General features: G+C 63.8%; 51 protein-coding genes (1 of these 51 running past the window's edge). 26 read left to right on the top strand and 25 right to left on the bottom strand.

All coding sequences use genetic code 11. The annotated features are described in order from the left end of the window. Positions 1 to 36 precede the first annotated feature (36 nt). A complete protein-coding gene (locus tag ABDW49_RS07960; protein ID WP_343611007.1) occupies positions 37 to 2235 on the top strand; it encodes a TonB-dependent siderophore receptor in 2199 nt (732 codons plus the stop codon). A 10-nt stretch (positions 2236 to 2245) separates the two neighbouring features. Continuing rightward, a complete protein-coding gene (locus tag ABDW49_RS07955; RefSeq protein ID WP_343611006.1) occupies positions 2246 to 2926 on the top strand; it encodes a Fe2+-dependent dioxygenase in 681 nt (226 codons plus the stop codon). A gap of 388 nt (positions 2927 to 3314) precedes the next feature. Here ABDW49_RS07955 and ABDW49_RS07950 read toward each other — a convergent pair whose 3' ends face one another. Genes ABDW49_RS07950 through ABDW49_RS07940 form a run of 3 tightly spaced genes read right to left on the bottom strand, consistent with a single transcriptional unit; the run spans position 3315 to position 6400 of the window. Continuing rightward, the gene (locus ABDW49_RS07950) at positions 3315 to 4295 is read right to left on the bottom strand and encodes a threonine/serine dehydratase (RefSeq protein WP_343611005.1); all 981 of its coding nucleotides are present in this window, start codon (positions 4293 to 4295) and stop codon (positions 3315 to 3317) included. A 19-nt stretch (positions 4296 to 4314) separates the two neighbouring features. Continuing rightward, on the bottom strand, positions 4315 to 5235 hold the full coding sequence (locus ABDW49_RS07945) for an ornithine cyclodeaminase family protein (RefSeq protein WP_343611004.1): 921 nt from the start codon (positions 5233 to 5235) through the stop codon (positions 4315 to 4317). Between the two features lie 13 nt (positions 5236 to 5248). Continuing rightward, positions 5249 to 6400: a DSD1 family PLP-dependent enzyme gene (locus tag ABDW49_RS07940; RefSeq protein WP_343611003.1), complete on the bottom strand. Its 1152-nt coding sequence runs from the start codon at positions 6398 to 6400 to the stop codon at positions 5249 to 5251. 79 nt (positions 6401 to 6479) lie between these two features. Here ABDW49_RS07940 and ABDW49_RS07935 point away from each other — a divergent pair, with 79 nt between their 5' ends. Further along, entirely contained in the window at positions 6480 to 7220 is a 741-nt protein-coding gene (locus ABDW49_RS07935) for a UTRA domain-containing protein (RefSeq protein ID WP_343611002.1), read from the top strand. Positions 7221 to 7320: 100 nt separating this feature from the next. Here ABDW49_RS07935 and ABDW49_RS07930 read toward each other — a convergent pair whose 3' ends face one another. The 3 genes from ABDW49_RS07930 to ABDW49_RS07920 form a co-directional block, all read right to left on the bottom strand. Further along, the gene (locus ABDW49_RS07930) at positions 7321 to 8856 is read right to left on the bottom strand and encodes a glycosyltransferase family 39 protein (RefSeq protein WP_343611001.1); all 1536 of its coding nucleotides are present in this window, start codon (positions 8854 to 8856) and stop codon (positions 7321 to 7323) included. A 277-nt stretch (positions 8857 to 9133) separates the two neighbouring features. After that, positions 9134 to 10339 (bottom strand): GGDEF domain-containing protein, encoded by a 1206-nt coding sequence (locus ABDW49_RS07925; protein WP_343611000.1) that lies wholly within the window; start codon positions 10337 to 10339, stop codon positions 9134 to 9136. A 206-nt stretch (positions 10340 to 10545) separates the two neighbouring features. Next, a complete protein-coding gene (locus ABDW49_RS07920; protein ID WP_343610999.1) occupies positions 10546 to 11445 on the bottom strand; it encodes a LysR family transcriptional regulator in 900 nt (299 codons plus the stop codon). Positions 11446 to 11545: 100 nt separating this feature from the next. On the opposite strand from ABDW49_RS07920, the gene ABDW49_RS07915 reads away from it, so the two are divergent. Then, positions 11546 to 12319 (top strand): SDR family oxidoreductase, encoded by a 774-nt coding sequence (locus ABDW49_RS07915; RefSeq protein ID WP_343610998.1) that lies wholly within the window; start codon positions 11546 to 11548, stop codon positions 12317 to 12319. 200 nt (positions 12320 to 12519) lie between these two features. Then, positions 12520 to 14034: a diguanylate cyclase gene (locus ABDW49_RS07910; RefSeq protein ID WP_343610995.1), complete on the top strand. Its 1515-nt coding sequence runs from the start codon at positions 12520 to 12522 to the stop codon at positions 14032 to 14034. Positions 14035 to 14321: 287 nt separating this feature from the next. Here ABDW49_RS07910 and ABDW49_RS07905 read toward each other — a convergent pair whose 3' ends face one another. Further along, positions 14322 to 15275, bottom strand: a complete 954-nt coding sequence (locus ABDW49_RS07905; RefSeq protein WP_343610994.1) for a DMT family transporter — start codon at positions 15273 to 15275, stop codon at positions 14322 to 14324. Positions 15276 to 15483: 208 nt separating this feature from the next. Here ABDW49_RS07905 and ABDW49_RS07900 point away from each other — a divergent pair, with 208 nt between their 5' ends. From ABDW49_RS07900 to ABDW49_RS07865, 8 genes are all read left to right on the top strand, one after another. Continuing rightward, positions 15484 to 16191 (top strand): GntR family transcriptional regulator, encoded by a 708-nt coding sequence (locus ABDW49_RS07900; protein ID WP_343610992.1) that lies wholly within the window; start codon positions 15484 to 15486, stop codon positions 16189 to 16191. Positions 16192 to 16303: 112 nt separating this feature from the next. Continuing rightward, the gene (locus ABDW49_RS07895; RefSeq protein WP_003101373.1) at positions 16304 to 17623 is read left to right on the top strand and encodes an FAD-binding oxidoreductase; all 1320 of its coding nucleotides are present in this window, start codon (positions 16304 to 16306) and stop codon (positions 17621 to 17623) included. A gap of 135 nt (positions 17624 to 17758) precedes the next feature. Then, a complete protein-coding gene (locus ABDW49_RS07890) occupies positions 17759 to 19087 on the top strand; it encodes an MFS transporter (protein ID WP_003101374.1) in 1329 nt (442 codons plus the stop codon). A 64-nt stretch (positions 19088 to 19151) separates the two neighbouring features. Then, positions 19152 to 20063 (top strand): dihydrodipicolinate synthase family protein, encoded by a 912-nt coding sequence (locus ABDW49_RS07885; protein ID WP_003121888.1) that lies wholly within the window; start codon positions 19152 to 19154, stop codon positions 20061 to 20063. Further along, positions 20056 to 21549 carry an aldehyde dehydrogenase gene (locus ABDW49_RS07880; protein ID WP_343610989.1) on the top strand — a complete coding sequence of 498 codons (1494 nt, stop codon included), beginning with the start codon at positions 20056 to 20058 and terminating at the stop codon, positions 21547 to 21549. The genes ABDW49_RS07885 and ABDW49_RS07880 overlap by 8 nt, the downstream gene beginning before the upstream one ends. A gap of 154 nt (positions 21550 to 21703) precedes the next feature. Next, positions 21704 to 23056, top strand: a complete 1353-nt coding sequence (locus ABDW49_RS07875; RefSeq protein ID WP_343610988.1) for a hypothetical protein — start codon at positions 21704 to 21706, stop codon at positions 23054 to 23056. A gap of 30 nt (positions 23057 to 23086) precedes the next feature. Then, a complete protein-coding gene (locus ABDW49_RS07870; protein ID WP_343610987.1) occupies positions 23087 to 23572 on the top strand; it encodes a prolyl-tRNA synthetase associated domain-containing protein in 486 nt (161 codons plus the stop codon). A gap of 40 nt (positions 23573 to 23612) precedes the next feature. After that, entirely contained in the window at positions 23613 to 24950 is a 1338-nt protein-coding gene (locus ABDW49_RS07865; RefSeq protein WP_343610986.1) for an MFS transporter, read from the top strand. A 799-nt stretch (positions 24951 to 25749) separates the two neighbouring features. Here the strand turns inward: ABDW49_RS07865 and ABDW49_RS07860 are convergent. After that, a complete protein-coding gene (locus ABDW49_RS07860) occupies positions 25750 to 26292 on the bottom strand; it encodes an aspartyl protease family protein (RefSeq protein WP_343610984.1) in 543 nt (180 codons plus the stop codon). A 353-nt stretch (positions 26293 to 26645) separates the two neighbouring features. Between ABDW49_RS07860 and ABDW49_RS07855 the strand changes: the two genes are divergently transcribed. The 3 genes from ABDW49_RS07855 (at position 26646) to ABDW49_RS07845 (ending at position 29916) form a co-directional block, all read left to right on the top strand. Then, entirely contained in the window at positions 26646 to 27110 is a 465-nt protein-coding gene (locus ABDW49_RS07855) for a DUF1348 family protein (protein WP_343614205.1), read from the top strand. After that, positions 27107 to 27694, top strand: coding sequence for a TetR/AcrR family transcriptional regulator (locus ABDW49_RS07850; RefSeq protein WP_343610982.1), 588 nt, complete (start codon positions 27107 to 27109; stop codon positions 27692 to 27694). Before ABDW49_RS07855 ends, ABDW49_RS07850 begins: the two co-directional genes overlap by 4 nt. A gap of 134 nt (positions 27695 to 27828) precedes the next feature. Continuing rightward, complete coding sequence (locus ABDW49_RS07845) at positions 27829 to 29916, top strand: TonB-dependent siderophore receptor (protein WP_343610980.1); 2088 nt, start codon at positions 27829 to 27831, stop codon at positions 29914 to 29916. On the opposite strand, the gene ABDW49_RS07840 is transcribed toward ABDW49_RS07845, so the two are convergent. Further along, a complete protein-coding gene (locus ABDW49_RS07840; protein WP_343610978.1) occupies positions 29917 to 30363 on the bottom strand; it encodes a DoxX family protein in 447 nt (148 codons plus the stop codon). Between the two features lie 62 nt (positions 30364 to 30425). Then, on the bottom strand, positions 30426 to 30698 hold the full coding sequence (locus ABDW49_RS07835; protein WP_343610977.1) for a DUF2282 domain-containing protein: 273 nt from the start codon (positions 30696 to 30698) through the stop codon (positions 30426 to 30428). 26 nt (positions 30699 to 30724) lie between these two features. Between ABDW49_RS07835 and ABDW49_RS07830 the strand changes: the two genes are divergently transcribed. The 7 genes from ABDW49_RS07830 to ABDW49_RS07800 all read left to right on the top strand — a co-directional run bounded on the left by ABDW49_RS07830 (position 30725) and on the right by ABDW49_RS07800 (position 34605). After that, positions 30725 to 30874, top strand: a complete 150-nt coding sequence (locus ABDW49_RS07830; protein ID WP_343610975.1) for a hypothetical protein — start codon at positions 30725 to 30727, stop codon at positions 30872 to 30874. Positions 30875 to 30914: 40 nt separating this feature from the next. Next, positions 30915 to 31454: a sigma-70 family RNA polymerase sigma factor gene (locus ABDW49_RS07825; protein ID WP_343610973.1), complete on the top strand. Its 540-nt coding sequence runs from the start codon at positions 30915 to 30917 to the stop codon at positions 31452 to 31454. 11 nt (positions 31455 to 31465) lie between these two features. Beyond that, positions 31466 to 32107 (top strand): DUF1109 domain-containing protein, encoded by a 642-nt coding sequence (locus ABDW49_RS07820; protein ID WP_343614203.1) that lies wholly within the window; start codon positions 31466 to 31468, stop codon positions 32105 to 32107. A 74-nt stretch (positions 32108 to 32181) separates the two neighbouring features. Next, positions 32182 to 32448, top strand: coding sequence for a hypothetical protein (locus ABDW49_RS07815; protein ID WP_343610971.1), 267 nt, complete (start codon positions 32182 to 32184; stop codon positions 32446 to 32448). 48 nt (positions 32449 to 32496) lie between these two features. Further along, positions 32497 to 33333, top strand: coding sequence for a DUF692 domain-containing protein (locus ABDW49_RS07810; RefSeq protein ID WP_343610969.1), 837 nt, complete (start codon positions 32497 to 32499; stop codon positions 33331 to 33333). Continuing rightward, on the top strand, positions 33330 to 34082 hold the full coding sequence (locus ABDW49_RS07805) for a DNA-binding domain-containing protein (RefSeq protein ID WP_343610967.1): 753 nt from the start codon (positions 33330 to 33332) through the stop codon (positions 34080 to 34082). The genes ABDW49_RS07810 and ABDW49_RS07805 overlap by 4 nt, the downstream gene beginning before the upstream one ends. A gap of 49 nt (positions 34083 to 34131) precedes the next feature. Further along, complete coding sequence (locus ABDW49_RS07800; protein ID WP_343610965.1) at positions 34132 to 34605, top strand: DoxX family protein; 474 nt, start codon at positions 34132 to 34134, stop codon at positions 34603 to 34605. Here ABDW49_RS07800 and ABDW49_RS07795 read toward each other — a convergent pair. The 3 genes from ABDW49_RS07795 to ABDW49_RS07785 form a co-directional block, all read right to left on the bottom strand. Then, positions 34602 to 35813, bottom strand: coding sequence for a DUF1501 domain-containing protein (locus tag ABDW49_RS07795; protein WP_343610963.1), 1212 nt, complete (start codon positions 35811 to 35813; stop codon positions 34602 to 34604). The genes ABDW49_RS07800 and ABDW49_RS07795 overlap by 4 nt on opposite strands. An 11-nt stretch (positions 35814 to 35824) precedes the next feature. Next, on the bottom strand, positions 35825 to 37339 hold the full coding sequence (locus ABDW49_RS07790; protein WP_343610961.1) for a DUF1800 domain-containing protein: 1515 nt from the start codon (positions 37337 to 37339) through the stop codon (positions 35825 to 35827). A gap of 152 nt (positions 37340 to 37491) precedes the next feature. Next, positions 37492 to 38682, bottom strand: coding sequence for an MFS transporter (locus ABDW49_RS07785; RefSeq protein ID WP_343610960.1), 1191 nt, complete (start codon positions 38680 to 38682; stop codon positions 37492 to 37494). A 178-nt stretch (positions 38683 to 38860) separates the two neighbouring features. Here ABDW49_RS07785 and ABDW49_RS07780 point away from each other — a divergent pair, with 178 nt between their 5' ends. Then, positions 38861 to 39880: an adenosine deaminase gene (locus ABDW49_RS07780; RefSeq protein ID WP_343610958.1), complete on the top strand. Its 1020-nt coding sequence runs from the start codon at positions 38861 to 38863 to the stop codon at positions 39878 to 39880. Positions 39881 to 40137: 257 nt separating this feature from the next. On the opposite strand, the gene ABDW49_RS07775 is transcribed toward ABDW49_RS07780, so the two are convergent. Then, a complete protein-coding gene (locus tag ABDW49_RS07775) occupies positions 40138 to 41712 on the bottom strand; it encodes a sulfotransferase (RefSeq protein WP_343610956.1) in 1575 nt (524 codons plus the stop codon). Between the two features lie 136 nt (positions 41713 to 41848). On the opposite strand from ABDW49_RS07775, the gene ABDW49_RS07770 reads away from it, so the two are divergent. Continuing rightward, positions 41849 to 44263: a TonB-dependent receptor gene (locus ABDW49_RS07770; protein ID WP_343610954.1), complete on the top strand. Its 2415-nt coding sequence runs from the start codon at positions 41849 to 41851 to the stop codon at positions 44261 to 44263. 55 nt (positions 44264 to 44318) lie between these two features. On the opposite strand, the gene ABDW49_RS07765 is transcribed toward ABDW49_RS07770, so the two are convergent. From ABDW49_RS07765 to ABDW49_RS07745, 5 genes are all read right to left on the bottom strand, one after another. Then, positions 44319 to 44885 carry a YceI family protein gene (locus ABDW49_RS07765; protein WP_343610952.1) on the bottom strand — a complete coding sequence of 189 codons (567 nt, stop codon included), beginning with the start codon at positions 44883 to 44885 and terminating at the stop codon, positions 44319 to 44321. 25 nt (positions 44886 to 44910) lie between these two features. After that, complete coding sequence (locus tag ABDW49_RS07760; RefSeq protein WP_343610951.1) at positions 44911 to 45471, bottom strand: cytochrome b; 561 nt, start codon at positions 45469 to 45471, stop codon at positions 44911 to 44913. A 218-nt stretch (positions 45472 to 45689) separates the two neighbouring features. Further along, a complete protein-coding gene (locus ABDW49_RS07755) occupies positions 45690 to 46229 on the bottom strand; it encodes a hypothetical protein (RefSeq protein ID WP_343610949.1) in 540 nt (179 codons plus the stop codon). Positions 46230 to 46488: 259 nt separating this feature from the next. After that, positions 46489 to 47313, bottom strand: coding sequence for an FCD domain-containing protein (locus ABDW49_RS07750; RefSeq protein ID WP_343610947.1), 825 nt, complete (start codon positions 47311 to 47313; stop codon positions 46489 to 46491). 120 nt (positions 47314 to 47433) lie between these two features. Further along, on the bottom strand, positions 47434 to 48717 hold the full coding sequence (locus tag ABDW49_RS07745) for a cystathionine gamma-synthase family protein (RefSeq protein ID WP_343610946.1): 1284 nt from the start codon (positions 48715 to 48717) through the stop codon (positions 47434 to 47436). Positions 48718 to 48846: 129 nt separating this feature from the next. Here ABDW49_RS07745 and ABDW49_RS07740 point away from each other — a divergent pair, with 129 nt between their 5' ends. Continuing rightward, a complete protein-coding gene (locus tag ABDW49_RS07740) occupies positions 48847 to 49293 on the top strand; it encodes an Lrp/AsnC family transcriptional regulator (protein ID WP_343610945.1) in 447 nt (148 codons plus the stop codon). A gap of 225 nt (positions 49294 to 49518) precedes the next feature. Here ABDW49_RS07740 and ABDW49_RS07735 read toward each other — a convergent pair whose 3' ends face one another. From ABDW49_RS07735 to ABDW49_RS07710, 6 genes are all read right to left on the bottom strand, one after another. Further along, positions 49519 to 50079, bottom strand: a complete 561-nt coding sequence (locus tag ABDW49_RS07735) for a hypothetical protein (RefSeq protein ID WP_343610943.1) — start codon at positions 50077 to 50079, stop codon at positions 49519 to 49521. A gap of 187 nt (positions 50080 to 50266) precedes the next feature. Next, positions 50267 to 53443, bottom strand: coding sequence for a PAS domain S-box protein (locus ABDW49_RS07730; protein ID WP_343610941.1), 3177 nt, complete (start codon positions 53441 to 53443; stop codon positions 50267 to 50269). Between the two features lie 141 nt (positions 53444 to 53584). Then, positions 53585 to 54340, bottom strand: a complete 756-nt coding sequence (locus ABDW49_RS07725; protein WP_343610939.1) for a hypothetical protein — start codon at positions 54338 to 54340, stop codon at positions 53585 to 53587. A gap of 2 nt (positions 54341 to 54342) precedes the next feature. Next, positions 54343 to 54828: a glycine zipper 2TM domain-containing protein gene (locus tag ABDW49_RS07720; protein ID WP_343610937.1), complete on the bottom strand. Its 486-nt coding sequence runs from the start codon at positions 54826 to 54828 to the stop codon at positions 54343 to 54345. A 224-nt stretch (positions 54829 to 55052) separates the two neighbouring features. Beyond that, positions 55053 to 55349: a hypothetical protein gene (locus ABDW49_RS07715; protein ID WP_343610936.1), complete on the bottom strand. Its 297-nt coding sequence runs from the start codon at positions 55347 to 55349 to the stop codon at positions 55053 to 55055. Next, a protein-coding gene (locus tag ABDW49_RS07710) for an RHS repeat-associated core domain-containing protein (RefSeq protein ID WP_343610933.1) crosses the window boundary here: on the bottom strand, positions 55346 to 56780 show its final stretch. 2111 nt of this gene lie beyond the right edge of the window; 1435 of the gene's 3546 nt are visible here — the last part of the coding sequence; its start codon lies off the right edge, out of view; the stop codon is at positions 55346 to 55348. The genes ABDW49_RS07715 and ABDW49_RS07710 overlap by 4 nt, the downstream gene beginning before the upstream one ends.

The raw sequence follows: 56780 nt of genomic DNA, 5'->3' as shown, positions 1-56780 counted from the left end.
AGCAAAAACAAGAACGACACATGAGGAATTCATTGCATGAGCGCCGCATTCTCCCCCCGCTCCACGCCCTTGCCCTTTGTTGCCGGTTCGATTGCCGCCGCGCTCTTCGCCTGCGAAGCAATGCCCGCTCTGGCACAGGATGCGCCAGCCGATACCCCCGACCGGATCCTCGTCAAGGGACAGCCCACAACCGGCTACAAGGTGGATGAGCCCGCGCTGGCCAAGCTGACCCAACCGGTGATCGACACCCCGCAGATGATCGCCATCACCGGACGGCAAGAGATCGAGGATCGCGCCGCCACCAGCCTGTCCGATGTGTTCCGCAATTCATCGGGCATCGCCATGGGAGCAGGCGAATCGAGCTGGCAGGGCACCAACCTGACGCTGCGCGGCTTCAATGCCCGCAACGACATGTATCTGGACGGCATGCGCGATTTCGGCAGCTACACCCGTGATCCCTTCGACCTGGAGGAGGTCGAGGTGTTGCAGGGCCCTTCCTCCATCCTGTTCGGGCGCGGATCGACCGGTGGCGTGGTCAATCAGGTCAGCAAGGCGCCGACGCTGAAGGGCTTCCTCAAGGCCGAGGGCACGGGCGGCACCGACAGCATGCTGCGCGGCACCGTCGATCTCGACGCGCCGGTCAAGGCACTGGGCGAAGGCACGGCCTTTCGCCTGAATGTGATGGGCCATTCACAGGAGGTAACGGGTCGGGATCAGGTGCAGTACCGCCGCTTCGGCGTGGCGCCCAGCATCGCTTTCGGGCTTGGCACCGCCAACCGCCTGACACTCAGCTATCTGCATCAAAGCGAGGATGACGTCCCCGATTACGGCCTGCCCTATCTGCTGGGCAGTCCGGCCCCGGTGGCGCGCAGCAATTACTATGGCTTTGGCAGCGATTTCCTGAAGACATGGGCCGATGTGCTAACCGCCAAATACGAACATGACTTTTCCGCCAATGTCACCCTGCGTGATCAGATCCGCTACGCCTCCTATGAACGCAGGTGGCGCGATACCGAGCCCCAGACGATCACCACCGGCGTGACCGCGGCGACGCCTCTCGCCAACATCCAGGTCACGCGCGCCTTGCAGGGCGGCCACAGCCGGGAAACCATGCTGCAGAACCAGATGGACCTGCTGGCCCGTTTCAAAACCGGCGGCATCGAGCACAATCTGGCGGCAGGCTGGGAAATCGGGCCGGAAAGCTCCAAGCCGACCTATGACAATGGGATCAACATGCCCGCCGCCTCGCTGCTCTCGCCCAATGAGAGCCAGGCCTTCACCGGCACCGAATTCCCGCGCGTTTCGGTATCGACCACAGCCTTCACCCTGGGCGCCTATCTGATCGACACCATCAAGCTGGGCAGCCACTGGCAGGTGTCGGGCGGGGTGCGCTGGGATCGCTTCGATTCCCATTACGTGGCGCAATATTACTCGAACGTGGCCGCCACGCTGGGCCAGCCCACCACCAGCCAGAATGTGCATGAGGTGGACAGCAAGCCAAGCTGGCGCGGCAGCCTCGTCTACAAGCCGGTGCCCAATGGCACGGTCTATTTCGACTATTCGACCTCGTTCAACCCCTCGGCCGAGGCGCTTTCACAGATCACGGCGGTGCGTTCGCTCAACACCGGCAACATCGGCCTGAAGCCGGAGGAAAACGAGACCTTCGAACTGGGCACGAAATGGAACCTGCTGGCCAATGCCCTGCAGCTCCAGACGGCGGTCTTTCGCGAGGACAAGACCAATGCCCGCGTTCCTGATCCCACCAATGCGGCGGCCAACATTCTGGCGGGGGATCAGCGCGTCGATGGCGGCGAGATCGAGATTGCCGGCAACATCACCAAAGCATGGCAGTTCAACGCCAGCTACACCCATCTGATCGGCAAGACGGTCCGCTCGGTGACGGGCGGCCCGGCAGTGGGATCGCCGCTGTTCAACGTGCCGCGTGACAGTCTGGCGTTATGGAGCAGCTATCAGTTGACCCATCGCCTGCAGATCGGCGGGGGCATGAACTATCAGTCGCGACGCTTTGCCTCACCGACCACCACGCCATGGACCAGCATTCCGGGCTACACCACCTTCGATGCCATGGCCAAATATCAGTTGAGCGATCACATCCGTTTCCAGGTCAATGTGAAGAACCTGACCGACAAATATTACTACGACCAGTTGCACGGCTTCCACGTCATCCCCGGCGAAGGACGCACGGCTCTGTTCACGCTGGCCTTCACCGGGTAGGACGACGCCCATGCCGCTGCTCATCCCCGATGTCCTGACCGTCCAAGAGGTCGCGCAAGCACGCGTGGCGCTTGCCGGGGCGGCGTGGGTGGATGGGCGCGGCACCGCCGGGCACCTGTCGATGGGGGTGAAGCACAACACCCAGCTCCATTGGCAGGATCCGGTGGCGGTGGAGCTGGGCGCAGTGATCACGGCCAGGCTGGAGCGTCATCCGATGTTCCTGTCCGCCGCCCTGCCCCATGCCATCCTGCCGCCCTTGTTCAACCGCTACACCGGTGGAGGCCATTACGGCCCGCATATCGATGGCGCGATCCGGCAAATCGATGGCACTAGGCGCCATATCCGCACCGACCTGTCACTGACCCTCGCGCTCAGCGATCCACAGGATTATGACGGCGGCGAACTGGTGATCGCGGACCATCTGGGCGAGCGGACGATCAAACTGCCCGCCGGTCATGCCGTTCTCTATCCGGCCAGCAGCATCCATCACGTCACGCCGGTGACGCGCGGGGAACGTTTGGCCGCCTTCACCTGGGTGCAGAGCATGGTGCGCGGGCAAGAGGAGCGTGACCAGCTCTTCGATCTGGACCTTGCCATTCAGCAATTGCCTGACGGGCCCGGCCTTCAGGCGAGCCGGCTGCGTTTCACCAATCTTTATCACAATTTGCTGCGCCGCTGGGCCGAACTTTAGGGTGAGTGCCGCTGACAATCCAGCCATTGAAGGCCTCAGGCCAGCCTGCCCTAGGTTGCCCTCCATTTATGGGAAGCGGCAGCCGTTTGAGGACTCCAAGAGCTCGATCTGCAAAAAGCCGCCTGACCAGATCCGATAACATTGCCGTCATTGAATTTCTGATTACCCCTGACCTCTCTGCAAACGCAATGAGGCATCCATGGATGCCCATCTCGGACAACGCGTGGCTGAGTTGACCCGCCGTTTCAACAGCGTCCCGGCATGAAGTTATGACCGCCGGACCGGCACCTCTATTGGGCGCCGGTCAGGCCCCAGGATCAGCCACATCACGCTGCCTTGAAAGCCGACACTGCTTCACATGGCCAAAGGCGATCAGGCCGTATGTCAATTACCCCGCAATGATGCTGGCAAAGAGATCGGGGTCAACATTCGCCCCCGAGACAACGACCACCGTGGCCCCGTCTCCCCGAGGCGCCAATCCTGCCAATGCCGCAGCCAGAGCCGCCGCGCCGCCGGGTTCGACCACCAGCTTCATCGACTGGAACGCAAAGCGCATGGCCGCACGAACCTGATCGTCACTGACCACAAGACCTCCCGACAAAAGCGCCTTGTTGATCGGAAAGGTCAAAGATCCGGGACTGGGGGCCAGCAGAGCGTCGCAGATGGAATGGGCGCCGGGCAGCACTGCCTCCCTGCGCCCGCTCGCCAGAGAGCGGGCAGTATCGTCAAAAGCTTCGGGCTCGACGCTATAGATGTCGATGTGAGGGGCGGTGTCCTTGATCGCCGTAGCGATCCCGCCGACCAACCCGCCGCCGCCGCAACATGCCAGAACCCGCCCGATGGTGGCACCGATCTCGCTTGCCTGTTCCAGGATTTCCAGTCCGATCGTGCCCTGTCCGGCGATGACGAAGGGGTCATCGAAAGAGGGCACCAGAACCGCGCCGCGTTCATCCGCCAATGCTGTCGCGATCTCCTCACGCGATTGCGTATGGCGATCGTAGGTGATGATCTGCGCCCCCAAGGCCCGCGTGTTGGCGAGTTTGACCGCCGGGGCATCGGCGGGCATCACGATCGTCGCCTGAATGCCCAGCAGGCGCGCCGCTGCCGCCACGCCCTGCGCGTGATTGCCGGAAGACCAGGCAACCACCCCGGCTGCCCGCTCTTGGGACGAAAGGCGCGACAGCCGGTTGTAAGCCCCTCGAAATTTGAACGCCCCGGTGTGCTGAGCGCCCTCGAACTTCACCAGCACGCGATGCCCCACCCTCTCGCTGAGCGGCATGAATTCCAGCAGCGGTGTGCGAACGGCAACTCCGCGAATCTGCGCGGCGGCATCGCGGACGTCGGCTGCGGTAATGGCGAGATCGGTCATAGTCTGATGTCCTGTGCAATCATGCTTCGAATGCGGCGATCAAATGCCGCGCAATGTATAGGTCCTGCAGGGCGATGCCCGAGCTGTCGAAGACGGTGATCTGATCTTCATGCGTCCGCCCAGCCTTCTGGCCGGAGAGCACCTCGCCAAGGGCGGTGATGCGGGCCTTGGCGCCGGCAGCATGCTGGAACTCACCCAATCTCACCGCCTGCGCGGGCAGATCGCAAAACAGGGATGCGCGCTCGAACAAGGCAGGCGGCAATTCCTGCTTGCCCACCGCATCCGACCCCATGCTGGCGACATGTGTGCCGGGGCGCACCCAATCGGCTTCGAACAAGGGTGCACGCGACGGCGTGGCGGTCACGATGATATCGGCCTGCGCGCAAGCCTCCCGCGCCCCGGCGACCTCTGCGGTCAGGCCGTGCGTCCGCAGCTTGACCGCGAAGGCCTCGGCCTTGACCGTATCGCGCGCCACCACAAGAACCCGCCGGATGGGGCGGACACGGGCCACAGCCAGGCATTCATACAAAGCCTGATGCCCCGCCCCGAACACCGTCAGCGTGCTGGCATCGGCCCGCGCCAGAGCATCGGCCGCCACGGCATCGGCGGCGGCGGTACGATAGGCATTGACCTGCCCTGCCTCGATCACCCAGGCGATCCGCCCCACCGTCTGGTCGAACAGCATAATCGTGGAATTGTGGCGTGGCAGGCCAGCCTGGCTGTTGCCCGGCCAGTAGGAGCCGACCTTCAGCCCAGCCACATCCGCCGTGGCGCCGGACTTGATCGAAAAGCGGTTCTGCGGATCCGATCCATGCGCTGCCACGGCGGGGAAGACCGTGGCTTCTTGGGTTACTGCGGCGATCAGGGCCTCCCGCGCGGCCAGAAAAGCCAGATCATGGCTGATCAATGCGGCGGATTGCTCTTCGGATATGAACTTCATGGGCTGTGCCTCCCTACCAACCGCGAAATCGCGGCCATACGGCCAGCGGGCCACCGTCAGCGGGCAGAACGGTGTAAGCGTCGAACTGTGCCCCCGTCGCGCAGGCATGGTTGGGCAGGATGCGCAGCACGGTCCCGACCGGCAGATCGGGCAGAGGTTCCACGCTGCCTGGGCGCAAGGCAATGATGCCATGCTCCTGATTGGCCGCTTCAACGATCAGATTGTCATAGGGGCGGCCATCGGCATCGCAGACAACGCCATAGCCCTGATCGACCGCCTGCCCCTGCGTGCCCCGATCGCGCGACAGCGCCATCCATCCCGCATCGCACAGCACCCAGCCCTTGTCAGCCTGATGCCCGATCACCGTCGTCAACACCGAAAGCGCAAGATCATCGAGGGTGCAGACGCCGATCCCCGCCATCACCAAATCGAAGAAGGTGAAAACACCGGCGCGCACTTCAGTCACGCCATCGAGGTTGCGGGCGAAATGGGCCGTGGGTGTCGATCCGACGCTGATCACCGGGCACGGCAAACCCGCTGCGCGCAGATGCTGCGCCGCTGTCACCACCGCAAGCCGCTCCTGCTCGGCAAAGGCTTCCAATTCGGCGATGCTACGCGCGCTGTAGCTTTCACCCGCATGAGTCATCACGCCGCGCAGACTGGCGCCGCCCTCTTCAAGAATACGACCGATCGTCGCGAGTTGCTCATCGTCCGGTTTCAGGCCCGAGCGGTGGCCATCGCAGTCGATCTCAAGCAGGACGGGGATCGCGGCGGCCCCCGACGCTGCGGCCACCGCCTGGGCCTGTTCGACCGAATCCAGAATAATCGCCAGATCGCAGCCGCGCGCCCTGAGCGCCTGCACCCGCTCAAGCCGATGCGGCGCGATGCCCACGGCATAGAGAATATCGGTCACGCCGGTCTCGAACAGCGCCTCGGCTTCCCGCAGCGTCGACACGGTGGCCGGGCCATGGCCGTCGGTCAGCAACTGCCGGGCGACATCGATCGACTTGGCGGTCTTGATATGCGGCCGCAGCACCACGCCAAAGGGCGCAAGGCGCTGGCGCAACCGGGCAATGTTGCGCCGCATCCGTGCCTCGTCGAGGATCAGATCGGGCGTTGGGCGGCCTGCGAGACGCATTGCATTCGATGGGAGTGAAGGCGACATGGATGGCTCCTTTTCACAACCTGTATATACAGCTTTGATAAAGCTGTCCACTCACTCCAATCGGCGCTAAAACAGGATCATGACGCAAGACACGCCAGCCAAGGGCATGCGGGCCCGTATCGCCGATCATGTCATCGCCCGAATCACCTCAGGCGAATGGCAGGCGGGTGAACGCATCCCCTCTGAGAGCGCGTTGACCGCCAGTTTCGGGGTCAGCCGCATGACGGTGCATCACGCCCTGCGCGACCTGACAACACGGGGCTTTCTGGTTCGCCGCAGCGGCTCGGGAACCTATGTCGCCGAACCGGGGGCCTATGTCGCGGAATATGGCCATCTGGACATCATCGAGGAGATTGTGGCGCGCGGAGGACGCCATCGCGCGGAAGTCCTTCGGCGCGACTTACGTCCGGCCACGCCCGTGGAAGCCGAGGCCTTTGCCATGGCGGCGGGGCAGCCGATCTTCCACGCGCAAATCCTGCATTACGAAGACGGCAAGCCTCTTGAATTGGAGGACCGGCTCATTGCACCTGCCTTCTTGCCCGACGCCATGGCCATCGATCTGTCGGCGCAGACGCTGTTCTCACGCCTGATGCTGGTGCGCCCGCATCGCGAGGGAAGTGAAAGCGTGTGTGCTGTGATGGGATCACGCGAGGAAAGAACTTTGCTCCAGATGGACAGTGACATCCCTTGCCTCAAGGTATCCCGCAAAACATGGTGCTCCGAAGGCGTCGTTACCGTCGCAAGCATGCTCCGCCCAGGTGATCGGGCGCGCATGGATGGTCGCATCCGAAGCATGGTCGGTTTGGTTCAGGACCATTGAGGCTAACAAGGCTGTCGCTCTGATCCGCATAGCCCCAACCAGAAACCGGTCGCTCATTCAGCCCGCTGCAACAGGCGTTCCAGACAACACCAGCCTCGCCTCAGCTGTAATTCTTGACCTCAGGCCACAAGGTGCCCAGCGGGGTGCGCAGCCCCCGGCACAAGGCGATCACCTTCCCGTTTTCCGAGGCCATGGCGTAAGGCGAATAGGTCTCACCCAGAATCTGAGTGTCGCGGCAATAGGGGCGCAGCCGCTCGACATGATTTTGCACGACCAGCAAATCGATGGGATTCTGCCCGCGCAAACCCCAGAGGAAATATTGATTATGCCCGCTCAGCACCGGCGGCAAGCCCTGCGGCCCGGCGTAGAGGTCGAGCGAGGCGGCTTCGCCGTAATTGTCGACCTTGATCCCGGTCTGTCCGCGCTGGCTGGCGGGGATGCGATGCCATGCCGCCATGACCTGCACAGAAAAATCATGCCAGCCTAACTGATCGGCGAACACCTGCGGCAGGACCGTGCCCCGGAAGCTGCGCTCCTGCTGCTGGGGTGCGATGCCTAGCCGCGTGACATAGGCAACCAGCAAGGGTGGCGGCAGCACCGGCAACGCAATGGGCGAAAGCAGCAGTGACACCACCGCTGCCATGCCCGCGCCGATCACCGCCACACTGTGCTGCTTCGGGGTCTGCACCCAATGCGCGATGGTACAACCGCCCAGCACGAACAATGTGGGATAGCATGCCGCCAGATAGTAATCCTTGCCATGGCCCAGCCGGGTGAGAATGAAGACCACCATGCAGGCGATCGGCAAGAAGCGCAGATCTTTGAATTTCGGCATGAGGAAAGGCCCGAGCAGCCCGGCGATCCAGACTGGCGCCAGCAGCGGGTTCATCACGAATATCTGGTTGAGCAGGAAAGAGCCCAGAGGCGTATCGGCATTCTTCTCCTTGGCCGCATGCATCAGTTCAAGGAAGGGCAAGCCATGCGCCATCTGCCACAGGAAGGAGGGGGCAGCGATCATCCCGGCCAGAACCAGCCCTAGCCACAGCGCCGGACGCAACAGCACGCGCCGCTGCGGGGTCGCCAGCAGGCCGATGGTCAGACCCGCCGCCCAGAAAGGGACGGCATATTTCACCTGAAGATCAAACCCAGCTACCAGCCCCGCCGCGATCAGAAAGCGATCCTTGCCCTGCCGGATGGCGCACACCAGACACCAGGCGATCGCTGTCCACGCGAGTGGATCGAAGGACGTCGTGCTCAGAACCGCGCTCAGCCCCAGCAGCATGGGGGCGATGCAGATGGCCAGCGTGGCAAGAACAATGCCCAGACGGCTTGCCCCCAATGTTTGGGAAAACCGCAGAGCCAGAAGTGCCATTCCGCCCGCCGCGAACGCGACCGGCAGACGCACGCCAAAAGCCCCCAGCCCGAGCTTGTAGAAGGCAGCGGCAATCAACGGAACAAGCGGCGGCTGGTCGGCATAGCCGAAAGCGGGATGTTGCCCACAGACAATGAAATAGAGTTCGTCGCGAAACAGATCGTAGCGCGCACCCATCGCGGCATGGAACAGGGTAACGATAACCACAAGGCTCAGCGCTATGCGAGCCGTTACGATCGGAGCTTCGGTTGCCTCATGCTTCATGGCCGGCTCTATCCCTCTTTCCATGAACGATATCTGGGAAGCTGTGTTGCAATGATAATACACGGCAATATGCCGAAAGCAAACGGCTCCAAGCCTAGCCTCCGCTTGGGCCTTAAATTTAGCCAGAAGCAACAGGACATGATCGACAACCACCGCCCTGCCCGATCTCATGCTGCGTCTGCGCCGGCTGACAAAGCGGACGTCCCAAGCCCAAGGCCAGCTCACTGAGAACTGCCATTTGTTCATTCAGAATTCTACTGACTTTCCTTGCGGAAAATCATTCATAGGGTGTCAGTTGCCCGAGCGAACTACCTCTCTGACTGAGATCGAACACCGTGTCCCTCGCAAAGTTCTGTCTCCCGACGACGCAATTTCTGCCCTCGCGTTTTGCCAGATAGAGGAGGCTGTCGGCACGGGCCATCGAGACGGAGATCTCTTCGCCTTCCTTCATGAGTGTCACACCGAAACTCGCTGAGAACTGGCTTTCCTGTGCTTCCCACGGCCAATCTTGGCTCTGGAATGCCCGCCGCATTGCCTCGGCGGCCGAGAGGCCAGCCTCCAGCGTGACATCGCTCAGAAGCACCGCAAACTCCTCGCCGCCAAGCCGGATCACGCGCGCTCCGGCACCAGACTGGCTCTTCAGAAGCGCGCCAAACCGGGCGATGACGATATCCCCGAAGGCATGCCCAAAGCGATCGTTGATACCTTTGAAGTGATCGATATCAGCCAGCACGATCGCGGTTGAGCCCGATATCAGGCGCCTGCCCGCGGGGGAAGCGAGCAACGCTTCCATGCCCCGCCGGTTCAGGACATTCGTCAAGGGATCGATATGCGCGTGCTTGCGATATTTCTCGATGAAATCCGAACTGGTGGAGATCATCACCGCAAAGGCAAGAATGATGCTGCCGAGCAGCCCGGTATATTGGACGAGGTTCCCCCACACTGAGGAGCGCCACGCACCCACGACCGCGCCCGTATCGGGCACTGAAAGATAGAGGATGCACTGGAAGGTCATCGCCATGGAAAGGAACAGGAAGGTGCCGGCCAGGATGCGATCGGCAGTCGACCTGATCGATTGCAGATAGGCGATCGTCGTGCGCCAGAGAATGACATTGCAGCATGTCTGAACGAAGAACGTCTCAAGTCGGACGCTTTTGAACAGCAACAGCGATGTGACGATCATCACCGAAGCCGCCATCACCGCGGCGATTTCCAGCGGCAGGAAATTTTCAATCCCCTTGCGGCCATTGAGTGCCCTGCAAGCGAGGATGACGCCAAGCAAAATGCAATTATCCTCAATGATCTGCTTGATCGGCCAGATTTCAGGGCTCTGAAACAGCATCATGGCAAAACCGATGCCCAGGCTGCACAGCGAATAACCCCATAGCGCGGTCCCGAAACCCATCACATCGGCAGCGATAAATCCTGCCCCGCACAACAGGATAGCGATCGGAACAGACCAATCGAGCAAGCTTATCGGCATGGGAGCAACCAGATGGTTCCAGAGCCTTTTACGGCGGCTGTTTCCGGAGAATGAGGGGATTTCAGGGCTAGGAGCACCCCGTTAACAATTCGTTTACACCATCAGATTGGTGAGCAGCCAGCCACTTTTACCCGGCCACTCTGGCCCGGAAACGCCGAGATGCCTTATCTCGCCCTATTCATTCAATTTTTAGGCAGCCAATAGCCTCACCAAAGACTCTTTGACAAAAGCCCTTCCAGCCAATCGGCAAAAGCCAGCACTCTGCGGGGCCGATCACGGCGGCGGGGAAACAGCAAATGTGCGGGCATCGGTTCGGCCGGATAGGCTGGCAGCACTTCAGTCAAAGTACCAGCCGCCAACTCGGCCCTCACATCATAGGCCGGGATCTGGAGCAGGCCCAGCCCCGCCACGCAGGCAGCAATGGCGGCCTCCGCGCTGTTGACCGTCACCCGCCCCCTCACCCGCCGACTGCGCAATTTTCCGCCTTCCAGCCATTCGAAGGGTTCGACACGCCCCGTGGTCGGTGAGGCAAAGAGCACCATGTGATAGCCGTCCAGATCGGCAGGGGTCTGCGGCACGCCATGGCGCGCCAGATAGACGGGGCTGGCGACATTGATAAAGCCAATCTGCCCGACAGGACGCGCTACCAGCGAGGAATCCACCAACGGCCCCACCCGCAGCACGCAATCAAGCGCATCCTCGATCAGATTGGCGGCACGATCACTCACGCCCAGAATGATATCGACACCGGGATGCAGATCCAGAAATTCGGGCAAGGCCGGGGCGACGATCAGGCGACCGATCCGCCCCGGCATATCGACATGCACGCGCCCCGTCAGGGCCTGATCATCCTGCCGGAACAGGCCTTCGGCATCTTCCACCTGCGCGATGACGGTGAGGCTGCGCTCATAAAACAGCAGGCCATCCTGTGTGGGCGCGATCTTGCGCGTCGTGCGATGCAGCAGCCTCGTGCCAAGCCGCGCCTCCAGATCCCGCACCGCCAGCGAGACTGAGGAACGCGGCAGGCCGAGCTGGTCGGCCGCACGGGTGAAGCTGGCGCAATCCACCACGCGGCAGAAGATGCGAAAGAGGTCAATCCTGTCCATGGCGATTGTTTGGATTATCCGACATGTGAACTCATGTACGCATTATTTATCCAGCTTGCGTGAACAGAGAAAGTGCGGAGTCTCAATTGGAGACCCGATCATGACTGACCATTCCATCACCGGCAAAGCCGTGCTTATCGCCGGCGGCGCGAAAAATCTGGGCGGCTTGCTGGCCACCGACCTTGCGCGGCAGGGCGCGCGCGCCGTGGCCGTCCACTACAACAGCGACGCCGCCCGTGCCGAAGCCGATGAGACGCTGGCCGCCATCGCGGCGGCGGGCGCCAAAGGCTTCGCCTTTCAGGCCGATCTGACCACGGCATCGGCCATGGAAACGCTGTTCGAGCAGGCCAAGGCGGCGATGGGCGGCATCGATATCGCGGTCAACACGGTGGGCAAGGTTCTGAAAAAGCCGATGGTGGAGATCACCGAGCAAGAGTTCGACGCGATGAGCGCGGTCAATTCCAAATCGGCCTTCTTCTTCCTCAAGGAAGCGGGCAAGCACCTCAATGACCATGGCAAGGTCTGCACGCTGGTGACCTCGCTGCTGGGGGCCTACACGCCCTATTACGCCTCTTATGCCGGGACCAAGGCTCCGGTGGAGCATTACACGCGCGCAGCCTCCAAGGAGTTTGGCGAGCGCGGCATCTCGGTGACCGCGATCGGCCCCGGCCCGATGGACACGCCTTTCTTCTATCCCGCCGAGGGCGCCGATGCGGTGGCCTATCACAAGAGCGCGGCGGCGCTCTCGCCCTTCAGCAAGACCGGGCTCACCGATATTGCGGACATCGTGCCCTGGATCCGCTTTCTGGTCACCGATGGCTGGTGGATGACCGGGCAGACCATCCTGGTCAATGGCGGCTACACCACCAAGTGATCGGGCAAGTGACCGGGCCGATGATGCCAGCCGCTGTGCGGTTGTGAAGATGCCCCCGCTGCGCATAGAGGAAAGCGTAGCGGGGGCGATCGGCCCTCGCTTCCGGTCACACCCAAAAGATACAGTCCGCACCCCAGCCACATTTATCAATATATACACCAACTCGCGCTAAAAATGATCCTCCGGAATCGGGAGGTGCCATGGCGAACACCAATCTCTACGCGCATCTTTCGGCCCAGGGGGAGCCTGCCATCGGCCAGGCCACCGCGCACAAACTGCCAGGTGCCCATCCCCTGGCCATTCCAACGGTTGCCGGCCTTTTTCTCCTGGCCCATGTGCTCGGGATCATATTGTTTCCGCGCCGCGCCGACGTCATCTCAATCAGCTTTCAGGTCACAGCCCCCCTCCTGGCCGCGCTCGCCTGCTTTTTGCGAAGGCGGGAAGGCTATGCGCAAGGGTGGTGCGCTCTGGCTCTGGCCCTGATCTTCTGGTCTGCCGGACTATCGATCAACATCCTTGAACTGGTCGGCCTGCCAAATCCGGAGCCGGGACCGAGCATCAGCGTTCTGCTCGCCGTACTCTATGGCGTACCGATCCTTTTCATCGTCGCCAGCCCGGCTGCGGAAGCCCTGTCGGTAAGGGTTGTCGATGCGGCTCTGGCCCTTGCTCTGGGCGCGCTGTTCTTCATTCACAGCTTCACCTTTTCCAGCACCGGCGCGTCAAACTCCAGCGACGTGCTCAATATTCTGGCGGGCTTCGATGCCGAAAATCTGCTGATTGTCCTCTTTGCCGCCATCCGCTTCGCCTCAAGCCGTGATCGGCAGGAACGAGAGTTTTTTGGGGCTCTGGCCGTTTACGCGCTGCTCTACTTTCTGGCTGCCGGATATATGAATCATGCGCAGCATGATACGCCCTATGGCGGCCTGACGGATCTGCTGATCGACGTGCCCTTCCTCTTTCTCATGGCAAAAGCAGCGCATGCGAACCTCGGCTTCCGGCTGAATTATAGCCTGTCCGTTCGGCAGGAGCGGTTTGTGCTGGCTGCAAGTCCGCTGATGCTTCCGGCCATGTTGCTCACCGTGTCGGCGATCGTTTTCCGGGCCAATCCCGCCTGGGCCATTGCGGGCGTGGCCATGGCGACACTGGGATCGGGCTTCCGCAATGTGCTCACCCATATGCGCAATCTTGAGGAGAGGGATCGCCTCGAACAGCTTGCCCAGATCGATACGTTGACCGCCCTGCCGAACCGCCGATGCTTTGACAACAGGTTCCGGATCGAGTGGTCGCGCGCCTGGCGGTCGAGGACGGCGCTGGCCGTGCTGATGCTCGACATCGATCACTTCAAGATGCTCAACGACGGGCTTGGCCATGCCGAGGGTGATCGCTGCCTTCGCGCCGTCGCCGACGCCCTGGGCAGCTGCGCCACGCGCGCCTCGGATCTTGTTGCCAGATATGGCGGTGAGGAGTTTGTCGCCATCCTTCCCTCCGCCAGCCCCGAACAGGCCATGCAATTTGCGGAATTGCTTGGCCAGACGGTCCATGCCCTCAATCTGCCTTCTCCAAGCCCGAAAGGCCGCGTGACGATCAGCGTCGGCGTTGGCCATGCCGAGCATGTCGAACAGGTTGATCCCGATACGCTCCTCAAGGCGGCGGACGACGCCCTTTATGCAGCCAAGCACGCGGGGCGAAACACACAACAGATCAGGCTCATCTGAGTTCGCTGACAAAACCGACCGTCATGGCCTTCGGACTGAACGTCAACAGCAGCCGTTTGTTCACCTCTGTCACCGGAGTTCCAATCGAACGACCTCATGACGGAAACGACGGACGCCTTTTGTAAATGTTCACAAATCCAAGAGCCGCGTCGCTTGTATCCATCCGATGTGTGCCGCTGCGACGGGCTCAGAGATCCTGCATGAAAGCTGAGCGGCGGAGATCGAGAAGATCCTCCAGGCAATCCAGGTCGCTTCACGTAAATGCGGTGAACGTGCCGCTCTGGCGCTCAGTGATCTGCCAGCAGATGCTCGCTTCCTTCCCTCGGCCGATGCGCGGCAAGGCACGACAGCACCGAGGCCGCCACCAGCATGATCGCCAATCCTTCAAACATCGTCGGCCAGCGCTGCTCCCACAGGAAACCGTACAGCAGGGCAAAAAGTGTTTCGAACAGGATCATCTGCCCCACCATCGTCAAGGGCAGAAGCCGCGACATTCGGTTCCACAACCCATTGCCGATAATGGAGGAGAACAGCGCAATGCCAGTGCACAAGCCAGCGAAGGTCAGCCACTCATGCCGCCCCTGGGACACGCCCTCCAGAAGCAGCGCGGGCGGGATCAGCAACAGAGCTTGAGCGCCGGTCATCACCCCGATCAACAGGCTCCAGTCATGGCCGGAAAAGCCATCCAGCCGTGCGAGCCAGCGGCTGTTGCCCACCGCGAAACCCGTCCATGAGATCAACGCGCCCACCGCGCAGGCAAAGCCGCTCACCTGCGTGAGGAATGAGGCGCTGCCGGCCCGCCCCAAAGATTCCCACGCGATGCAGGCAATCCCCGCCATGCTCAGCACCAACGAAGGCATCAACTTGGGCAGCGGCACCGCACCCTTGCTGCGGCTGCCGATGATGGTGACGGTCACCGGCAGAAAGCCGATCACCAGAGAGGTCATGGCCACGCCACCCAATTGCACCGCACTGGCCAGCAGCACGTAATAGAGGATGTTGCCCAGCAGGCTCAGCCAGGCCAGCGCAATCCATTCCGCGCGCCCCAACGCGGGAGCGATCCGGCGCCAATGCGGCGCCAGCAACGCCAGCGCGAACACCCCGTAAGCCAGATAGCGCCCCGCCGACAATTGCAGCGGCCCAAAGTGATTCGCGACATCGGGCACGACGAAGACCAGGCCCCAGAAAGCCCCCGCCGCCATGCCGAAGGCCAAGCCCAAAGGGATGTTTTTCGCTGACATTCTTCTCTCCGGCGCGCCCCGCGAAACCCTTGGTTCCGGGCGAATCAAAATGCGTTGCAAGCCCTATAGACGGAATGCCTTCTTTCAGTCTATGTTGTGTCTACAGTTTGTATTTCGACTCAGGTCGCAGTCACAGCCGCTCCAAAGCGGCGGCATGGAAAAGCAGCTCTTCACGAGCAGCGGAGAGGCAGTTATGAAAGCGCCAGACATGATCGAAGCTGACGCGTCCCTTGACCAACCTTTGGACCGCAAGACTGTCCTGAACGACAGCTTGCGCCGGCGGATCCTGAGCATGGAACTGGCGCCCGGCGCGGTCGTCGACGAACTCGCCCTGTGCGACGAGTTCGGCCTCTCGCGCCCGCCGGTGCGCGAACTGCTGCGGCAGATCGCCGCCGAGGGCTACATCGAACTGGAAGCCAACCGTGCGCCGCGCGTCGCGGCCATGAGCCACGACTCGCTGCACGCCTTCTTTCTCGCCGCGCCGCTGATCTACATCGCCACCACGCAACTGGCGGCCACCCATGCCAGCGAAGCGGAGATCGAGACGCTCAAGGCGATCCAGGAAGATTTCCGCAAGGCCATCGAAGAGAGGCATGTGGAAAACCGCGTCATCCACAACGACGCCTTCCACCTGGAGATCGGCAGGATGGCCCACAACGACTACCTCATGCCGAGCCTGCGCCGCTTGCTGATCGACCATGCGCGGCTGGGCAAAATCTTCTACCGCCATCCGACCACCGACGACATGCAACGCGACCTGGAACTCGCCTGCGACCAGCACGACCAGATCGTCGATGCCATCCAGCGGCGCGATCCGGATGCGGCGGCGGACATCGTCCGCGCGCATTTCGAGCTGTCGCGCCGGCGCATGGCCGAGTACGCGGCGCCTGAAGGGCTGGACATCCAACTGACCTGATCGGTCGGCGCCCCACTCCGCGCCTCAACTGGTCCCGCCCCGAAACTCGGAGGCCGTGGCACCCGAGGGGGTCGTTACGCGGGTTCCAGTCACAAGAGTGCCTGTCCCTGCGATGACGAAAGTAACCCACCTTCCGGCCGACGACCGTTCCTGCGGCTGGTATCACCTCAGCCCGCCGCGGCGGCCGAAGCCGGCCCACTACGGCAGGAGCGCCGCCCGTTGGGTGGTGGTCGGCGCCGGCTTCACCGGCCTCGCCGCCGCGCGCCAGCTGGCGCTGCATTTTCCCGACGAGGAGATCGTCCTGGTCGAGGCCCAGGAAGTCGGCTTCGGTACCGCCGGGCGCAACGCCGGCTTCGCCATCGACCTGCCCCACGACATCGGCGCAGACGACTACATCGGCGACATAGCGACCGCCCGGATCGGCCTGAAGCTCAATCTCGCCGGCCAGTCGCTGCTCCGCGAACAGGTGCAGCGCCATGCCATCGACTGCCAGATGAAGGCCTGCGGCAAGTACCAGGCGGCCGTCGAGGCGCGCGGCGTGGCTGTGCTCGACGCCTACCGGCGCGGCCTCGACCGGCTCGGCCAGGCCTACGAGGTGATCGAGGCGGACGACCTCCCGGGACACATCGGCACCGCTTTCTATCGCAAGGCCCTGTTCACCCCCGGTACCCTGCTGGTGCAGCCCTCGGCCCTGGTCAAGGGCCTGGCCGACAGCCTGCCGGGCAACGTCAGCCTCTACGAACACACACCGATCACCGCCGTGGAATATGGCGACAGGACCCTGCTGAGCCATCCCCACGGCAGCATCCTGGCCGACCGCCTGGTCCTCGCCAACAACGCCTTCGGCATGAGCTTCGGCTTCCTCCAGGGGCGGATGCTGCCGATCTTCACCTACGCCAGCCTGACCCGGCCGCTCGATGCCGAGGAGCAGGCCCGCCTCGGCGGGCGCCCCTACTGGGGCCTGATCCCGGCCGACCCTTACGGCACCACGGTGAGGCGTACCCCGGACAACCGCCTGCTGATCCGCAACAGCTTCAGTTTCAACCCTGACGGACGCAGCGCCGGGAAATACCTTGAGCGCTTCGCCGTACGCCATCGCGCCTCGTTCCGCCAGCGCTTCCCGATGCTCCCGGAAGTCGGCTTCGACTACACCTGGGGCGGCTCGCTGGCGCTGTCGAGGAACCACATGGGGCACTTCGGCGAGCTGGCGCCCAACGTCTATGGCGCCCTGTGCTGCAACGGCCTGGGGGTAACCCGCGGGACCGTCACCGGGAAGCTGCTGGCCGACTGGCTGGCGGGCGAACGCAACGAGCTGATCGACTTCCTGCTGCGCGCGCCCGGTCCCAGCGGCAATCCACCCGAACCACTCCTTTCCCTTGGCGTGAACCTCAACCTGAGGTGGGGGCAGTATCGAGCAGGTAGAGAAAGCTAGGCATCCCTAATAACGGGCCCCCCCCCCCCCCCCTCCATTCAAACCCCCCTTTAAAACCGGAGCTGGAGAGCGTTCCAGCCTCGCGGATTCGCTCGGCCCGAATTCACCGGCAGCGGTTAGAACCAGGAGACAATAATGACAAATCCTACGACCTCGATCGAAGACGTACCCCTCAACGCCTTCCACCGGCTGTTGACCCTGCGCTCCGGCGGCGGCTCCTTCGTCGACGGCTACGTGCTGAGCATCATCGGCGTGGCGATGCTGCAGATGACCGCGGCATTGCAACTGAGCAGTTTCTGGCAGGGCATGATCGCCGCCTCGGCGCTGGTCGGCATCTTCTTCGGCGGTTTCCTCGGCGGCTGGCTGACCGACCGCCTGGGCCGCCGCAGGCTGTTCTTCGTCGGCCCCAGCCTGTTCGTCCTCGCTTCCCTGGCGCAGTACGGGGTCGACTCGGCGGCGGCGCTGTTCGTCCTGCGCTTCCTGATCGGCGTGGCGGTGGGCATCGAGTACCCGGTCGCCACCGCCTTGCTGGTGGAGTTCCTGCCGAAGAAGTATCGCGGACCGCGCCTGGCCACCCTGACCATCCTCTGGTTCGCCGGCGCCGCCTTCGCCTACCTGGTCGGCGACCTGATCCTGCGCAGCGGCGGCGAGGACGCCTGGCGCCTGGTACTGGCCAGCACCGCGGCGATCGGCGCCGTGCTGTTCCTGCTACGCATCGGCACCCCCGAGTCGCCGCGCTGGCTGCTGAGCAAGGGCCGCGACGCGGACGCAGAACGGGTCATCCGCCAGGTCTACGGCGAAGCCTTCTCGCTGGAGAACCTGCCCGAACAGGCGCTGGAACGGAAGGTCACCATCTGGCACCTGCTCTACGCCGGCTACGGCAAGCGCATGCTCTTCGTCACCCTGTTCTGGACCTGCTCGGTGATCCCCGTGTTCGCCGTCTACGCCTTCGCGCCCAAGGTGCTGCTGGCGCTGAACCTGAAGGGCGACTGGGCCTCCTACGGTTCGGTGGCGATCACCCTGCTGTTCGTCATCGGCTGCATCATCGCCACCCGCCTGATCAACCGCATCGGCCGGCGCTGCATGCTGCTGCACAGCTTCCTCTGGTCCGGCCTGGCGCTGCTCGGGCTGGGCGTCTTCCACGCCGGCTCGGAGGCGACCATCCTCGGCCTGTTCGGTGCCTACGCGCTGTTCATCGGCGGCGCCCAGGTGCTGCAACTGGTCTACCCGAACGAACTGTTCCCCACCGAGATCCGCGCCTTCGCGGTCGGCGTCGGCACCTCGTTATCGCGCGTGGGCGCCGCGGTGGGCACCTACCTGGTGCCGCTTTCCCTGGAAACCCTGGGTACCGCCCAGACCATGTACGCCGCCGCGCTGGTGACCCTGCTCGGGCTGCTCGTGACCTGGGCCCTGGCGCCGGAAACCCGTTCGCTGAACCTGCAGCAGGCGGCTTCGCTCACCTGAACCACCCGCCGCGGCAGCGTCCGCCGGGTGCGCCGCGGCCCAGCATCCCACAGGAGGAAACCCCGTGAAATTCGAAGGTATCTATACCCCCGCCATCACCCCGCTGAGCGCCGACGGCAGCATCGACACCCAGGCCTTCGCCGAGGTCCTGGAGTTTCTCGTCGAGTCGAAGGTGCACGGCATCGTGATCGGCGGCTCCACCGGCGAGTACTACGCGCACACCGCCGAGGAACGCCTGGCCCTCGCCGCCCACGCCAGCGAAGTCATCGCCGGGCGCCTGCCGCTGGTGGTGGGAACCGGCGCGATCCGCACCGAGGACTCGCTGGCCTACGCCGAAGCCGCCCGCGCCATCGGCGCCGACGCCATCCTGGTCGGCTCGCCGCCCTACGCGCTGCCGACCTCGCGGGAGATCGCCGAGCACGTGCAGGCGGTGGACCGCGCCGCCGGCCTGCCGATCATGCTCTACAACTATCCGGCGCGGATGGGCGTGGAGATGGACGAGGCGTTCTTCGCCGCCGTCGCCGGCTGCCGCAACATCGTCGCGATCAAGGAAAGCTCCGGCTCCACCGCGCAATTGCACCGCCTGGCCTGCCGCCACCCGCGGATCGCCTTGTCCTGCGGCTGGGACGACCAGGCCCTGGAGTTCTTCGCCTGGGGCGCGCGCAGTTGGGTCTGCGCCGGCTCCAACTTCATCCCTGGCGAACACCTCGCCCTGTACCAGGCCTGCGTGGTCGAGAACGACTTCGCCAAGGGCCGGCGCATCATGGCGGCGATGATGCCGCTGATGGACTTTCTCGAAAGCGGTCACTTCGTCCAGTCGATCAAGCACGGCTGCGAACTGGCCGGCCTGCGCGCCGGCGGCGTACGTGCGCCGCTGAAGGCGCTGGACGAGGCCGGCAAGGCGGCACTGGCGGAGATCGTCGCCAGGCTCAAGGGCGAGGTCGCGCGGATCGTCGAGGGTGGCCGCCATGACTGAGCTGCTGAGCCGGGAGGAATACGCGGCCATCGCCGCGACGCTGGACCTTCCCCAGCGCGCCTTCATCGACGGAGGGTTCCGCGATGCCTGCGGCGGCCGCACCTTCGCCTCGACCAACCCGGCCACCGGCGAGCTGCTGGCGCAGGTCGCCGCCTGCGACGCGGAGGACGTCGGGCACGCCGTGGCCAGCGCGCGGCGGGCGTTCGAGGACGGCCGCTGGCGCTCGCGCACGCCCGCCGAGCGCAAGGCGGCGCTGCTGCGCCTGGCCGAGCTGCTGGAAGAGCACCTGCTGGAACTGGCGGTGATGGAGAGCCTCGACAGCGGCAAGCCGATCCGCGAATGCCAGCACACCGACCTGCCGGAAACCATCAATACCCTGCGCTGGCATGCCGAACTGATCGACAAGATCTACGACAGCACCGCCCCGGTCGGTTCGGCGGCGCTGGCCATGGTGGTGCGCGAGCCGATCGGCGTGGTCGGCCTGGTGCTGCCGTGGAACTTCCCGCTGCTGATGCTCGCCTGGAAGATCGGCCCGGCGCTGGCGGCAGGCTGCTCCGTAGTGGTCAAGCCGGCCCCCGAGACCAGCCTGACCGCCCTGCGCGTCGCCGAACTGGCCAGCCAGGCGGGGATCCCCGCCGGGGTGTTCAACGTGGTCCCCGGCGGCGGCCGCGAGGCCGGCGAACCGCTGGGCCGCCACCCGGACGTGGCGATGGTCAGCTTCACCGGCTCCACCGCGACCGGCCGCCTGTTCCTCAAGTACGCCGCCGAGTCCAACCTCAAGCGGGTGGTACTGGAGTGCGGCGGCAAGAACCCGGCGGTGGTGATGAACGATGTCGAGGACCTCGACCTGGTGGCGCAACACGTGGTCAACGGCGCGTTCTGGAACATGGGCGAGAACTGCTCGGCGTCCTCGCGGCTGATCGTCCACGCCGAGGTCCGCGAGGCGCTGCTCGAACGCATCGGCGCGCAGCTCCGCGAGTGGCGCATGGGCGACCCGCTGGATCCGCGTAATCGCCTCGGCGCGCTGGTCAGCCCGGCGCACTTCGAGAAGGTCCGCGCGTACCTCGACCAGGCCAGGACGGAGCGGTTGGCGGTGCGCTTCGGCGGCGCCACCGAGGCTGGCATCTTCGTCGAGCCGACCGTGGTCGATGGCGTCTCGCCGCACAGCCGGCTGTTCCGCGAGGAAATCTTCGGCCCGCTGCTCTCGGTCACCTCTTTCGACGACATCGACGAAGCCATCGCCCTGGCCAACGACACCGTCTACGGCCTCGCCGCCTCGGCCTACACCGGCAGCCTGCGCCACGCACTGCGCCTGTCGCGGGAGATCCGCGCGGGGATCGTCACCGTCAACTGCTTCGGCGAGGGCGACGCCTCGACGCCCTTCGGCGGCTACAAGGAGTCAGGCTTCGGCGGTCGCGACAAGTCGGTCTGGGCACACGACCAGTACACAGAGTTGAAGACCATCTGGATCGACGCCTCGGCCTGAGATTGAAGGTCTTCCGCCCCTCCCCCAGGGGGCGGAAGGACCCACCGCACACGGGCCATGACGGCCAAAGCCCTGCGCTGCGGGGCACGGGGAGGCTTTGCCCGAAAACAGAGGCAAGCCGGACGACAAAACAAACCTTGGGGAGGGTATGACCATGATTACAACTTTTACACTTGCGGCCGCTGCCGCGCTTGCTTCGCCCGCGATGGCCGCTGATGCCGCGCCTGAAACCACCGCCGCCGAGGTGATGGTCGATCCCGCACCGCTGCCCGCAGCGCCCGTGATCCAGAACACCGCCGAGCCTTCGCGCTTCTCGCCGCCGCCCGCCAACACGGCTGCAGCCAAGGTTGCCGCCGCCGATACGCCGGTGGACAGCGCGGGCAAGCTGAAGCTGGGCGGCGCGGTGCGTGGCCGCTATGATCTGCGCTTCAACGATGCCAATGGTGCGGGCCAGCGCAAGACCTCCAGCCATCTCTCCTTCGATACGGTGATCCTGAGCGCGGATTACGATTCCTCGAAATTCTTCGCCTCGGCGCAGTACCGCTTTTACGGTGGCAGCTTCATGTATGGCAAAGCCTCGGGATATCAGAATTATCCGGGTGAGATCAGCTTTCCGGTCTATGCCTATGCCGGTGTGAAACTGGATGCGAAGAACAAGGCGGCTTTCGGCCTGCAAGCCGTTCCCTTCGACGACCAGTTCTTCGGCTCATCCTTCCTCAACAGCCTGGGCTTTGTCTATGGCATGGAGGAAACCTACAATGTGGGCGCCACCTTCGCCCATAGCGGCAAGCGCCTGAGCTTTGCCGGCGGCTTCTTCCCCGCACCCGCACCCGCCGCTTTCGGCATCAGCGCTGACAGTTCGCGCTATTCGGTCAACATCGTGAAGGGCGACACTGGCCTCGCCAATGGCTCCAGCAATGCCGAGCGCAACATGGCCATCGGCAATGTCCATTACAAACTGGTCTCGACATCCAATAGCAGCCTGACCGTGGCCGCCTCGGCGTGGATTTCGCAGATCCACAATTTCGACACCCGTCAGGATGGCGCGCGCCACAGCTTCGCGCTGAGCCTCAAGGCCACGCAAGGCCCATGGCATGCCGCCGCCCGCGTGGCCCGTCAGGACATCTGGGCGCGCAATCCCGGCAACCGCGAGGTGGTCTCGGTGGGCGATTATGACGGCGCCTACAACATCGCCGCCCATGGCACGCTGGTGTTCGGAGAAGTGGGCCGCAGCATCGATACCGGCAAGTTCCCGATGAAGCTGGACCTCTATGCCAACTACGCCCGCTTCCTCAAGGATGCTGCCGGCTTCAAAGACACCACCCGCGTCAATGTCGGCGCCTATTGGACCGACAAGGCCCATCAGCGCATCCGCGTCTGGACCGAAGCTCTGATCGGCCAGAACGATCCCAACATTGGCGCGGGCCAGTTCTCGCAAGGCGCGGCCATGGGCGGAGACAATCGCACCAAGGTCTCGTTCCTGTGCATCTTCGGATATTATTTCTGAGTTAAATCATTGTTGTGAATGAGGAACAGGATGACGGAAGACGGCATCTATAACGACTTCGAAGACCGTAACATCGCCTTCGAAAAGCTTGAGCATGAAGCGGTCTATACGGTTGAGGAGAGCGCCGCCATTCACGCGGCGCTGCCAGCGGCCCATACGAAAAACCTGTTCCTCAAGGACAAGCAGGGCGCCTTCTGGCTGATCACCCTGCCGCATGACAAGCGGGCTGATCTCAAGGCTTTTGCCGCCCTGCTTGGCGCCGGGAAATTTTCCTTCGGCAAGCCGGAGGACATGGAGCGGCTGCTCGGCGTTACTCCCGGAGCGGTCACGCCCCTGGCCGCGATCAACGCCCGGGAAGGCCAGATCCCGCTTGTGTTCGATGCCGCGTTTCGTGGCACATCGCGCATTGCCGTCCATCCCTTGCGCAACACCGCGACCATCGCCCTGCCTTTCATCGCGCTGGAAGCCTGGCTGAAGGAGATGGGCGTCGCCACGCGGGTCGTGGCCCTCCCCTGACACTGACCAAATCGGCGCGTTTCACAGATAAGGATACTCCATGAAATCCCCAGAGACACCGGTCAGGATCGAGGATGTGGCGGTCAACCGCTTCCACCAGCATCTGACCCTGAGCGCCTGCATAGGCTGGTCGATGGTCGGCTATATCGTCAGCGTGATCGGCGTGGCGACCATCCCCATTGCCGCCGAATTGCATCTGAGCGGCAATGAGCAGGGTATGGTCGCGGCCATGGAGCTGCTGGGCGTGTTCTTCGGCGGTTTCGTGGGCGGCGCGCTGACCGGGCGCTTCGGGCGCCGCCGCCCCTATGCGCTGGGGCCGCTGATCATCCTTGCCGTATCGCTCTCGATGTATTGGGTGCAGAGTAGCACGGTGATGGCCGTGCTACGGGTGTTCTCGGGTCTGGCCGTGGGCATTGAATACACCTCCGCCGGTTCGCTGTTAACCGAATTTATCCCACAGAAGAGCCGTGGTTCGCGCCTCTCGCTGCTGACAGTGATGTGGTTTGCGGGGGCGGCTCTGGCCTATATCGTCGGTACGACGGTGCTGGCAAGCTGGGGCCCGAGCGCATGGCGGCACATCATGGCCAGCCCGGCGTTGATCGCCATCACGATGCTGCTTCTGCGCCTGGATGCGCCGGAATCGCCGCGCTGGCTGCTGAGCAAAGGCCGCAAGGATGAGGCCGATCGCATCATCAAGAAGGTCTATGGTCCCGGCTTCTCGCTGGAGAATCTTGGCGAACATTCATCCACCAAGGCGATGCGGTTCCTTGATGCGATCCGTGCCGGTTACGGGCCGCGCATCCTGTTTGTGGTGGTGTTCTGGGCCTGCGCTGTCGTGCCGATGTTCGCGCTCTACGCCTTTGTGCCGCGTCTGTTTTCCGCGCTTCACCTGACCGGCGACATGGCCTCCTACGGCTCGATCGCCATCACCCTGCTGCTGGCGCTGGGCTGCGGGCTCGCCTCCGGGCTGATCAACCTGATCGGGCGGCGCACGATGATCATCGGCAGCTTCCTGTTTTCCGGACTGGGCCTGCTGGGGCTGGGACTGTTCCCCAATGCGCCGGGCTGGATCGTGCTGACGCTGTTCGGCATCTATGCGCTGTTCATCGGTGGCGCGCAGGTGCTGGAAATCGTCTATCCCAACGAACTGTTCCCGACGGAAATTCGCCCCGCCGCCGTGGGCTTCGGGGCTTCGCTGGCGGCGCTCAGCTCTTCGGCTGGAACATGGCTGGTGCCGCTCGCTTTGGAACTGATCGGTATCGGCAATACGATGATGGCAGCAGCGGCCATCACTTTTCTGGGGCTTCTGGTTTCCGTGCTGCTGGCACCCGAGACGCGTGCGATGAGCCTTGATGAAGCGGCCTCGCTCGATCGGTAAAGCCACAATAAGCTGGAGGCCCGCATAGCTCGCCGGCCTCCTTTTTGCCAACAGCCTGGCTGAACGGGTTATCACCGTGGTCGTGCGGGCGATCAAAACGGACCGTCTTGGAATCGACGCCAATCAGCACACAGAGCATGCGGCCTCCGACTATTTATATCCGCTATCCACTGGTTCAGCGTGGAAGCGGACATTCCGAATACCACAACCCACCGATCATCCCAGCAACATCCAGCCGGGTGGCGCCCCCCGCCCTCTCCCGCTGACAAACCTGCCGTTGAAGGCCTCAGATCAGTCCGTCGAAAGCCATCCTCTGTTCATAGGAGCAGCCTAGGCCAAGAGTTCGGAGCTATGGGGGGCCCCGGTCTCTTTTGAGTATGCCTTAAGCAGACCAAGCACTGCCAAACCCGGTGCGTTTCAGACCCTCACTAAATTTCTTGCAAAGCGAGCGTTCGGCCGATTCAATCTCGTCGCGAAGGATTTTAGAAATACGCAGAACCTAGAAAATATCGGAAAGACCTTGAACCTGTATGATTTTCATGCTGCCATAATGCAGCATATTGAGAATTTAATTAGCATGAAAAATATGGAATTTCCGACCTGTCGCCGCTTTATAACACCCAATGCATGGCAACACAGGCGACTTAATTTTTGACAAGATAGGACAATCTAAAACAAAACACTAACCATATTACTGAATCCGACTTTGCCAATCGCCCCGACATGAAGGCTTATTTGAACGAATGGGCGAGGCGGTGAGCGCGCTCAAAAAGAAGATCGCTGATACCAAGAGCCACAATCAGATGCCCGATGTCTGCCCGCCCAAGGAAGCCGATCTGGACCTTGGCGCCATTTTGGCCGATGCAAAGCAGCTTCCCGCCGAATGGCAAAGCCGCCCCTTTGCCGACAGCTTTGCCCAGGTCATCAGCTCGTTCGACCCCAGATCGACCTTCAGTCTGATCGGTAGATTCTCCAGCAGCGCCTCGACCTTGTTGCCATCGACCAGCGGCAGATGCTGCTCGCTGACCAGGACCGCAACGGTCAATTTGTCGAGCATATCGCCGCCCAGCACGGCATCAATCCGGCGTCCCAGCATGCGCGACATAGGCTGCAGATCGACGGCATGCGGCGTTCCGGAGATAGTCAGGCGATGCGGGATCTCGAAACGCACATTATTCACCCTGCGTGAGGTCATGATGGCGCTGCCCGTGGCCAGACGCGTACCGGCAACACCCAACGCTAGACCCGCCTTCTGCGCGAAAACCTCGTCCAGCATGGTGACAACGGCGCCATTGTCGAGCAGCACATTCGCCTCGACCCCGTTGATCCGCGCCTTAAACATCACTTCATTGCGAAAGCGTTCGAAAGGGACGGGGCCCAAACCGCCTTTTTAACGACCCATGTCATCTGCACAGACCTTGGCGGCAGCGCACTGGCCGCCTCCTCCGTATGGGCCGGAGGCACGGCGCACAGCCACACAAGTGAAAGCAGCGGCAAGCGCCCGGCCGCAGGCATGGAAAAGACATCGCCGAAATCTCAATTGCGCAACATGCCTCGCATCAAGACGGCCGGTCCTTGTTCGCCTGGTTGGGGCGCCCCTCAGCGCATGCACAGCATCGCCGACCACGCTGAAACGGGTTGACGACTCCGCCGCCATCTTTTACCGATCGGTACAAGTTAAGCGGAGGTACCATGATGTCCCGTCCACCACTCCCCCCCTTCACCCATGAAAGCGCTGTCGAGAAGGTCCGTCTGGCCGAAGATGGCTGGAACAGCCGCGACGCGGCCAAGGTCGCCCTTGCCTACACACTCGACACGCGCTGGAGGAACCGGGTGGAATTCGCCACCAACCGCGACGAGGCTCAGGCCTTCCTCACCCGCAAATGGAACAAGGAGCTGGACTACCGGCTCATCAAGGAATTGTGGGCCTTCACCGGCAACCGCATCGCGGTGCGCTATACCTATGAATATCGTGATGACAGCGGCCAGTGGTTTCGCGCCTATGGCAATGAAAACTGGGAGTTTGCGCCGGACGGGCTGATGCAAAACCGCCATGCCAGCATCAACGAAATGCCCATCCGCGAAGAGGATCGCAAGTTCCGCTGGCCGCTCGGCCGCCGCCCGGATGACCACCCCTCGCTCAGCGATCTCGGCCTTTGAGCGGCAAGCGTGTTCTGACCGACCGCGCCTCGGCCATCCCCGCCCTCGCCGAAACCTTTCGCGCCCATGGCTATGAGGGGGCGAGCCTCTCGATGCTGTGCACCGCGACAGGCCTCGGCAAGGGCAGCCTCTACAACTTCTTCCCCGGCGGGAAGGAGGAGATGATGGCCGCCGTTCTGGCCGATATCGACCAGTGGTTCGACAGGGCTGTCTTTTCGCCGCTGACGCGGACGGACGATCCGGCAAGGGCCATCCGCGCCATGATGGAAGATGTCTCGGCCTATTTCCATGCCGGAGGGCGGGTATGCCTTGTGGGCTGGATCGGTCTGGGCGCCTCCCGCGCGGCTTTCGGAGACAGGGTGGAGGGCTATTTTGCCCACTGGATCGCGGCCTTGAGCCAATGCCTTGAAAGCGGCGGCCTGCCTGCGCAACAGGCTGCCCAACTCTCGGAAGAGGCGGTGTCGGCCATTCAGGGCGCGATCATTTTGTCGCGGGCTCTGGATGATCAGGCGACCTTCACGCGCATCGTCAGCCGTCACCGGGACGCCATGCTGGAGGCGCTTGCCGCCGCAGGTCGACGATAGGCCGTTGCGGATCAGCCCGGCGAACATTGGCATATCGTAATGTTGCTGAGATCCTTTCACCCTTGCCAGGCTATTGCGACGCATTATTAGGTCGTGCCGACGGCCCGGATACGGGCGGGGGCAAGGAGTGAACAATGAAGCGTCTCGTCTGGTGTCTGGGCATGGCCCTGACGCCCATGGGGTTTGTCGGCCAGTCGGCATGGGCCGGGGACACAGGCGCCGAGAATGATCAACCCACCATTCTCGTGACCGGCCTGCGCGAGGCCAGTGCCAGCATCACCGGCAGCCATGTCCCGCCGCTGCACTATCCGCAGAGCGTGACCGTGATGAATGCGCAGATGCTCGAAAAGCTGGGCGCCACGCGGCTGGACAATGCGCTCGATCTGGCGGGCGGTGTGGCGCGGCAGAATGATTTCGGCGGGCTGTGGGACAAATATTCGGTGCGCGGCTTTGCCGGTGACGAGAACAGCGGCCCCGATATTCTGGTCAACCGTTTCAGCAGCAATTTTGGCTACAACGCGCCCATCGACACCGCCACGGTCGAGCGCTTCGAGTTCCTGAAAGGCGCCGCCGCCGCCCTCTCTGGTCGGGGTGAGCCGGGTGGATCGCTCAACATCGTCACCAAGGCGCCACCGACGAAAACCGAAGCGCAAGCCTCGCTCAGCTATGGAAGCTGGCACAATCGGCGCCTGACGGGCGATGTCGGCGGCGCACTGACCGACACGATCAGCGCGCGACTGATCGGCGTCAGCGAGGCGAAGGACAGTTTCCGCAACACTGTCCATTCGAACCGCGAACTGATCGCCCCTTCCCTTGCCTTCAAGCCCAGTGAGCAGCTTCGCTTCCTCTATCAGGCCGAATATATGCGCAACCGCACGCCGCTCGATCGCGGTGTGGTGGCGCTGGGCGGCAATGCGCTGGCCATGGATCGGCGGACCTTTCTGGGCGAGCCCGGCGATGGGCGGATCGACCAGAAAAGCTTCTGGCAGCAGGGCAGCATGTTCGCCGCGCTCAGCGATGCGGTGTCGCTGGAACTGGGCCTGTCGCAGCGGCAGGGCAGCCTTCAGGGCTTTTCGACGCAGGCCGATTTTGGCGCGCGCGGGTTGCAGCCCGATGGGCGCACCATCGGACGCACCCGGCGCTATCACGATTTCCACTGGAACAATCTGACCGCCCGCGCCGAACTGACCGCCAAATTCACCCTGCTGGGCGTGGCCAACGACATCCGCCTCGGCGCCGACCGCGTGCGCCATGGCCAGAGCCAGTTGATGCTTCAGGCACGCGGCACCGCCGCCGCGCCGATCCTGACCATCGATGCGCTCGACCCGGCCTATGGCAAAACGACCAGCATCATGCCAACCAATCAGAACTTCCGCGACACCTTCGCCAGCGAGAGCATCTATGCGCAGGACCTGCTGACACGGGGCGACTTCACCCTGCTGCTGGGCGGGCGCTGGAACAGTTTCCGCGAACAATTGATCAACCATCTGAGCGGCGATCTGCACCTCAACACGCGCAATCAGGGCTTCACCCCGCGCGCGGCGCTGACGTGGAATGCAACGCGCGGGCTGGCGCTTTACACCAGTTGGGGCCGCTCGATCCGCCTCAACCCGTCCGACGGCATCAGCACCTTCGATCCCGAAAAGAGCGAGTCCAAAGAGATCGGCGTGAAATACAGCCTGCTGGGCAAGGCGCTGACCGGCCAGACCTCGCTCTTCGACATGACCAAGCGCAATGTGCTCAACCCCAATGCCTCCGATCCTTTCGTCAAGACGCAGATCGGGCGCCAGCGCTCTCGCGGGATCGAGAGCGAGGCCACGCTGAACCTGCGCTCGGGCCTGTTCGTCACCGCGACCTATACCTATCTCGACGCCACGGTGGAGAATGACAAGAACACCGCGCTGATCGGCACGCGCCTGTCGAATGTGCCCAATCATATGGCGTCGATCTATGCCGCGCAGGATTGGGGCCGCATGACGCTGGGTGGCGGGGTGACCTATGTCGGGCAGCGCAACGGCGATCCCTATGCCTCGGGCTATATGCTGCCGGGCTATGTCATCGCGCGGGCCAATGCGACGGTGCGGGTCAATCGCCATGTCGATCTGCGGGTCGATCTCGATAACATCTTCGACAAGCATTACGCTGCCAGCAGCTATGCCAATGTCTGGACCACACCCGGAGCACCCCGTAGCTGGCGCGTCACGCTCGACGCGAAGCTGTAGTCACGCCTGCTCCAGCCGGAACAGGCGGTCCAGCGACCAGGCTCCGCCGCCGCGTGCCACCAGCGGCAGCAGCAATCCGGCCCAGCTCAGATGCGTGGGCCAGGCATCGGGATAGACGAAGATCTCGATCACGCTGGTCATGCCCAGCAGGGCCAGCGCGGCGGGGCGGGTGAACAGACCCAGCACCAGCAGGATGGGGAACAGATGCTCGGAATAGGTGGCCATATGCGCGGCCACCACCGGGTCGGCAAAGGGCAGCGCATAATCGGTGCGGAACAGCTCATAGGTCGCATCGGTGATGGTCAGCAGCCCCTCCACCTTGGTGCGGCCCGAGAGGAAAAAGACGGCAGCAATGCCCAGCCGCGCGACAAGCAGCAACGCAGCCTCGGGGATCAGGCGGTTCGCCCCGGCACAGGCCCGGCGATAAAGGGAAAGCGGCGATATCATGTGCGGCCCTTTCGATCAGGGGGACCGCCGCCGGGTGGTCCTTCCCGGCGGCGCAAGCCGTTTCAGGCCTTGGGGGTCAGCGAGCCCATGCCCCTGGGCGTCTTGATCGCGGTGCAGGTGCCCGCCTTCACCAGCTTCCAGGCGTCACCCTGATAATTGACCTTTGAGGTGCCCGCGCAGGTGGTGCCCGCCCCGGCCTTGCAGTCATTGTGCCCGGCCAGCGCCACGCCATAGCATTTTTCCATGGGCTGCTTGGCGCCATCGGCGGCATGGGCGGCCCCGGCAGTCAGGGTGAGAGCCAGAGTGGCGGCGAAAGCGGCGTGAGTAGGCTTCATGGATGGTCTCCTGCGTAAGAAAGGGGATGCGCAAGGCGCCCCGGAAAGGCAGCGCCTTGCGCCGATCCGGCCTGATGGGAACACCGGATCATGCCTCGACTTACGCAGGCCGGATCGTGCCGGTTACACCCGGCATCAGCAGAAAAATTTTCATCCATCGCGCGAAATGGCTGTAACCATGCTCCACCCAGCCGCGTAACCCCTGCGGGAGGCCGCATGCAGGCAAGCGAAGCACAGTTGAAGGCATGGATGATCGCGGGGCTAGGCGGCGATGCTGTCGCGCATGAGCTGCTGCTGCGCGCTCTGGTCCCGCTGCTGACCTCCTTCTACCGCCGCCGGATGCGCGACGCGGACAGCGATGTCGAGGATCTGGTGCAGGAAACGCTGATCTCGGTCCATGGCAAGCGCGCCACCTATGACCGCGACCGGCCCTTTACCGCCTGGCTCTATGCCATTGCGCGCTACCGGCTGATCGATCATGTGCGCCGCCGCAAGCTTTCGGTCCCCATCGAGGATGTCGAAACCATCCTGATGGCTGAAGGCTTCGAGGAGGCCCTGTCCGCCCGCATGGATGTCGAGGCCCTGCTGTCCACCCTGTCGCCCAAACAGGCGCGCGCCATCCGCGAAACGCAGGTCGAGGGGCTGAGCATTGCCGAAGCGGCCGAAAAGGCCGGTCTTGGAGAATCCGACGTGAAAGTATCCGTCCACCGTGGTCTCAAGACGCTGGCCGCCCGCCTGCGGGGAGAGCGCCCATGAAAAACCGGGACATGAACACCGATGATCTGATCCGTTCGCTCAGTCGCAATGTGCCGCCAGTGCCGCGCGGCACTCTGGGCCGCCGTCTTGCTCTGGGCATGGTGGCAGGCGCGCTGGTGACGGCGCTGCTGGTGGCCGGTGTGCTGGGCATCCGGCCCGATCTGCATGCCGCCATGCACGGCTTCTCCTTCTGGATGAAATGGACCTACACCGTTTCTCTGGGCGTCGGTTCGGTGATGGCGGTGCTGCGTCTGGCGCGGCCCAACCCGCAGAGCCTGCGCGGCCTGTGGTGGCTGAGCGTGCCGGTGCTGCTGCTCGCCGGGATCGGCATTGGCGAGCTGGCCTATACCCCCTCGCGCGACTGGCTGGCGATGTGGCTGGGGGCGAGCTGGAAGGTCTGCCCATGGCTGGTGCTGACCTTGGCCATGCCGATCTTTATTGGCCTGCTGTGGTCCTTCCGCCGCATGGCGCCCACGCGGTTGCGTGAGGCGGGCGCCGTGGCGGGTCTGGCGGCGGGGGCCTGGGCGGCAACTATCTATTGCCTGCACTGCCCCGAGGTTTCGGCGATTTTCGTGCTCACCTGGTACAGCCTTGGCATTCTTCTGGCAGCGGGCATCGGCGCCTTGCTGGGCCCGAAATTGATGCGCTGGTAAGCGGTGTAACCAAACCGCGCCCCCCTGCGTAAGAGGGATGCCAACAGGGCAAAACTCTCGTTCAGGAGATCACGATGACCGCTTCCAAATCCGCCGTCAGCTTTGCCGCCGCCGCCGCGCTTCTCGCGCTGTCGGGTGCCGCCACCTCCACCCCTGCCCTTGCCAAGACCGGCGCCGTGAAGGCCGCCTGCTATGGCGTGAATGCCTGCAAGGGCCAGTCGGACTGCAAGTCGGCGGGCCATGACTGCAAGGGCATGAACGACTGCAAGGGCCAGGGCTTCAAGACCGAAACCGCCAAGCAGTGCAAGGCCGACGGCGGCAGCCTGACCGCGCCGAAGTAACGGATTGGCCCGGCTGCCTCGGGGGTGGTCGGGCCGCTTTTCAGGAGCATGGGCATGGCGACCTCTCACACCTTCGGCCTGGGCCTTCGCAAGCCGCATTACGGCGATTTCCTCGATGGCGATGCACCGGTGGCAGTCGATTTCGTCGAGGTGATTTCCGAGAATTTCATGGTGGAGGGCGGCCGTCCCCTCGATGTGCTGCGCCGGGTGCGCGAACGCCATCCGGTGGCGCTGCATGGGGTCTCCATGTCGCTGGGCTCCGCCGATGGGCTCGATGCCGATTATCTGCGCCGCTTGCGCGCGCTGGTCGATGCGGTCGAGCCCCTGTTCGTCTCCGACCATCTGAGCTGGTCGCGGATCGGCGGCTTCAATTCGCATGACCTGCTGCCTCTGCCCTACACGCTCGAAGCGCTGGAGGTGGTCTGCGCCAACATCCATCGCGCTCAGGACGCGCTGGGCCGCACCATGCTGATCGAGAACCCCTCCAGCTATCTGACGCTCGATGGCGAGATGAGCGAATGGGCCTTTCTCGACCAGATCTGCGCACGCACCGGCTGCGATCTGCTGCTGGATGTGAACAACATCGTGGTCAGCGCCGCCAACCATGGTTTTGATGCTCTGGCCTATCTGGCGGGCATTCCGGCGGAGCGGGTGAAACAGATCCATCTGGCTGGGCACAGTCAGGGCCGCGACCTGCTGATCGACACCCATGACAAGCCCGTGCCGATCTCGGTCTGGTCGCTCTATGCGCAGGCGCTGGAGCGCACCGGCCCGGTTGCCACCATGATCGAGCGCGATGACGATATTCCACCGCTGGCCGATCTGCTCGATGAACTGGCCATGGCCCGCCAGATTGCCGCGCTTCCGGCATGGAGCCTCGCATGAAGCTACTCGCCCTGCAAACCGGCCTGCGCGACTGGCTGACCAGCGAGGAGGCGCCTGCCCTAAAGGCCCCGAACCGCGAGGCTGGGCTGAGCGTCTATCTCAACAACTATCGCGCGCAATTGATGGCCTGCCTGCGGGAGAGCTATCCCACGCTCCACGCATGGCTGGGCGATGATGCTTTCGATGCCGCAGCCGCGCAGCATATCGACCGCTCGCCGCCGGGCAGTTGGACGCTCGACGCCTATGGGCTGGGCTTTCCCGAAACTGTGCGCGACCTTTATCCGCACGATACGGAAGTCGGCGATCTGGCCGCGCTGGAATGCGCGTTGGCGCAAGCCTTTATCGCGCCGGACAGTCCGCCGCTCGATCCCGCCAGCCTTGCCGAGATCGACTGGGACCGCGCCAGACTGCGCTTTATCCCGGCTCTCACGCTGCTTCCCGCCAGCAGCAATGCCGGGGCCATCTGGTCCGCCATCGCACAGGGCGAAACCCCGCCTGCCGCTCAGGCACTGCCTTATCCCGGTGCCATACTGGTCTGGCGCGAAGGCTTCACCCCGGCCTTCCGCACGCTGGAAGCCACCGAGGCCCGCGCTCTGGAAGCCCTGCAAGAGGGCTGCGATTTCGGCGCCCTTTGCACGATGCTGGTCGCGCGCGAGGGTGAGACAGCAGGCCCCCAGATCGCCGGAACCTATCTGGCGCAATGGCTTGCCGATGCCATCATCGCGCAGATTTCCGACCAGCCCTTGTAACCGCGGCTCCCCCCGCCGCGTAGCCCTTCCAACAGAAGGAGGTCGCCACATGATCGATATACGCAAGCTTCTCACCTATCCCTTGCCCGGCGACTGGGCCGCGCTGCCGCTGCGTCTGATCGTCGGCTTCGGCTTTATGCAGCACGGCTTTGCCAAGCTGGCGCGCGGGGCCGATGCTTTCCCCGCCATCCTGCAGGCGATGGGCATGCCCTTCCCGCATCTGCTGGGCTATGCCACCATCGCGGTCGAGCTGCTGGGGGGCCTGTGCATCCTGATCGGCGCTCTGGTGCCGCTGGCAGCCATACCGATGATCACCGTGCTGGTGGTGGCGACCGTCACGGTGCATTGGCCCAACGGTTTCAGCGCGATCAAGCTGATGTCCTATGATGCGGCGGGCGCTCATTTCGGCCAGCCGGGCTATGAGACCGACCTGCTCTATATCGCCGCCATCCTTGCCCTGTGCCTGACAGGACCGGGGCCCTTCTCGGTCGACCGGCTGCTGACCCGGATCTGGCGCCGCTAGATCAGATCGAACCCCGCTGGTTTCACCCCCGGAAACACCATATTCAGCCGGTCCGCGCCCAGCGCATATTGCCGCCCCGCCAGATAGCCCACCAGAGCGCGATAGTCGGTCAGCACAGGCAGATCGCGGCTCTGGTTGAGCGTCTCGGCGGCAACGCGCACCTGCGGGCCGACCATGCGCCCGCCGCGCACACCGCCACCCATCACCCAATAGACGCTGCCATGGCCATGGTCGGTGCCCCGGTCGCCGTTCTCGCGGAAGGTGCGGCCAAATTCCGAGACCACCACCACCGTGGTGCTGCGCCATGCCTCGGGCCCGATCTCCTCGACGAAACCGGCAAGGCCCCGGCCCAGCTCGCCGATGCGGTCGGCCAGATAGCCTTGCGCGCCGCCTTGATTGACATGGGTGTCCCAGCCTCCGACATCGACGAAAGCCAGATTGTACTGGTCGCGCATCAGGCGGCCAATGCGCCGGGCAGAGAGTTCAAAACCCTTGGGCAGCACGGCGCCGCGATTGGCCTGCACCATCTCCTCGGACAGGGATTTGGCCACGGTGCTGCGCACCGCAAAGCCCTGCGCCACCGCCTGCGAGAGACCCTTGTCGATCTCGCCGCCCTGATACATCGCCTGAATGAGCTGGGCCTGATGCGGATCGATCCCGCCATTGAGATTTCCCGCCAGCGCGATGTTGGGCACCGCCATATGCGCGCTGCCCTGAAAGCACAGCGGTACGCGGTCGGAAAAGGCGATCGGGCGGTCCTGCCCAAGCGTATCGGCCAGCCGCGCCATAAAGCCCGAACGGAAATTGCGCGAAGCACCGATGGGCTGCCCCAGTTCGATGGTATCCTGCGTTTCGAAATGGCTGCGGCTCATGTCGTCGGTGCCGGCAAAGGGCACAAAGGCGATCTGTTTGGCCTGCCACAGCGGATAGATGCTGTCCTTCAGCGCCGGATGCAGCCCCCAGTCGCCATCAAGCGGCAAAGCGGCATGTGGGTCCGCCGGATTGGGCTTGGCCAGCGCCAGAGTGGGGCGCGCCTGATGGTAGAAGTCGCTGCCCACCGGCGCGACGATGTTGGCCGCATCATAGGCCCCGCGCAGGAACACCAGCAGCATCCGGTTCGATCCCGCCGCAGGCGCCGCAAAGGCCCGGCCCGCGACCACCAGCGGGGCCATTGCTCCGGCAGCTTTCAACAGATCACGACGATGCATGAGACATCTCCTCAGCGATGCATGAAGTCCGGTGACGACAGATAAAGCACATTCCATTCCTGAGGCGTGCGGGCCTGCGTCAGCACGTTGCTGGTGCGCGGGCTCAGGCGCTGCATCAGCGACTGGTAGAACAAGGCGTTCTGGATTTGCGGAAAGGCGGGCTGCTCGGGCTGACTGCCGTCGCGCGGCTTGAACAGCCCCGCCGAGCCGCTGCCGATGGAGCGCGCGATCTCGAAGCGGGTCTCCATCTGGCCGGGGCCGGTCCAGCTTGCGGCATCCATCGCATAGCCATCGGGCGTTTCATGGGCATAGAGCCCCTCGCCCATGCGCTGCAGCCAGTAGTTGAGCGGATCGGTGTTGAGCACCACCCGGTCGCCATAGGCCAGCCGCACCGCCGAGACGGCATAATGCATCGGGTCCTTGAACTGCTTGCCCAGCGAGGCGGTGAACTCGTTTGAGCGGAACATTACGCGCAGCACGGCGGCGATATCGCCATTGCTGTGCTGGAAGCTGGCGGCCATGCGGTCCACCAGCGCGGGGGGCGGGTTGTCGCCGGTGAAATAGGTGGCCAGTTGCAACGAGACATGATGCGCCGTCGCGGGCGAGGCGGCGATCAGATCGAGCGCCTGCTCCACCTCATGGAAGCCGCTGCCCTTGATGGTGTGGCCAAGGAACTGCTTGTCGCCGAAATCATGGCGCGCCGGGTTGAACTCGAACAGGCCTTCGCGGACGTAAAGCGGCTGCCATTGCGGTTTGAGTTTCGGCGCATCGGGTTTGAGATCGACGCCCACGCCGGTCAGGATGCGGGCCAGCTCCTGCACATCCTTCTGACTGTAGCCCGAGCCGACGCCCATGGAGTGCAGCTCCATGATCTCGCGCGCATAGTTCTCGTTGATATGGCCGACGGCGTTCTGGTCATTGTCGAGGTAGCGCAGCATGGCGGGATGGCGCAGCGTCGCCTCCAGCAGGTCGCGGAAGCGGCCCAGAGCGCGCGGGCGGATGGCCTGATCCTCATAATCGGCGACCATGGTGCGGATGTCGCGCTTGCCCGCCTGAACGTTGAAATGGTTGAACCAGAACCATGTCATCTGCTCGCGCAATTGCCCCGGAGCATAGAGGTCGCGCAGCAGCGAACGCGCCTGCGCCTGACGGCCCAGTTCGGCCATGTCCTTGTTGTAGGCATCGCGCGCGGCCTTGCGCTGGTCGGGATCGGTCAGCGCATTGGCGGCGCGGTTCTGCGCATCCATCTCGACCACCAGTTGGGCCATCGGCTCGCGGCTGATGCGCATGGCGTCGGACTGGGCCTGCGCCGCCGGGGGCAAGGGCGCGGCGGGTGCGCGCAATTGCTGCTCCAGCCAGTCACGCTGGCCCATCTGCGTCAGATCGCGCACGCTGGCTTCATTGACGCCCCATGTCACGCGATCGAGAAAACCCGTGGCCGCCGGAGTCGTGGCGGCATGGGCCGGAGCACCAGCCAGAAGAATGCAGCAGCCGCACAGCAGCCCTGAGCGCAAGCATTTGAGCATCGATACCACATCCCTAAAGCATCGACAGACATGCTCCCCACCGCGTTCCGGGAGGAAGCGCGGGGAGATGTGCGCCTTCGTGCCTTAACGGGAGCCTAATCCCCCATCGATGCGCAAGGGCCGGTGGGCTTGCCCAGAGCCCGCAGCGCAGCCTAACCGATATGCCCATCCCCCTCGCGCCGTCCTGCCAGCCCCTCGGCCAGCAGCACCATGGCGAGCATGGCCAGCAGCACCACGCTCGCCCCGATGCCCACCGCGCTCCAGCCCCAGCCGGCCACGATCCACCCGCCCAGCGGCGGCCCGACCAGAGCCCCGCCCGCGCCAAATTGCGTGACGAGGCCATTGGCTGTGGCAATCCTCGGATCGTCCGGCGAGGCGGCTCCGGCCTGCTGAGGCAGGCGCGCGAACATCACCGGCGGCACCAGCCCGCTGACCATCACCGCCAGCACCGCCAGCGCGCCGCGCAAAGCCAGCGCCATCCCCGCGCCATGATAGAGCGCAAGGATCAGCGGCACCGTCGCCAGCAGGGCCACCACCGCAAGGATCGCGCTGCGCCGGGCTGGCATCACGCCTCCGCGCATCGACCAGATGGCCACGCCCGCGCCGGGCAGCGAAGCCAGCGAGGCCAGCGCGGCGATCAGCGCCGCCGTGGCCAGACTGGCGCCGCTCTGCTCGATCAGGAAGCTGGGCAGCAGCATCGTCACCGCGCTGATGAAGACCGTGTAGAGGCCGAAACCGAAGGTCGAAAGCCATGCCGCCGGATCGGGCAGCCTGATGCGATGGCGCGGCGCCGCGCCGATGGTCATGCGGGCGATGCCCAGCCCGCCCAGCACGATCACCGCCGTCCACAGCGCCATGATCCCGCGCACGCCCAAAGCGGGCAGCACCGCCCCGGTGACAGCCGCGCCCAGCGCGATGCCCACCGGCACGAAGGTGCTCCACAGGGCCAGAGCGCGCGGGCGGGTATCGTCATGCGCGATGGCCGAGATCGCCGTGGGCGCGGCGATCACCACCAGAAGATAGCCCACACCCTCGAGCGCGCGGGCCGCGAACAGCAGGGTGATGTCGCTGGTCAGCGTTTCCATCAGGCTGGTAGCAGCAAGGATCGCCAGCCCCGTCAGCAGAAAACGGCGGACACCGCTGCGCGCCAGCGCCAGCCCCGCGACAAAGCCGAACAGCCCGCCGCCCACCTCCAGCAGGGAAATCAGCCAGCCCAGTTGCGACAGCGTGAGATGCCCCTGCGCCTGCATCAGCGGGGCGATGACCGACATTTTGGCGAATTGCGCCGCTGCCAGCACGCCAAGCAGCCAAAGGGTGATGATACGGGGCCAGGGAGAATTCATGGGGCGGCCCTTAACGTGATGCCGCCCCTGCGGCTACCCCGGCCGAGCGGGCAGGCCATCCAGCCCTTGGCCGGGCGCCTGTTCTCCATGCACATTCTGGGGGATGACCGCTTTGTCGCGCGCACCTATAGTGCCGGCAGGCTCGCCCACGACCGAGATGCACCAAAGGCCTGATCTGATGACCGATACGCCCCTCTCCGCCCTGATCGCCGCCCTCCCCAAGGCCGAGCTGCATCTGCATATCGAGGGCTCGCTGGAGCCCGAACTGATGTTCGAACTGGCCCAGCGCAACCATGTCGCCATCCCCTATGCCAGCGTGGAGGAAGTCCGCGCCGCCTATTCCTTCAGCCGCCTGCAGGATTTCCTCGACATCTATTACGCCGGGGCCGACGTGCTGCGCACCGCCCGCGACTTCCACGATCTGGCCGCCGCCTATTTCGCCCGCGCCGCCGCGGACAACATCCGCCACGCCGAGATCTTCTTCGACCCCCAGACCCACACCGACCGCGGCATTCCTTTCGACGTGGTGATGGAGGGCCTGACCTCCGCCATGGACGAGGCGCATGGCCGTTACGGCATCACCTCGGGCCTGATCCTGTGCTTCCTGCGCCATCTGAGCGAGGAGGCCGCGCTCGACACCCTCGCCCGCGCCGAGCCGTGGATCGACCGGCTACTGGGGGTGGGCCTCGATTCCTCCGAGGTGGGCCACCCGCCCGCCAAATTCGAGCGTGTTTTCGCCCGCGCCGGGAAACTGGGCCTGAAGCGCGTCGCCCATGCCGGGGAGGAAGGCCCGCCCGCCTATGTCCATGAAGCGCTGGATCTGCTGAAGGTGGACCGCCTCGATCACGGCAACCGCGCGATGGAAGACCCCGCTCTGGTCAGCCGCCTGGCGAAGGAAGGCATGGCGCTGACGGTGTGCCCGCTCTCGAACCTGAAGCTCTGCGTGGTGGATGACATGGGGCAGCACCCCATCCCCGCCATGCTGGAGGCCGGGCTGACGGCCACGGTGAACTCCGACGATCCGGCCTATTTCGGCGGATATGTGAACGATAATTTCTACGCTCTGGATGCGGCGGGTGTGTTGACGCGCGAGGGGCTGATCCAACTGGCGCGCAATTCCTTCACGGGGGCGTTCTTGAGTGAGGCTGATAAGGCCAAGTATATGGAAGAGATCGATAAGGTTATTGAAGCAGTTTGAAGGAAAGATGCGAGGGGGTTACCCCCTCGCGCTCCCATGACGTCTTCCGGCGATAGGGCAGTGACACCGAAATGGTGCGCCTGAACTCTCCACTTGCGCTGGCCAAAGCGCCGCAGGCAGTCAAGCCATAAGAACGATAGCGCTGCCTGGGGTATTTTATGCCTGCAGCACCGCGACCTTTTCCTTTGGCCGAACCCGATGCGCAACGAAGACATGAACGGGAGCGCGAGGGTGTAACACCCTCACATTCTTCCCTTTTAATCCCCTTGAAAGCCCAAAGCCTCCCGCAACGGCCCCAGCCATGCGTCCCACGCCTGCCAGTTCTCGGTGCCCTGCCGGAAAATGGGGGAACGCACCTGCTCCGAAGAAGGCGTGCGCACCGGGCGCTTGGTCTTGTGGAACTGCAGGCAGGCGTCCTCGAAGGGCAGGTTCAGCCCTTCCAGCAAAGCCCTGATCTGCCCCTCGCTGTCCTCGACCAGATCCTCATAGCCGATGCGGTGCACCGCGCCGGGCCGCACCGCGTCGAAATGCCCCATCAGCCGCACATAATCGCGGTAATAGTGCCCCAGATCGGCCAGATCATAGGCAAAGTGCTGCCCGCGCGCGAAATGCTGGCGGAAGTTGGCCACGCCCGCCGACAGCGGATGGCGACGCACATCGACGATGCGCGCATTCGGCAGGATCGCCTTGATAAAGCCGACATAGAGCCAGTTGTTGGGCAGCTTGTCGATAAATAGCGGGCGGTCGGTTTTGCGCTGGGGGGAGACGCGGCGCAGATAGTCCTCGCCCAGCGCGCGCAACTGATCCGCCGAAAGCCCGGCTAGCCCTGCATGGGGATCGGCACCCAGACTGCCCCAGAGTTCGGGAATATCCGGCAGTTCGGCAATGGCCTCGACCTGACTGTGGCTGGCCAGAATCTGCTCGATCAGCGTGGAGCCTGCGCGCGGCAGGCCGACGATGAAGATCGGGTCGGGCGCGGCGCAGCCCTGCCCCTGCCGCGCGGCAAAAAACGCTGCATCGAAGCTGGCGGCCATCGCCTCCACCCGCCGCGTCGTCTCACCGGCATCGTAATGGATCAGCGCGCGGCGATGGGCATTGGCATCGCGATAGGCTGCAAAAGCCTTCGCCGGATCCCCCGCATCTTCCCACGCCTTGCCGCTGGCGAATTCGAGGTGGAAGCGGTCCTCGGGCGCCAGATCCTTACGCTCCAGCGCCTGTGTCATCGTCGCGCGATCCGCATCGTCGAAGCGCACGGTCTTCAGGTTCGCCAGCGACCACCACGCCTCGCCAAAGCCGGGCTCCAGCGCCACGGCCTTGCGATAGGCCTCCACCGCATCGCCCAGCCGCCCCACGGTTTTCAGCACATGGCCGCAGGACATCCACACCCGCGCATGCCCCGGAAAGCGCGCCAGCATATCCTCATAGAGCGCCAGCGCCGCCTCAAACTCGCCCAGCCGGTTGAGCACGGCGGCGCGCAGATTGGTGTTGCCCTCTTCGCGCTCGACATCAAGCCGGTCGAGCTGCTCCAGCGCCTCGCTCGCCCGGTTGGTGCGATAGAGCATGGTCGCCAGATTGACCCGCGCCGCGCTGAAATCGGGCGCCAGCTCCAGCGTGCGGCGTAGCAGGGTTTCGGAATCGCGCGCGCGGCCGATCCGCGTGGCCAGTTCGGCCAGCATGCGGATGGCGGCAACATCGAAAGGATCTGCCTTAAGATGATTCTTGAGCAGCGGTTCGGCTTCATCCAGCCGGTTCTGGCGCAGCGCCAGCGCAGCGCGCAGCAGGACAGGATCGCGCGTGGCGGCGGCCAGGCGGTCGGAAAGATTGGTGCTCATGGGTGGAACTATGCTGTTTTGGCCACGGTTTGGCAAATAGCAGCACACCGCAAGCCCCCTGCGTCATTTACCCCTTGCAATCATCAAGGACACACGCTGTGATAAAAATACAATAATGTAACAGGGTGGACATATTATGCGCGATCGCGTCGCCGGGGTTTCGATGCGCCGTCTGTCGGGGGCGACTCTCGCCTCGCTGCTGGGGGGCACCATGCTGGCCTCCACACCGGCGCTGGCCCAGCAGGCCGCCAATCCCGATGCTCCCGCTGACATTGTGGTCACCGCGCAAAAGCGCGAGGAAAGCCTGCAGCAGGTCCCCATCAGCATCCAGGCGCTCAGCGCCGCCAAGATGGAGCAGCATCAGGTCGCCAGCTTCGACGACTACGCCAAGCTGCTGCCCAGCGTCAGCTTCCAGTCCTATGGTCCGGGCCAGTCGCAGATCTATTTCCGCGGCGTGACCTCGGGCAGCGACTACAATGGCGCCTTTGGCGGATCGCAGCCGACCAGCGCGCTCTATCTCGACGAAATGCCGCTGACCACGATTGGTGGCGCGGTCGATCTGCATATCTATGACATGCAGCGCGTCGAGGCTCTGTCGGGCCCGCAGGGCACTTTGTTCGGGTCAAGCTCGCTCTCGGGCACGCTGCGCCTGATCACTAACAAGCCGACGCACAAGTTCGAAGCCGGGATCGACGTTTCAGGCACCACCTTCGGCAAGGGCGGCAATTCCAGCGGCGGCAGCGTCGATGCTTTCATCAACATTCCCATCAGCCAGAACATCGCCTTCCGCGCCTCGGGCTTCTACCAGCGCGACGGCGGCTACATCAGCAATGTGCCGGGCACGCGCAACTATCCGGCCACCGACGTTAACGGCAACCCGACCATCGTTCCGGTCAGCAATGCCAAATACGTCAAGAAGAACTACAACGATGTCGAAACCTGGGGCGGCCGCGCGGCCCTCGGCATCGATCTGGACGAGAACTGGACCGTCACGCCCAGCGTGATCTACCAGAACCAGAAGGCGCATGGCACCTTCCTCTATGGTCCGCTGACGGGCAATGATCCGCTCAGCCCCTCGGTCGGCGACCTGAAGGTGCAGGACTACACGCCCGAGATGAACCGCGACCAATGGGTGCAGGCCGCCATGACCATCCATGGCAAGCTGGGCAATTGGGATGTGACCTATGCGGGCGGCTATTTCAGCCGCTTTGTCGACACGACCGCCGATTATTCGGATTACACGGTATCCTATTACGAGGCGCTGGGGCCGGCCTACACCAGCTTTATCGGGGCGAACGGGCAGAACCTCGACCCCAGCCAGACCTATCACGTCCACCACCACTACACCAAGCAGAGCCACGAGTTCCGCGTCTCCTCGCCCTCCACGGACCGCTTCCGCCTGACCGCGGGCCTGTTCATGCAGCGCCAGACCGACGAGATCAAAGCCGACTACATCATTCCGGGGCTGGCGACCGCTCAGGGCAATCCGGCGGTGCCGCGCTGCGGGGATGATATCTTCTGCTCGCGCATCACCCGCATCGACCGCGACTATGCCGCCTTTGCCGATGCCTCTTACGACATCCTGCCCAATCTGACGCTGTCGGCGGGCATTCGCGGCTTTATCGCCAACAACACAGCTTCGGGCTTCTCGGGCACGGCGAGCCGGGTGGGCACGGCCTCCTGCCCCGTCACCAGCGACATGAACCTGCCCTGCCTGCTGTACAACAAGAAGGCGATCGAGGCCGGGCAGACGCATCGTGTCACCTTGAACTGGAAGGTGGACCGCGACCATCTGGTCTATGCCACCTATTCCACCGGCTATCGCCCAGGCGGCATCAACCGCCTGATCCAGGTGGCGCCTTACGAGGCCGATACGCTGACCAACTATGAGGTCGGCGTGAAGACGCAATGGTTCAACCGCCGTCTGACCGTCAACCTCGCCCTCTTCGACGAGGAGTGGAACAAGATGCAGATCGGGCTGACCACGCCCGATTCCAACGGCACGCTCAGCATCTACAATGTTGGCAGCGCGCGGATCCGGGGTGTGGAAGGCGACGCCAGCCTGAACCTTGGCCATCTGGTGATCTCGGGATCGGGGTCCTACACCGATGCCAAGACAAGGAAGGACTTCTGCAACATCGGCGCGGGCGGCAATCCCGATTGCAGCCAGGGCGTCTATATTCCGGCGGGCACGCGCCTGCCGGTGCAGCCGAAGTTCAAGGGCAATGTCACGGCGCGCTACAGCTTCGATCTGGGCGGTTACCGACCCTATGTGCAGGCCAGCGCCAACCATCAGTCGGGCACCAACGGCTATTTCGTGCAGCCCGTGCCCGGCGCCCTGTGGCAGACGGCAGGCTTTACCACCTTCGACTTCTCGCTGGGCGCCAAGGCCGGGCAATGGTCGTGGGAGGCTTTCGTGCTCAACGCTTTCGACAAGCGCGGCATCCTCAGCCTCAACACGGTCTGCATTCCCTCGACCTGCGCGCAATTCGCGCGGGCCTATCCGACGCGGCCTCAGGAGTTCGGGATCAAGCTGGGCCGGAAGTTCTGACCATCCGAATGATGCCCGGAGGCAGGCCTGAACCTGCTTCCGGGCATCACGCCGTTCAGGGCCGCGTGGCGTTGAGCGAGACGTTGATCTGGACATTGGCGGCCACCATCTCGGTGCCCTTCCACTGCCCCTGGCCCACGCCGAACATACCGCGATTGATGGTCAGGCTGCCCTGCATCTGCGCGTTTTTGCCGTCGATCTTGAGCGTGAAAGGCAGCACCACCGGGCGGCGCACCCCACGAATGGTGAGGTCGCCCATGGCCTGATAGCGTCCACCCCCCAGGTCCTTGAAATTGGTGGCCACAAAGGTCGCGCGAGGGAAAGCGGCGACATTGAACCAGTCGGCGGTCGGCAGGCTCTGGTCGCGGGTGGCCTCGCCGGTCACGGCCGAGCCCATCTCGATGGTCGCGGCGACGCGGGACTGATTGAGCGCCTTGGGATCGAAGGCGATCTGCGCATCCCAGCGGCGGAACTCACCCTTCACGCCCTGATTGTTGACCGCCACGCCAAAGCCGAGATGCGAATTGCCCTTGTTGACGTTCCACGTCGGGGCTCCGGCATGGGCGGGCGCGCTGATGACAGTTGCGCTCAGGGCAAGCGCGGCAAGCGGGATGAAACGCATGGTCGATACTCCTTGGGAATTGGGATCAGTTGCTGCGGCTCAGGCGCGGCAGCATGCGGGAAAGCACCTTGTCCCGCGCGACAAGCTGGTGCTTGAGCGCCGCCCCGACATGCAGCGCCACCAGCGCCGCCGTGCCGAAAGCCAGCGCCTTATGCGCGCCCTCGGACAGATGGTTGACCTGCATGCGCGCCTCCACCGGCCAGTCATGCACCGGCAGATGCGGCCAGGGCACGGTGTGGAACAACAGGGTGGGCAGGTTGAAAGCGCTGGTCGACACCAGCAGCCAGCCGGTCAGCGGCATGCCGATCATGATGGCATAGAGCAGCCAGTGCACCGATGACGCCGCCAGCTTCTCCCAGCCGCGCATGGTGTCGGGATAGGGCGGCGCGCGATGTGTCAGCCGCCAGACCAGCCGCAGCACGCTGAGCAGCAGCACCAGGATGCCGATGCTCTTGTGAAGCTGGTATTTCTCGAACTGCGCCAGCCCCTCCAGCGTCTGCATCCACCAGCCGAGCCCCAGATTGGTGAGGATCAGCACCGCGATCGTCCAGTGCAGAAAAATGGCGAGTGAGGAATAGCGAGGCATGCGGCATCCTTGCGACAGGCGCGACGGCACAGGCAGGCCTTACGATGCAAGGCCGGCATGATGGTCTGCGAGAAGAGGTGTGGCGGGGCGACGGTTGGTCTTGCCCCCTGATAGCCTTACGCAAGACTGCACGAAATTCACGATTATGCGCTGGCCATTATGCGTTTTTGCATAAGCTGAAAGGTTTGAGGCCAGCGCCCCTTAGAGCGTTCGTTCCTTCAGGAAAGAACGCGGATTTTGGTCGCCTTGGCCGCGACCAGCGCCTCCAGCAATTCCCAGAAAGCCTCGGCGGCGGCGGTGCCCAGATCGACATAAAGCCTTTCCGCCACGATATAGACCGAGTGAACACAACCCGTCAGCTCGGCCTCGGGATCGTGGTCGACCTCCTCGGGGTCGAACCATTTCTCGAACCAGTCGGCGATGGCCTCGCCGATGGCGGGCACGTCATGCTCAACCACCAGCGCATCCCAGCGCAGCGCCTCGATCACCAGATCCGCTTCGCCCATCTGGCCCGCGATGGGGTCGAAGACCAGCATGCCGTCGGGCTCGAAGAAGACGCTCTCCGGACCGTCGTCATTGCGCTGAAAATCCACCACGGCCAGTTGTTTATAGGCGGCGGTGCCCTGCGGAAGCTCGAACTTCACCTCGGGGCTGCCAACATGGCACACGGAGCGCTGATGGAGAATAAAGGCCCGGAACTGGGCCACATAATGGTCCCGGATTTCGATCACCAGGTTTTCGACGGCTGCATCACTCATAAGGCGACTATGAGGATGCGGCGGGGATTGTCGAGAGGGTGTAAGGGGGAAATGAGAGAAGATGCGAGGGGGTTACCCCCTCGCGCTCCCATAACGTCTTCCGCCGACGCGGCAGTGGCGCCGAAGCCGAGCGCTCAACCTCTCCACCGGCGCAACTCAAAGCGCCGCAGGCAATGAATTAAAGCCTGCGGCGCGGCAAACTGAGCGCAAGGCCGAACCCGAAGCGCAACGCAGACATTAAAGGGAGCGCGAGGGCGCCCTAGCTTGTCGCTCGCGGCAAGCGCTCGCTTAAAGGCCCTCGCATCTTCACCCCTTCCACTTTTCTGACCCGAACCAAATCATCGAGCAGATCCCCGCCATCCTCCAATGCATGATCGATCAGCCCCAGCACCACCGCCCGCGCCGCCTCGCTGCTCCGCGCAGCAATCGCGCGAAACAATGCTTCACGATCGGGCCGAGGATCACGCGGCACATGACGACTACGCCTCACCCCGGCGAGATAGGCCACCGAGGCGCCAATCAAAGACGCCAGTTGGGAGAGGATTTCATTGTCCGCCGCATCCAGCAAAACCTTTTGGAACAGCGCATCGGCGGCCTGCGCCTCTGTGGTGCCGGGGCGATGACGCCCCATCACATCCAGCGCCCCAGCCATCCGTTCGAGATGGCCCTGCGTGCGGCGTTGGGCCGCCAGAGCCGCGACGGCCGGCTCGACGATCATGCGGACATCGAAGAGCGCGGTCAGGAAGGTATCGGGCGGCCCGTTCTGGAGAATCCAGCCCAGCACATCGGGGTCCAGCAGATTCCACTGATGGCGGGGCAGCACCCGCGTGCCCGATTTCGGCCTGATCTCGACAAGATTCTTCGCCGCCAGCATGCGGATCGCCTCACGATAGGCCGGGCGTGAGATTTTCAGCGACTGGATCGCCGTCAATTCGCTGGGCAGCAAGGCCCCTGGAGCATGCCTGCCCTGCACGATGGCGATGCCCAGATCCCGCGCGACCGTTGTATGCAACAGTTCCGCCGTGCGGGTCGCGTCCAGACGCCTGGGCTCGCGTGCCTCATAGAACTCGTCCATTCGCGTCATTGTGGACGCGTTTGGCGCATAAGCAAGGGTCGCCGGGGCAGGTCATCCCACGCAAACCCCGCCAGAACGGGATTTTCCCGTCCGGCGGGGCGACGGGAAACCCACCGCCCCGCCATGCGATCAGGCCAGATCCAGCGCCTGCGCCAGATCGGCAACGATATCGTCGGCATGCTCGACGCCGATCGAGAGGCGGATGGTGGAGGCCAGCACGCCGATACGTTCACGCAGTTCCACCGGCACGCCAGAGTGGGTGTTGGTCGCCGGATGGCTGGCAAGGCTTTCCGTGCCGCCAAGGCTGACCGCCAGCTTGAAGATCTGCAGCGCATTGAGGAAGCGGAAGGCCGCCTCCTGCCCGCCCGCAATGTCGAAGGAGAAGGTCGAGCCTGCCCCGCTGCATTGCGCTTCATAGGTCCGCGCCGCCGCCGAACCTTCCGGGAAGAAGGGCGCATAGGCGACACCCTCGACCTTGGGGTGGTTCTTCAGGAAGGCGGCGGCAGCGGCGGCATTGGTATTGGCCCGCTCCATGCGCAGCCCCAGCGTTTCGAGCGAGCGGCTGAGCATCCAGCAGCTATGCGGGTCGAGATGGGTGCCGATCGCGCTGCGCAGCGCGCGGATCTCGCGCATCACACTGGCCGAGGCCAGCGCCGCGCCCGCCACCAGATCGGAATGCCCACCGACATATTTCGTCAGCGAATAGAGCGAGATATCCGCCCCATGCTTCAGCGGCTGCTGGAACACCGGCCCCAGCAGCGTGTTGTCCACTGCCAGCAGGGCACGGCTGCCCTGTTGCGCTTCCAGCTCGTCACAGACTCGGCGCAGCAAAGCGATATCGACCAGGCTGTTGGTGGGGTTGGCGGGCGTTTCCACCAGCACCATCGCCACCCGGCCCAGCGCGGCCGCCTGCTGCGCGGCGGAGCGCACCGCCTCCTCGCTCAGCCCGTCGGCGAAGCCCACGGCCTTGACGCCCAGATTGGCGAAGGTCTTGGCCAGCAGCGTCTCGGTGCCGCCATAGAGCGGCTGCGAGTGCAGGATCACATCGCCCGGCCTCACGAAGGCCAGCAGTGTCGTGCTGATCGCCGACATGCCGGAAGAAAACACCGCCGCCGCCTCGGCGCCCTCATGGATGGCCAAACGGTCCTCGACGATTTCGGCATTGGGGTGGTTGAAGCGCGAATAGACGAGGCCCCGCCCCTGCCCCGCCGGCGGCTCCTTGCGGCCCGAGGCATAGTCGAAGAAATCGCGCCCATCCTCCGCCGTGGGGAAGACGAAGGTGGAGGTGAGGAACACCGGCGGCTTGACCGCCCCTTCCGACAGCGCCGGATCATAGCCGTAATTGAGCATCAGCGTTTCGGGATGCAGCCGGTGGTTGCCGATATGGGTCTTGCTTTCACGCGGCGCGGTCATCTCTCATCTCCTCGGGGTCAGGGCCGTTTGGCTTGTTGGCGCAGCCTATCAGCATTCGCGCGGCAGGTGCTTGCGATGATCCGGCCATGACCCTAGATATTCGCCAGAATATTGCCATGAGAGACGAAAATGGAGCAGGATAGTGCCGATGCGACCGATCGGCGCATCATTCAGGAGTTGCGGCGCAACGCTCGAATCACCAATGCGGAGCTGGCCGAAAGGGTCGGCCTGTCGCCCTCGCCCTGTCTGCGGCGGGTGCGGCGGCTGGAGGAGAGCGGCCTGATCCGTGGCTACACCGCGCGCGTCTCGCCTGAAGTCGACGGCTGGACGATGACCGCGCTGGTGATGGTGCGCCTGACCCGCCAGCACGATGCCGAGATCGCCATGTTCGAAAGCGCGGTGCAGGATTGGGCCGAGGTCAGCGAATGCCATCTGGTGACCGGGACGCCCGACTATGTGCTCAAGGTGATGAGCCGCAGCCTCTCGGACTATGAGCGCTTCATCAAGGACAAGATCGCCCGGCTGACCTGCGTCTCGACCATCGAGACCAGCTTTATCATGAACAGCATCAAGTAAGCGCCTGTTTGGAAAATGCGCAAAAGCGCATTTTCAACGCGGCACCGGCCCGCTCCCCCACCCGGCCACCCATATGATACTGCCGTTGGGTGGTCGGGTGGGGGGAGCGGGCCGGTGCCGCAAATCCGGCTTCCGCCGGATTTTCAAACAGACTCCAAGTGCGCAGGGCGGCAGGGCGCGCGCCAAACCGCGCACGCCTGCCAGTCAAACCCATGCTGATCCCGCTCAGATCATCTGGGTGAAGAGCGTGCCCGGCTCGATGGTCGCCAGATATTTCATCGCCGTGGCCTGAGCGGCCTCCTGCTCGGCGGTGGAACCATATTGCAGAATGTCCTCCGGGGTCGCCACGGTGGTCGTGGTCTCCGAGGTGCCGTCGCTGTAGGTGATGACAGTCGTCTTGACCGAGCCCGCCACCGTCACCGTCTCGTTCAGCACGGTTCTGGCGGCATTTTGAGCGGCGGCGGTGGTGGCGCCGCCCTGAACCTCGTCGGTGCTGCCGGTCCGGGCCGCGCTGGCGGCATTGGCCTGCGCCTTGTTGTCGACCACCTGCGTATCGGCGGTTTGAGCGTCGATCTCATCCAGCGTCAGCCGGACGGCAACGGCGTCACTGCTGGACAAGGTGCCGGAGGCCAGATCCTGATCGATCCGCTGGTCAAGTGTGGCGCGCATCGCCTCCATATCGACGACATCCGATGCCGGGGCATCGAGGTTCGACGCGTTCGACTGCGCATCCTGAGCAATCTGCGCATTGACCGCGGCGGTGTTGGTCGTGGGGTCGTTGGCCACGGGGGGGTGTGGTTACCACACGCTGAAGCGTGAGGTAATCGGTCGGTGTCGAGGTCACGCTGTTGATGATCATGAGCCTTCTCCTAACGATCGACTGAGCGACGGTGGAGCGGCACAGACCTTAAGCCCGCAATCGATAGTCCGTGCTGTTCTGCCGATCTGTCGCAGCGGATCAGCGCATCACCCTTCAGGCAAGCTGGGCCTGGGATGCCCCATCCTGCCGCGCGGTGATGTTCTCCGCCCTCAGCAAGGAGCTGGCCTGCGCTTCCGACAGCGGCCTGGCCATCAGGAAACCCTGCACCTCGGCGCATTGGTCCGCCAGCAGCAGCGACAGTTGCTTGTCGGTCTCGACTCCCTCGGCGGTCACCGAAAGGCCCAGCGCCTTGCCCAGCCCCAGAATGGCCTGCACGATCGGCCTTGCGCTGTCGCTGGCATCCAGATCGCTGACAAAGCTGCGGTCGATCTTGATCACGTCGAAGGGGAAGTTGCGCAGATAGCTCAGCGAGGAATAGCCCGTGCCGAAATCATCCATCGCCAGCTTGACGCCGATGGCCTTCAGGCTGCCCAGCATCTCCACCGCGCGCTCAGCATCCTCCAGCAGCACGCCTTCGGTGATCTCGATTTCCAGCAGATGCGGCGGCAGGCCGGACGCCGCCAGCGCATCATGCACCTTCTGGACAAAGCCGCTGTCACGGAACTGCACCGGCGAGACATTGACCGAAACCCCGGCCCCGCCCCATCCGGCCGCCGCCTTGCAGGCCGTCTGCATCACCCATTCGCCGAGCGGAACGATCAGCCCGCATTGTTCGGCCAGAGCGATGAAATCATCGGGATTGACCCGGCCCTTTTCGGGATGCTGCCAGCGCACCAGCGCCTCAAGGCTCCTGATCTCACGCGACTGCGTGTCGAAACGCGGCTGATACTCAAGGAAGAAATGGCCCGCCGTCAGGCTGTTGCGCATCTCCTCGATCATCTTGCGCTTGCCGTTGATGCGCTCGTTCAACTCGCTGGAATAGTAGCTGAAGATACCCCGCCCGTTCTGTTTCGAACGATAGAGCGCGGCATCGGCGGCGCGCAGCAATTCGTCAGGCGTGTTGCCATCCCCCGGCGAAATGGCGATGCCGATCGACAGACCCACGCCGATCTCGCCGTCATCATGGCGGATCGGGGCGGAGACGGCGTCGAAAAGCTGGCGGCAAAAGCGCTCAACGCCCTCGACCTGCATGCCCGGCGCGACGATCACGAATTCATCGCCACCCACGCGGGCCACGATCTGGTCCTCGCGCAGCATGCGGCGCATGCGGTCGGCCACCTCACCCAGCACGCGGTCGCCGACGTGATGGCCATAGGTGTCGTTGATCGGCTTGAAGCGGTCGAGGTCGATGTAGAACACCGCCATGCTGCCCAACGGGTCGGCCAGCGCGCTGTTCATGAAGGAGGCCAGCTTGGTGCGGTTGGGCAGCGAGGTGGCGGAATCATGGTGCGCCTGCCGCTTGGCCTCGTCGAAGGCATCGGCCAGCGCCACGTTCGAGCTGACGTCGATGGCATATTTCACCACCTTGGTCGGCTGGCCATTGAGGTCGAAGATCGGGTTGTAGCTGGCCTGCAGCCACACTTCCTTCCCGTTCTTGCCGCGCCTTTTGTACATGCCGGAATGGAAAATGCCCGATTTCAGCTTGTTCCAGAATTCGGTGTAGATCGGGCTGCTGGCCAGATCGCGGTCCACCAGCGTGGCGTGGTGCTGGCCGATCAACTCCTCGCGGGCATAGCCCATGGTGGCGAGGAAATTGGCATTGGCGTCCAGAATCGTGCCATCCAGCGCAAAGACCGCAACATCCTGCGACTTGTTGATCGCCGCGATCTGCCCCTCGTAATCGGCGTTGCGCAGCTTGTGCGCCGTGACGTCAGTGGCATATTTGACGATCTTGAAGACCTGACCGTTCATGTCGCGGATCGGGTTGTAGGTGGCATGCAGCCAGACCTCACGCCCGTCGCTGCCGATACGGCGATATTCGCCGACCTTGTGCTCACCCTTGGCCAGATCGTCCCAGAAGGTGGCATAAGCGGGTTGCGCGATCTCCTCTTGCGGCACGAACATGCGGTGATGCTGCCCGCGCACCTGGGCATAGCGATAGCCCATCGTGTCGAGGAAATTCTCATTGGCATCGATGATCGTGCCGTCAATCTCGAAATAGATCACGCAATGGGCATTGTCGATCGCGGCGATCTGCCCCTGATGGTCGGCCTGCACCAGCCGCTCCTCGGTCACCACCGAAGCGTATTTGACGACCTTGACCGCCTTGCCGCCGGCATCGAAGATCGGGTTGTAGGTGGCCTGCAGCCAGACTTCGCGCCCATCCTTGCCGAAACGGCGGTAGAGCCCGGCGCGGTGCCGCCCCTTCTGCAGATCGCGCCAGAAGCTGGTGTAATCGGTGCTGTGGGCATGGGCCGGGTCGACGAAAAGGCGGTGATGCCGCCCCTCGATCTCCTCCAGCGCATAGCCGGTCGCCTCAAGGAAATGGTCATTGGCGTCCAGAATGGTGCCATGCATGTCGAAGGTGACCACCGCATTGGACTTGTGGATCGCGGTGACCTGCCACTGATATTCGGCGCGGCGCAGCTTCTCGGCGGTGATATCGGTGGCATATTTCACCACCTTCACCGGGCGCCCCGCCAGATCGAGGATCGGGCTGTAGACCGCCTGCAGCCAGACATCCGATCCGTCACGCCCCAGACGGCGGAACTCGCCCGAGCGATGCTCGCCCCGGCCCAGCGCCTGCCAGAAATCGGCATAGGCCTGCCCCTCGCGCTCGACCGGATCGACGAAGATCGCATGATGCTGGCCGATGATATCCCCACGCTGGTAGCCGACAGCCTTGAGGAACAGCTCGTTGGCGTCCAGAATGGTGCCGTCCAGCCCGAAATGGATCACCGCCTGCGTGTTCTGGATCGCCTCGATCTGGCCACGCTCATCGTCACGCTTCTGCTGGAGAGCGGTGGCATCCTCGGCGATCTGCACCACGGCCTCGACCAGCCCTTCGGCGTCGCTGACCGGCACATAGCGCGAGCTGAGCCAGATTTCGCCGCCATGCTTGCCGATCCACATATCGGTCTGCTGCAGGGGCTGCCCCCCCGCCAGACGCCGCCAGAGATCGCCGCGATGGTTGCGCGCATAGGTGTTGGAGAAGAAGGCCGCCGTATCGAGCCCCACCAACTCCTCCAGCGTATAGCCGATCAGCCGCAGGAACTGGTTGTTCGCCCCGATGACCTTGCCCTCGGGCGTGTAAGTGGCAACCGCATAGGTCTGGTTGAGCGCGCGCAAGGATGCATCGCTGGTTTGCGGTTCGAAATTCGGCGATGCCATGCTTGCCCCTCAGACTTGATCCCCCTTCCTATGGGATCATGCCTAAGTTTCAGTTAAGCACGGTATTCTGCTGAAAAGGATGGAAAAGCCCCCGAGAGCGCAAGCCGAAACCGGTTCACACCTCGGGGGCGATCCTGCCGGTCAGTTCGCGTTGAACACGTTGTAGCGCTTCAACCCGGCCTGGCTGAGATAGCAGACCTTGTTGGAATCGGTGTTGAACGCATCGGTCATGAAATCGAGCGAGAGCGACATCTCCACCAGATAGCGCGCGCGGATCGCCGCGATCTTGGCCGATTCCTTCTCCCATGTCCGCAATTCCTGCGCGACATATTCCGCCACGGCGGCATCGACATTCTTCTGCGGATTGCCCTTGCGCAGCAGCTCTGCCCGCTTGGCACTGACGCCCTGGAAACGGTTGAACAGCTCCAGCATGCCCTGGGAGTCGCCCGTCGCGCTGAACATATGGATGCCGTAATAGGCCCCCGGCTCGACAGTGCGGATCACCCCGCCCAGAAAGGCATAGGAACAGGCGCTGATGCAGGCGTAGTCCTTGCGCAGCCGCACGGCCATGTTCTTGGCGCGGATGATGCGGCCCATATAGGGCCCTTCCATCGCGGCCCCGCCGGGCGAATTGAACCAGATCTCCTCGATCGCGCCCGCATTGGCGATCGCCTGCTGCAGCCGCTGGGACTCGCCGGACATGATCTGCCCTTCGGCGATCAGCACCTTGCCATTGGGCGTGTTCTGCACGCGATAGGTCATCGGCGCGGCAAAAGCGTCCGTCTGATAGGACTGCGGCAGATCATAGGAGGCGCAATAGGTCTGCTCGGCCTTCTGCGCCAGTGCCGTTTGAGGCACCAGCGCAGTCAGACACAGCAAGGCGGCAACGTGCCGCAAGGTCAGGCGACCTTCCATTCGGTGGCAGGGGGCGTGCGGCAGAGACGCGGCGTCTCACGCACTTCCTGGCCCGAAATATAGGCCACGTTGGTCACGGTGCGGCACTGACGGCCATCAGCCAGCTTCTCGGGAGCGGCAGCGGTCACGGTGCCGTGCACGTCCGAGCGGGTGTCGCTGGTCCAGTTCTGGGTCTGGCCGACAGGAGCGTTGGCAGCATTGACGTTGGCTTCGGCCATCTTCTGCTTTTCGCACTCATCGAGCTTCTTGGCGATCACCGAACCGACGATCGCACCGCCCAGCGCGCCCAGCACGGTGCCGGCCAGCTTGTTCTTGCCCCCCAGGCTATGGCCGAGCAGTCCGCCGACCGCGCCGCCGACGATGGCACCCTTGGTGCCCGAACCGCCGCAGCCTTCACCGGCAACAGCCGGGCTGTTCACACTTGTGACAGCAAAAATCATGGCCACGATCAGAAGAAACATTTTTTTCATAAACACTCCACCCTAACGATGTTGACGAACGTCCGCACAACGACTTGAGTCCGAAAAAGTTTCCGCTTTAACCCCACCGTACATCAGGCCTTGCGGTCATAACGGCGTCGCCCCTGTTTCACAAGGAGGACCGCACGCCTATTCCACATGGGCCGAATGATGCCGATCCGTTACTTCGACCATCTTTTCCGGCAAGCATTTTCACTCAGAAATAGAGACGAAACCTATGGTTTCTGCGGTGAACCGTCGGCGTTCCAGAACTCCCACGCGCCGCTTTCCGCCCCGTCCGCATAGAGGCCCCGCGCAGCCATCTGCCCATTCGGGTGATAATCGGTCCACAGGCCCTGCTCCTTGCCATCCACATAGTTGCCCTCAGAGGCGAGCGTGCCGTCGGGATGATAGGCACAAAACATGCCGTGGCGGATCCAGCGCGTGCCATCCTCAGCCATATAACGGGCATAGCGGTAGCGGATCGTCCCATCCTCATAGGGAATCTCTGCGATATTGAGTTCAGACATCATCGCCCTTTCGGCAGGAAATCTTCGGGGGTGTACAATTCGGTGACCACAGGCTCACCCGTGACCGGATCATATCTCTGAATGGCAATTTTCGCCGGCAGCTTACCCTGACTTTGCGAATAGGCGTCAATGAATCGAATAACTTCCTGCCGGTCCTTGGCAATCGGCCTGCCCATCGGCTTGTCGTCGAGGATCATCTCATTCTTGTAGCGCACAGCGTCGGGCCGCGCGATCTGCACCCGATCGTCGGCCGCCTCGCCGGTCTTGAGATTGACCCGCTTGGGCACCTCGATGGCGTTGCCCTGAGCATCGGTGATCGGCTCGTTGACGAGGTCGAAGTCGCCCGAAGCGCGCCGCTCCTCCGCCAGCCTGGCATGGACCTCCTTGCCCGTCGCGGTGGCATCGGTCTCGCCGGTTACGGGTCTGGGCTCGGCGGGTGCGGTGGCCTCACCCTCGGGCACAGCGGGCTTGGCGGGCTTGGCCGCCTCGGCCGCTTCGCTCGCCACGGCGCCCTCTTCCGCCGCCGCCGCGCCGGGGGCAAGGCGCGCGGCAATGAACTTGCCCGCCGGGCCAGCCACCAGCCCGAGGCCGGTCGAGATGCCCGCTTCCTTCCAGCTCCACGGCCGGTCCTTGCCCGCCAGATTGTCGATGCCCCAATCGGCGACATAGCTGACAAAGCCGCTGATCGCGCCCACCCCGGCATAAACGGCATAGCCCGCCGCCGCAGGCACGAAGAGGAAAGGCACCGCCGCCAGCGCGCCGACCGCCGCACCTTTCAGCATCGCCAGCAGAATGCAGGAGGCGCAGAATTCCTTCTGGGTCAGCGCCTCATTGAGGCCGAAACCCACCGCGCCTGCTGCCGCCCCCGCCACCAGCGCCACCGCCAGCGCGGGCGCCGCAACCGGGGCCAGCATCACCACCGCCACGGCCACCGCAATGGCCGCCACGGCAGAGACCGCCATCTGCCACCACATCAGCCCCGATGGATCGGCACGGTTAACCGGATCATTGCCGACATAGGCATAGAGGTTGACGCCGCCCGCCGCTCCCATGGGATCGCGCCCGAGATAGCGCCCCAGTGCCGGATCGTAATAGCGGTGCCGGTTGTAATGCAGCCCGGTTTCGGCGTCGTGATACTGGCCCGGCAGGCGCAGCGGCTGATGCCGCCCCGCCACCATCACCTGCATGGCACCAAAGGCGGAGCGTTCAGCCTCCCACACCACGCGCCCCTGCGTGTCGGTCAGGCGGACCGGCGTGCCGATGGGGTCGAGGTGATAGTGGTAGATGCCCGCGGCATCGCGCTGGAACAGCGGCGTATGGCTGTCGGGCCAATAGGCATAGTCGCGGATCTGCTGCGCGGCGCGGTCCTGCCAGCCATCGCCAGTGCCGGTCTCGATCTCGCGGATAAGCTGCTCGCCCGCCCAGACATAGCGT

It is taken from the genome of Novosphingobium sp., from assembly GCF_039595395.1.
In the GTDB taxonomy this organism is placed as follows: Bacteria; Pseudomonadota; Alphaproteobacteria; order Sphingomonadales; family Sphingomonadaceae; genus Novosphingobium.
This window is presented reverse-complemented; position numbering and strand designations above follow the sequence as displayed.

What these genes read in the sequence shown, in the direction of transcription:
- ABDW49_RS07960 (WP_343611007.1), top strand. Translation starts at nt 37, where the DNA reads ATGAGCGCCGCATTCTCCCCCCGCTCCACGCCCTTGCCCTTTGTTGCC.
- ABDW49_RS07955 (WP_343611006.1), top strand. Translation starts at nt 2,246, where the DNA reads ATGCCGCTGCTCATCCCCGATGTCCTGACCGTCCAAGAGGTCGCGCAA.
- ABDW49_RS07950 (WP_343611005.1), bottom strand. Translation starts at nt 4,295, where the DNA reads ATGACCGATCTCGCCATTACCGCAGCCGACGTCCGCGATGCCGCCGCG.
- ABDW49_RS07945 (WP_343611004.1), bottom strand. Translation starts at nt 5,235, where the DNA reads ATGAAGTTCATATCCGAAGAGCAATCCGCCGCATTGATCAGCCATGAT.
- ABDW49_RS07940 (WP_343611003.1), bottom strand. Translation starts at nt 6,400, where the DNA reads ATGTCGCCTTCACTCCCATCGAATGCAATGCGTCTCGCAGGCCGCCCA.
- ABDW49_RS07935 (WP_343611002.1), top strand. Translation starts at nt 6,480, where the DNA reads ATGACGCAAGACACGCCAGCCAAGGGCATGCGGGCCCGTATCGCCGAT.
- ABDW49_RS07930 (WP_343611001.1), bottom strand. Translation starts at nt 8,856, where the DNA reads ATGAAGCATGAGGCAACCGAAGCTCCGATCGTAACGGCTCGCATAGCG.
- ABDW49_RS07925 (WP_343611000.1), bottom strand. Translation starts at nt 10,339, where the DNA reads ATGCCGATAAGCTTGCTCGATTGGTCTGTTCCGATCGCTATCCTGTTG.
- ABDW49_RS07920 (WP_343610999.1), bottom strand. Translation starts at nt 11,445, where the DNA reads ATGGACAGGATTGACCTCTTTCGCATCTTCTGCCGCGTGGTGGATTGC.
- ABDW49_RS07915 (WP_343610998.1), top strand. Translation starts at nt 11,546, where the DNA reads ATGACTGACCATTCCATCACCGGCAAAGCCGTGCTTATCGCCGGCGGC.
- ABDW49_RS07910 (WP_343610995.1), top strand. Translation starts at nt 12,520, where the DNA reads ATGGCGAACACCAATCTCTACGCGCATCTTTCGGCCCAGGGGGAGCCT.
- ABDW49_RS07905 (WP_343610994.1), bottom strand. Translation starts at nt 15,275, where the DNA reads ATGTCAGCGAAAAACATCCCTTTGGGCTTGGCCTTCGGCATGGCGGCG.
- ABDW49_RS07900 (WP_343610992.1), top strand. Translation starts at nt 15,484, where the DNA reads ATGATCGAAGCTGACGCGTCCCTTGACCAACCTTTGGACCGCAAGACT.
- ABDW49_RS07895 (WP_003101373.1), top strand. Translation starts at nt 16,304, where the DNA reads ATGACGAAAGTAACCCACCTTCCGGCCGACGACCGTTCCTGCGGCTGG.
- ABDW49_RS07890 (WP_003101374.1), top strand. Translation starts at nt 17,759, where the DNA reads ATGACAAATCCTACGACCTCGATCGAAGACGTACCCCTCAACGCCTTC.
- ABDW49_RS07880 (WP_343610989.1), top strand. Translation starts at nt 20,056, where the DNA reads ATGACTGAGCTGCTGAGCCGGGAGGAATACGCGGCCATCGCCGCGACG.
- ABDW49_RS07875 (WP_343610988.1), top strand. Translation starts at nt 21,704, where the DNA reads ATGATTACAACTTTTACACTTGCGGCCGCTGCCGCGCTTGCTTCGCCC.
- ABDW49_RS07870 (WP_343610987.1), top strand. Translation starts at nt 23,087, where the DNA reads ATGACGGAAGACGGCATCTATAACGACTTCGAAGACCGTAACATCGCC.
- ABDW49_RS07865 (WP_343610986.1), top strand. Translation starts at nt 23,613, where the DNA reads ATGAAATCCCCAGAGACACCGGTCAGGATCGAGGATGTGGCGGTCAAC.
- ABDW49_RS07860 (WP_343610984.1), bottom strand. Translation starts at nt 26,292, where the DNA reads ATGTTTAAGGCGCGGATCAACGGGGTCGAGGCGAATGTGCTGCTCGAC.
- ABDW49_RS07855 (WP_343614205.1), top strand. Translation starts at nt 26,646, where the DNA reads ATGTCCCGTCCACCACTCCCCCCCTTCACCCATGAAAGCGCTGTCGAG.
- ABDW49_RS07845 (WP_343610980.1), top strand. Translation starts at nt 27,829, where the DNA reads ATGAAGCGTCTCGTCTGGTGTCTGGGCATGGCCCTGACGCCCATGGGG.
- ABDW49_RS07840 (WP_343610978.1), bottom strand. Translation starts at nt 30,363, where the DNA reads ATGATATCGCCGCTTTCCCTTTATCGCCGGGCCTGTGCCGGGGCGAAC.
- ABDW49_RS07835 (WP_343610977.1), bottom strand. Translation starts at nt 30,698, where the DNA reads ATGAAGCCTACTCACGCCGCTTTCGCCGCCACTCTGGCTCTCACCCTG.
- ABDW49_RS07830 (WP_343610975.1), top strand. Translation starts at nt 30,725, where the DNA reads ATGCGCAAGGCGCCCCGGAAAGGCAGCGCCTTGCGCCGATCCGGCCTG.
- ABDW49_RS07825 (WP_343610973.1), top strand. Translation starts at nt 30,915, where the DNA reads ATGCAGGCAAGCGAAGCACAGTTGAAGGCATGGATGATCGCGGGGCTA.
- ABDW49_RS07820 (WP_343614203.1), top strand. Translation starts at nt 31,466, where the DNA reads ATGAACACCGATGATCTGATCCGTTCGCTCAGTCGCAATGTGCCGCCA.
- ABDW49_RS07815 (WP_343610971.1), top strand. Translation starts at nt 32,182, where the DNA reads ATGACCGCTTCCAAATCCGCCGTCAGCTTTGCCGCCGCCGCCGCGCTT.
- ABDW49_RS07810 (WP_343610969.1), top strand. Translation starts at nt 32,497, where the DNA reads ATGGGCATGGCGACCTCTCACACCTTCGGCCTGGGCCTTCGCAAGCCG.
- ABDW49_RS07805 (WP_343610967.1), top strand. Translation starts at nt 33,330, where the DNA reads ATGAAGCTACTCGCCCTGCAAACCGGCCTGCGCGACTGGCTGACCAGC.
- ABDW49_RS07800 (WP_343610965.1), top strand. Translation starts at nt 34,132, where the DNA reads ATGATCGATATACGCAAGCTTCTCACCTATCCCTTGCCCGGCGACTGG.
- ABDW49_RS07795 (WP_343610963.1), bottom strand. Translation starts at nt 35,813, where the DNA reads ATGCATCGTCGTGATCTGTTGAAAGCTGCCGGAGCAATGGCCCCGCTG.
- ABDW49_RS07790 (WP_343610961.1), bottom strand. Translation starts at nt 37,339, where the DNA reads ATGCTCAAATGCTTGCGCTCAGGGCTGCTGTGCGGCTGCTGCATTCTT.
- ABDW49_RS07785 (WP_343610960.1), bottom strand. Translation starts at nt 38,682, where the DNA reads ATGAATTCTCCCTGGCCCCGTATCATCACCCTTTGGCTGCTTGGCGTG.
- ABDW49_RS07780 (WP_343610958.1), top strand. Translation starts at nt 38,861, where the DNA reads ATGACCGATACGCCCCTCTCCGCCCTGATCGCCGCCCTCCCCAAGGCC.
- ABDW49_RS07775 (WP_343610956.1), bottom strand. Translation starts at nt 41,712, where the DNA reads ATGAGCACCAATCTTTCCGACCGCCTGGCCGCCGCCACGCGCGATCCT.
- ABDW49_RS07770 (WP_343610954.1), top strand. Translation starts at nt 41,849, where the DNA reads ATGCGCGATCGCGTCGCCGGGGTTTCGATGCGCCGTCTGTCGGGGGCG.
- ABDW49_RS07765 (WP_343610952.1), bottom strand. Translation starts at nt 44,885, where the DNA reads ATGCGTTTCATCCCGCTTGCCGCGCTTGCCCTGAGCGCAACTGTCATC.
- ABDW49_RS07760 (WP_343610951.1), bottom strand. Translation starts at nt 45,471, where the DNA reads ATGCCTCGCTATTCCTCACTCGCCATTTTTCTGCACTGGACGATCGCG.
- ABDW49_RS07755 (WP_343610949.1), bottom strand. Translation starts at nt 46,229, where the DNA reads ATGAGTGATGCAGCCGTCGAAAACCTGGTGATCGAAATCCGGGACCAT.
- ABDW49_RS07750 (WP_343610947.1), bottom strand. Translation starts at nt 47,313, where the DNA reads ATGACGCGAATGGACGAGTTCTATGAGGCACGCGAGCCCAGGCGTCTG.
- ABDW49_RS07745 (WP_343610946.1), bottom strand. Translation starts at nt 48,717, where the DNA reads ATGACCGCGCCGCGTGAAAGCAAGACCCATATCGGCAACCACCGGCTG.
- ABDW49_RS07740 (WP_343610945.1), top strand. Translation starts at nt 48,847, where the DNA reads ATGGAGCAGGATAGTGCCGATGCGACCGATCGGCGCATCATTCAGGAG.
- ABDW49_RS07730 (WP_343610941.1), bottom strand. Translation starts at nt 53,443, where the DNA reads ATGGCATCGCCGAATTTCGAACCGCAAACCAGCGATGCATCCTTGCGC.
- ABDW49_RS07720 (WP_343610937.1), bottom strand. Translation starts at nt 54,828, where the DNA reads ATGAAAAAAATGTTTCTTCTGATCGTGGCCATGATTTTTGCTGTCACA.
- ABDW49_RS07715 (WP_343610936.1), bottom strand. Translation starts at nt 55,349, where the DNA reads ATGATGTCTGAACTCAATATCGCAGAGATTCCCTATGAGGATGGGACG.